Annotated in this window: 49 protein-coding genes and 1 pseudogene (2 of these 50 running past the window's edge); 35 read left to right on the top strand and 15 right to left on the bottom strand. The window is 70.0% G+C overall.

What is annotated here, in order from left to right; translation table 11 throughout:
- From ACIP6U_RS05475 to ACIP6U_RS05455, 5 genes and pseudogenes are all read left to right on the top strand, one after another.
- A protein-coding gene (locus ACIP6U_RS05475) for a CHAT domain-containing protein (protein ID WP_401713376.1) crosses the window boundary here: on the top strand, window positions 1–846 show its 3' portion. Its footprint begins 387 nt before the window's first position; the window shows 846 of its 1,233 coding nt (coding positions 388–1,233); its start codon lies off the left edge, out of view; the stop codon is at window positions 844–846.
- A 20-nt stretch (window positions 847–866) separates the two neighbouring features.
- Window positions 867–1,211: a hypothetical protein gene (locus tag ACIP6U_RS05470; protein ID WP_401713374.1), complete on the top strand. Its 345-nt coding sequence runs from the start codon at window positions 867–869 to the stop codon at window positions 1,209–1,211.
- Window positions 1,208–1,828, top strand: a complete 621-nt coding sequence (locus ACIP6U_RS05465) for a hypothetical protein (protein WP_401713371.1) — start codon at window positions 1,208–1,210, stop codon at window positions 1,826–1,828. Before ACIP6U_RS05470 ends, ACIP6U_RS05465 begins: the two co-directional genes overlap by 4 nt.
- A 236-nt stretch (window positions 1,829–2,064) precedes the next feature.
- The gene (locus ACIP6U_RS05460) at window positions 2,065–3,036 is read left to right on the top strand and encodes a glycoside hydrolase family 11 protein (protein ID WP_401713368.1); all 972 of its coding nucleotides are present in this window, start codon (window positions 2,065–2,067) and stop codon (window positions 3,034–3,036) included.
- A gap of 34 nt (window positions 3,037–3,070) precedes the next feature.
- Window positions 3,071–3,778, top strand: a pseudogene (locus ACIP6U_RS05455) (polysaccharide deacetylase family protein); the annotation flags it as partial.
- Window positions 3,779–3,974: 196 nt separating this feature from the next.
- Here ACIP6U_RS05455 and ACIP6U_RS05450 read toward each other — a convergent pair.
- A complete protein-coding gene (locus ACIP6U_RS05450) occupies window positions 3,975–4,730 on the bottom strand; it encodes an SDR family oxidoreductase (RefSeq protein ID WP_401713366.1) in 756 nt (251 codons plus the stop codon).
- A 15-nt stretch (window positions 4,731–4,745) separates the two neighbouring features.
- Entirely contained in the window at window positions 4,746–6,269 is a 1,524-nt protein-coding gene (locus tag ACIP6U_RS05445; RefSeq protein WP_401713363.1) for an FAD-dependent monooxygenase, read from the bottom strand.
- Between the two features lie 144 nt (window positions 6,270–6,413).
- On the opposite strand from ACIP6U_RS05445, the gene ACIP6U_RS05440 reads away from it, so the two are divergent.
- The 6 genes from ACIP6U_RS05440 to ACIP6U_RS05415 all read left to right on the top strand — a co-directional run bounded on the left by ACIP6U_RS05440 (window position 6,414) and on the right by ACIP6U_RS05415 (window position 11,348).
- On the top strand, window positions 6,414–7,025 hold the full coding sequence (locus ACIP6U_RS05440; RefSeq protein WP_401713360.1) for a TetR/AcrR family transcriptional regulator C-terminal domain-containing protein: 612 nt from the start codon (window positions 6,414–6,416) through the stop codon (window positions 7,023–7,025).
- 177 nt (window positions 7,026–7,202) lie between these two features.
- A complete protein-coding gene (locus ACIP6U_RS05435) occupies window positions 7,203–8,132 on the top strand; it encodes an ABC transporter ATP-binding protein (RefSeq protein WP_401713357.1) in 930 nt (309 codons plus the stop codon).
- A complete protein-coding gene (locus ACIP6U_RS05430; protein ID WP_401714397.1) occupies window positions 8,132–8,995 on the top strand; it encodes an ABC transporter permease in 864 nt (287 codons plus the stop codon). Before ACIP6U_RS05435 ends, ACIP6U_RS05430 begins: the two co-directional genes overlap by 1 nt.
- Window positions 8,996–9,017: 22 nt before the next feature.
- The gene (locus tag ACIP6U_RS05425; protein WP_401713354.1) at window positions 9,018–10,376 is read left to right on the top strand and encodes a sensor histidine kinase; all 1,359 of its coding nucleotides are present in this window, start codon (window positions 9,018–9,020) and stop codon (window positions 10,374–10,376) included.
- A complete protein-coding gene (locus tag ACIP6U_RS05420) occupies window positions 10,373–10,558 on the top strand; it encodes a hypothetical protein (protein ID WP_401713351.1) in 186 nt (61 codons plus the stop codon). The genes ACIP6U_RS05425 and ACIP6U_RS05420 overlap by 4 nt, the downstream gene beginning before the upstream one ends.
- 121 nt (window positions 10,559–10,679) lie before the next feature.
- Complete coding sequence (locus ACIP6U_RS05415; RefSeq protein ID WP_401713348.1) at window positions 10,680–11,348, top strand: response regulator; 669 nt, start codon at window positions 10,680–10,682, stop codon at window positions 11,346–11,348.
- Window positions 11,349–11,355: 7 nt separating this feature from the next.
- Here ACIP6U_RS05415 and ACIP6U_RS05410 read toward each other — a convergent pair whose 3' ends face one another.
- Complete coding sequence (locus tag ACIP6U_RS05410) at window positions 11,356–12,264, bottom strand: LysR family transcriptional regulator (protein WP_401713345.1); 909 nt, start codon at window positions 12,262–12,264, stop codon at window positions 11,356–11,358.
- Between the two features lie 99 nt (window positions 12,265–12,363).
- On the opposite strand from ACIP6U_RS05410, the gene ACIP6U_RS05405 reads away from it, so the two are divergent.
- From ACIP6U_RS05405 to ACIP6U_RS05370, 8 genes are all read left to right on the top strand, one after another.
- A complete protein-coding gene (locus ACIP6U_RS05405; RefSeq protein ID WP_401713343.1) occupies window positions 12,364–13,224 on the top strand; it encodes an SDR family NAD(P)-dependent oxidoreductase in 861 nt (286 codons plus the stop codon).
- 253 nt (window positions 13,225–13,477) lie between these two features.
- Window positions 13,478–15,685, top strand: coding sequence for a DEAD/DEAH box helicase (locus ACIP6U_RS05400; protein ID WP_401713340.1), 2,208 nt, complete (start codon window positions 13,478–13,480; stop codon window positions 15,683–15,685).
- Window positions 15,686–15,793: 108 nt separating this feature from the next.
- The gene (locus ACIP6U_RS05395; protein WP_401713337.1) at window positions 15,794–16,978 is read left to right on the top strand and encodes a DUF4190 domain-containing protein; all 1,185 of its coding nucleotides are present in this window, start codon (window positions 15,794–15,796) and stop codon (window positions 16,976–16,978) included.
- 147 nt (window positions 16,979–17,125) lie between these two features.
- Entirely contained in the window at window positions 17,126–17,878 is a 753-nt protein-coding gene (locus tag ACIP6U_RS05390) for a GntR family transcriptional regulator (protein WP_401713334.1), read from the top strand.
- A gap of 350 nt (window positions 17,879–18,228) precedes the next feature.
- A complete protein-coding gene (locus tag ACIP6U_RS05385; protein WP_401713331.1) occupies window positions 18,229–18,429 on the top strand; it encodes an SPOR domain-containing protein in 201 nt (66 codons plus the stop codon).
- Between the two features lie 63 nt (window positions 18,430–18,492).
- Window positions 18,493–18,906 (top strand): (deoxy)nucleoside triphosphate pyrophosphohydrolase, encoded by a 414-nt coding sequence (locus ACIP6U_RS05380; RefSeq protein ID WP_401713328.1) that lies wholly within the window; start codon window positions 18,493–18,495, stop codon window positions 18,904–18,906.
- Between the two features lie 148 nt (window positions 18,907–19,054).
- Window positions 19,055–19,516: an ATP-binding protein gene (locus tag ACIP6U_RS05375; RefSeq protein ID WP_401713325.1), complete on the top strand. Its 462-nt coding sequence runs from the start codon at window positions 19,055–19,057 to the stop codon at window positions 19,514–19,516.
- A gap of 330 nt (window positions 19,517–19,846) precedes the next feature.
- Window positions 19,847–22,549 (top strand): SpoIIE family protein phosphatase, encoded by a 2,703-nt coding sequence (locus tag ACIP6U_RS05370; RefSeq protein ID WP_401713322.1) that lies wholly within the window; start codon window positions 19,847–19,849, stop codon window positions 22,547–22,549.
- Between the two features lie 90 nt (window positions 22,550–22,639).
- On the opposite strand, the gene ACIP6U_RS05365 is transcribed toward ACIP6U_RS05370, so the two are convergent.
- Window positions 22,640–24,442: a hypothetical protein gene (locus tag ACIP6U_RS05365; RefSeq protein WP_401713320.1), complete on the bottom strand. Its 1,803-nt coding sequence runs from the start codon at window positions 24,440–24,442 to the stop codon at window positions 22,640–22,642.
- A 164-nt stretch (window positions 24,443–24,606) separates the two neighbouring features.
- On the opposite strand from ACIP6U_RS05365, the gene ACIP6U_RS05360 reads away from it, so the two are divergent.
- Window positions 24,607–25,749: a hypothetical protein gene (locus tag ACIP6U_RS05360; protein WP_401713317.1), complete on the top strand. Its 1,143-nt coding sequence runs from the start codon at window positions 24,607–24,609 to the stop codon at window positions 25,747–25,749.
- Window positions 25,746–26,789 (top strand): phosphotransferase family protein, encoded by a 1,044-nt coding sequence (locus ACIP6U_RS05355; RefSeq protein WP_401713314.1) that lies wholly within the window; start codon window positions 25,746–25,748, stop codon window positions 26,787–26,789. Before ACIP6U_RS05360 ends, ACIP6U_RS05355 begins: the two co-directional genes overlap by 4 nt.
- Here ACIP6U_RS05355 and ACIP6U_RS05350 read toward each other — a convergent pair.
- From ACIP6U_RS05350 to ACIP6U_RS05335, 4 genes are read right to left on the bottom strand one after another with little or no spacing between them, the layout of a single operon-like run.
- A complete protein-coding gene (locus ACIP6U_RS05350) occupies window positions 26,764–27,540 on the bottom strand; it encodes a succinate dehydrogenase/fumarate reductase iron-sulfur subunit (protein ID WP_401713311.1) in 777 nt (258 codons plus the stop codon). The two genes, ACIP6U_RS05355 and ACIP6U_RS05350, sit on opposite strands and share 26 nt — an antisense overlap.
- Window positions 27,537–29,480 (bottom strand): fumarate reductase/succinate dehydrogenase flavoprotein subunit, encoded by a 1,944-nt coding sequence (locus ACIP6U_RS05345; RefSeq protein WP_401713308.1) that lies wholly within the window; start codon window positions 29,478–29,480, stop codon window positions 27,537–27,539. The genes ACIP6U_RS05350 and ACIP6U_RS05345 overlap by 4 nt, the downstream gene beginning before the upstream one ends.
- Window positions 29,480–30,301 (bottom strand): hypothetical protein, encoded by an 822-nt coding sequence (locus ACIP6U_RS05340; protein ID WP_401713305.1) that lies wholly within the window; start codon window positions 30,299–30,301, stop codon window positions 29,480–29,482. Before ACIP6U_RS05340 ends, ACIP6U_RS05345 begins: the two co-directional genes overlap by 1 nt.
- A 19-nt stretch (window positions 30,302–30,320) precedes the next feature.
- A complete protein-coding gene (locus ACIP6U_RS05335) occupies window positions 30,321–30,611 on the bottom strand; it encodes a hypothetical protein (protein WP_123997959.1) in 291 nt (96 codons plus the stop codon).
- 427 nt (window positions 30,612–31,038) lie between these two features.
- Here ACIP6U_RS05335 and ACIP6U_RS05330 point away from each other — a divergent pair, with 427 nt between their 5' ends.
- The 7 genes from ACIP6U_RS05330 to ACIP6U_RS05300 all read left to right on the top strand — a co-directional run bounded on the left by ACIP6U_RS05330 (window position 31,039) and on the right by ACIP6U_RS05300 (window position 42,281).
- Entirely contained in the window at window positions 31,039–33,240 is a 2,202-nt protein-coding gene (locus ACIP6U_RS05330) for an ABC transporter family substrate-binding protein (RefSeq protein WP_401713301.1), read from the top strand.
- 250 nt (window positions 33,241–33,490) lie between these two features.
- Window positions 33,491–35,398: a translational GTPase TypA gene (gene typA, locus ACIP6U_RS05325; protein ID WP_401713298.1), complete on the top strand. Its 1,908-nt coding sequence runs from the start codon at window positions 33,491–33,493 to the stop codon at window positions 35,396–35,398.
- A 656-nt stretch (window positions 35,399–36,054) separates the two neighbouring features.
- On the top strand, window positions 36,055–37,092 hold the full coding sequence (locus ACIP6U_RS05320; protein WP_401713295.1) for an ABC transporter permease: 1,038 nt from the start codon (window positions 36,055–36,057) through the stop codon (window positions 37,090–37,092).
- Between the two features lie 87 nt (window positions 37,093–37,179).
- Window positions 37,180–38,988, top strand: a complete 1,809-nt coding sequence (locus ACIP6U_RS05315) for an ABC transporter substrate-binding protein (protein ID WP_401713292.1) — start codon at window positions 37,180–37,182, stop codon at window positions 38,986–38,988.
- Window positions 38,989–39,078: 90 nt separating this feature from the next.
- The gene (locus ACIP6U_RS05310) at window positions 39,079–40,059 is read left to right on the top strand and encodes an ABC transporter permease (protein ID WP_401713290.1); all 981 of its coding nucleotides are present in this window, start codon (window positions 39,079–39,081) and stop codon (window positions 40,057–40,059) included.
- Window positions 40,060–40,080: 21 nt separating this feature from the next.
- A complete protein-coding gene (locus ACIP6U_RS05305; protein ID WP_401713287.1) occupies window positions 40,081–41,142 on the top strand; it encodes an ABC transporter ATP-binding protein in 1,062 nt (353 codons plus the stop codon).
- 11 nt (window positions 41,143–41,153) lie between these two features.
- The gene (locus ACIP6U_RS05300; RefSeq protein ID WP_401713283.1) at window positions 41,154–42,281 is read left to right on the top strand and encodes an ABC transporter ATP-binding protein; all 1,128 of its coding nucleotides are present in this window, start codon (window positions 41,154–41,156) and stop codon (window positions 42,279–42,281) included.
- Here ACIP6U_RS05300 and ACIP6U_RS05295 read toward each other — a convergent pair.
- On the bottom strand, window positions 42,275–43,015 hold the full coding sequence (locus tag ACIP6U_RS05295; protein WP_401713280.1) for a class I SAM-dependent methyltransferase: 741 nt from the start codon (window positions 43,013–43,015) through the stop codon (window positions 42,275–42,277). The two genes, ACIP6U_RS05300 and ACIP6U_RS05295, sit on opposite strands and share 7 nt — an antisense overlap.
- A gap of 138 nt (window positions 43,016–43,153) precedes the next feature.
- Between ACIP6U_RS05295 and ACIP6U_RS05290 the strand changes: the two genes are divergently transcribed.
- Window positions 43,154–44,437 carry an MFS transporter gene (locus ACIP6U_RS05290; protein ID WP_401713277.1) on the top strand — a complete coding sequence of 428 codons (1,284 nt, stop codon included), beginning with the start codon at window positions 43,154–43,156 and terminating at the stop codon, window positions 44,435–44,437.
- A gap of 165 nt (window positions 44,438–44,602) precedes the next feature.
- Here the strand turns inward: ACIP6U_RS05290 and ACIP6U_RS05285 are convergent, their stop codons facing one another.
- The 5 genes from ACIP6U_RS05285 to ACIP6U_RS05265 form a co-directional block, all read right to left on the bottom strand.
- Window positions 44,603–45,652: an ABC transporter ATP-binding protein gene (locus ACIP6U_RS05285; RefSeq protein ID WP_401713275.1), complete on the bottom strand. Its 1,050-nt coding sequence runs from the start codon at window positions 45,650–45,652 to the stop codon at window positions 44,603–44,605.
- Window positions 45,653–45,677: 25 nt separating this feature from the next.
- Entirely contained in the window at window positions 45,678–46,718 is a 1,041-nt protein-coding gene (locus ACIP6U_RS05280; RefSeq protein WP_401713272.1) for an ABC transporter ATP-binding protein, read from the bottom strand.
- Between the two features lie 49 nt (window positions 46,719–46,767).
- A complete protein-coding gene (locus tag ACIP6U_RS05275) occupies window positions 46,768–47,748 on the bottom strand; it encodes an ABC transporter permease (protein WP_401713270.1) in 981 nt (326 codons plus the stop codon).
- A gap of 102 nt (window positions 47,749–47,850) precedes the next feature.
- Window positions 47,851–49,581, bottom strand: coding sequence for an ABC transporter substrate-binding protein (locus tag ACIP6U_RS05270; protein WP_401713267.1), 1,731 nt, complete (start codon window positions 49,579–49,581; stop codon window positions 47,851–47,853).
- 94 nt (window positions 49,582–49,675) lie between these two features.
- Entirely contained in the window at window positions 49,676–50,701 is a 1,026-nt protein-coding gene (locus ACIP6U_RS05265) for an ABC transporter permease (RefSeq protein ID WP_401713264.1), read from the bottom strand.
- Between the two features lie 396 nt (window positions 50,702–51,097).
- Between ACIP6U_RS05265 and ACIP6U_RS05260 the strand changes: the two genes are divergently transcribed.
- The 6 genes from ACIP6U_RS05260 to ACIP6U_RS05235 are packed head-to-tail and all read left to right on the top strand — an operon-like array spanning window position 51,098 to window position 56,902.
- Window positions 51,098–52,738 carry an ABC transporter substrate-binding protein gene (locus tag ACIP6U_RS05260; protein ID WP_401713261.1) on the top strand — a complete coding sequence of 547 codons (1,641 nt, stop codon included), beginning with the start codon at window positions 51,098–51,100 and terminating at the stop codon, window positions 52,736–52,738.
- 6 nt (window positions 52,739–52,744) lie between these two features.
- Window positions 52,745–53,668 (top strand): ABC transporter permease, encoded by a 924-nt coding sequence (locus ACIP6U_RS05255; RefSeq protein WP_401713259.1) that lies wholly within the window; start codon window positions 52,745–52,747, stop codon window positions 53,666–53,668.
- The gene (locus tag ACIP6U_RS05250; RefSeq protein ID WP_401713256.1) at window positions 53,661–54,641 is read left to right on the top strand and encodes an ABC transporter permease; all 981 of its coding nucleotides are present in this window, start codon (window positions 53,661–53,663) and stop codon (window positions 54,639–54,641) included. Before ACIP6U_RS05255 ends, ACIP6U_RS05250 begins: the two co-directional genes overlap by 8 nt.
- A 4-nt stretch (window positions 54,642–54,645) precedes the next feature.
- The gene (locus ACIP6U_RS05245; protein WP_401713253.1) at window positions 54,646–54,852 is read left to right on the top strand and encodes a hypothetical protein; all 207 of its coding nucleotides are present in this window, start codon (window positions 54,646–54,648) and stop codon (window positions 54,850–54,852) included.
- A 9-nt stretch (window positions 54,853–54,861) separates the two neighbouring features.
- A complete protein-coding gene (locus tag ACIP6U_RS05240) occupies window positions 54,862–55,836 on the top strand; it encodes an ABC transporter ATP-binding protein (RefSeq protein ID WP_401713250.1) in 975 nt (324 codons plus the stop codon).
- The gene (locus ACIP6U_RS05235; RefSeq protein ID WP_401713248.1) at window positions 55,829–56,902 is read left to right on the top strand and encodes an ABC transporter ATP-binding protein; all 1,074 of its coding nucleotides are present in this window, start codon (window positions 55,829–55,831) and stop codon (window positions 56,900–56,902) included. Before ACIP6U_RS05240 ends, ACIP6U_RS05235 begins: the two co-directional genes overlap by 8 nt.
- Before the next feature lie 128 nt (window positions 56,903–57,030).
- Here ACIP6U_RS05235 and ACIP6U_RS05230 read toward each other — a convergent pair whose 3' ends face one another.
- Window positions 57,031–57,671, bottom strand: the 3' portion of a protein-coding gene (locus tag ACIP6U_RS05230) for a prolyl oligopeptidase family serine peptidase (protein ID WP_401713245.1). The gene runs 1,474 nt beyond the window's last position; only the last 641 of its 2,115 coding nucleotides appear in the window; the start codon falls outside the window, past its right edge — the gene reads right to left on this strand; it ends in the stop codon at window positions 57,031–57,033.

The raw sequence follows: 57,671 nt of genomic DNA, 5'->3' as shown, positions 1-57,671 counted from the left end.
GAGAGCATGCTCACGGCCCTGACCGAGTGGATGTGGGACGCCATCGCCGGACCAGTGCTGTCGGCCCTCGGCCATGGCGCTCGGGCGGAGGGAGACACAGAACTGCCTCGCCTCTGGTGGTGTCCGACAGGGCTTCTCGCGCTGCTGCCGCTGCACGCCGCGGGCCGAGACGGAGACGGCGTTCTCGACCGGGTTGTCCCTTCTACGACCCCCACGCTTCGTGCCCTGGTCGAGGCACGCAAGGAATCGACCGACGAGTCCGGCTCCCGTCTGTTGCTCGTCACGGCGAGTGATGTCCCGGACGTCGCGTCGTTGCCGAACGTGCACCGTGAACGGGCCTTTCTCACCGACCTGTTCGCCGGACAGAGCACTCTTCTCGATGCCGAGGACGCCGTAGTGGAGCGGGTCCGGGCCGAACTGCCCCGGCACCGATGGGTTCATTTCAGCTGCCACGGAGCCCAGGACCTGTTGCAGCCCTCCCAGGGCGGACTGCTGCTGTCAGACGGACGTCTGACCATCGGTGACATCAGCACCGGGTACTTCCGGGGCGATTTCGCGTACCTCTCCGCGTGCCAGACCGCGACCGGGGGACTGGTCCTGCCCGACGAGGCCATCACACTGACCGCCGCGCTGCACTACGCCGGCTACCGCCATGTCATCGGGACGCTCTGGTCGGTCTATGACGAGGTCGCCGCCGAGGTGACCGAGGCGGTGTACGCCGACCTGACCAGCACGGGAGTCTTCGATCCCGCACGGTCGGCACGTGCCCTCCATCGTGCGACCACCGAACTGCGCGGCCGACGAGCGTTGAGTGCGTGGGTGCCGTTCATCCACACCGGACCGTGACCCAGGGCCAGGAGGTCCCCATGCCAGAAGCCGCCGCCGAGAAGGTCTACCAGGAGATCACCGCCCCGGAGTACGGACCTCTCGTGGCGACCACCTTCGTCCTCCAGGAGGCGGGCCGGGCCGGCAGTCTGCTCAGTGGCCCCTGCCCGCGCTGCGGCCATCGCTGTGACGTACCCGTCGTCGACAACGTCTTCAAAGGCCTGCCGGGTATGCCGGGACTGCCCTGGGGGAACAGGCGTCGGCCCGCCGAGGACCGTATCGAACCGATGGTCTGCGAGTGCGGCGGGGAACACCCCGGCCGGCCGACGGGACGGACCGGATGCGGAGCCTATTGGACGTTGGTCATCAAGAACGGATCCAGGTGACCGGACGCCTCGCTGCGGGGCCGCCGGCCACCGCCGCCGACCTCTACCGCGCGCAGGAGCGCCGCCAACTGCTCGCCACCGAACTGCAAAGGGTGCGGGAGACCGCTGCCGCCTGGCGCAACGGTCTGGGCGGCCTGCTGGTGGGCCTCGTCGGCTTCAGCCTCATCAAGGGGCGGTCGGACGTGGGCCAACTCGCCGGCGACTGGGCGATCGCCGTCGGCTGCGTCCTTCTCCTCGCCCTCGCCACGGGTGGCCTGGGCGCGTTCCGGTTGATCCGTGCCGCGCACGGGCGCCCGGCTCTTACTGAAGTCCGTGATCTGGCACCAGGACCGCTCGCCGAGCACACGGAGGCCCTGGACTCGATCCGGTCTCTCGCCTCGGGGGTCCGCCTTGCCGCCACCTGCGCCCTGCTGTTGGTGGCGGCTGTGGGCATGACCTGGTACGGACCGGAGAAGGAGTCCCCTTCCCTGGAGATCACGACGCCTTCGGGCCTGATCTGCGGCACTACGGTCCGCGTTGCCGCCGGACGGCTCGTCCTGAAGACCTCGGGAGGCGAGGTCACCGTCGATCTCACCAAGGTGACGACTCTGAAAGCCGTGACTGCTTGTCCTCCCTGAGGAGCGACGGCCCCTGCTCAGGCCGCTCGGAAAGCTCCGAAACATTCGATCGCAACATTCGATGTGTAGATCTTGAAGCTTTGTGCGCCGCGCAGTGAGCCATGTCATGGATCGCTTGCGAACCCCGTTGATCTGCGGCTATCTATCAGTGCGCAGTGCTATTCAGGTGTCGAATATTTCGCTCGCGACACCGAAACTATTGACAGCTGTCAGGGTCAGTTCAAAACTGACGCCGCATGGACAACACACCCGCACGTACGACGAACTTCAGGCTGTTGGCCGGCGGTGCCTGTGCCCTGCTGCTGGCTCTTCTCGCGGCGATGACCCTGCCCGGCACCGCGAGTGCCGACACGGTTGTCACCACGAACCAGACCGGTACCGACAACGGCTACTACTACTCGTTCTGGACCGACTCCCAGGGGACGGTCTCCATGAACCTCGGAGCCGGTGGCAACTACAGCACCTCATGGAGCAACACCGGCAACTTCGTGGCCGGCAAGGGCTGGAGTACCGGCGGGCGCCGGAGCGTGACGTACTCGGGGACCTTCAATCCGTCCGGCAACGGCTATCTGGCGCTGTACGGATGGACGTCGAACCCGCTCGTCGAGTACTACATCGTCGACAACTGGGGCACCTACCGGCCCACGGGAACGTACAAGGGCACCGTCACCAGTGACGGCGGGACGTACGACATCTACAAGACGACGCGGTACAACGCCCCCTCCGTGGAAGGCACGAAGACCTTCGACCAGTACTGGAGCGTCCGGCAGTCGAAGCGGACCGGCGGGACCATCACCACCGGCAACCACTTCGACGCCTGGGCCCGGGCCGGGATGCCTCTGGGCAGCTTCAGCTACTACATGATCCTCGCCACCGAGGGTTATCAGAGCAGCGGGAACTCCAACATCACCGTGGGCGGCACCAGTTCGGGCGGCGGTAGTAGTGGTTGTGCCGCCACCTTGTCCGCCGGCACGCAGTGGAGCGATCGGTACAACCTCAACGTCTCGGTCTCCGGGGCCAGTAACTGGACCGTGACCATGAACGTGCCCGCCCCGGCCAAAGTCCTCTCCACCTGGAACATCGCCGCCACCTATCCGAGCAGCCAGGTGCTGACCGCCAAACCCAATGGCAGCGGCAACAGTTGGGGCGCCACCATCCAGCCGAACGGCAACTGGACCTGGCCCAGCGTCTCCTGCACGGCGACCTGACCCCTCAACTACCGAGGCTGGAGGACCACTTCGGATGAGAGACGCATCGCACCTCTCGTTACGTTCACGCTCCCTGGTCGCCGGGCTGGTGGCCGTCGTCGCCCTGACCGCCGCGGGTACCCGTACCGTCGGCGCGGCCACCCCGGCGCGGGCCGCCGCCTGCAACGGGTACGTCGGGCTCACCTTCGACGACGGACCGTCCGGCAACACCCCCACCCTGCTCAACGCGCTGAAGCAGAACGGCCTTCGGGCCACGATGTTCAACGAGGGCCGGTACGCCGCCACTTACCCCTCGCAGGTCAAGGCGCAGGTTGACGCCGGAATGTGGGTCGGCAACCACAGTTACAGCCACCCGCACCTGACGCAGCAGAGCCAGGCGACGGTCGACTCGGAGATCTCCCGGACCCAGCAGGCCATCGCGAGCGCGGGCGGCGGCGCACCCAGGCTGTTCCGGCCGCCCTACGGCGAGACCAACGCCACGGTGAAGGCCGTCGAGGCCAAGTACGGCCTGACGGAGATCATTTGGAACGTCGACTCGCAGGACTGGAACGGCGCGAGCACCGACGCGATCGTCCAGGCGGCCGGTCGGCTCACCAACGGCCAGGTGATCCTCATGCACGACTGGCCGGCCAACACGGTCGCGGCGATCCCGCGTATCGCCCAGGGCCTGGCCGCCCGCAATCTCTGCGCCGGGGCGATCTCCCCGCAGACAGGCCGCGCCGTCGCCCCCGCCGGCAGCGGCAGCAGCTGAGGCGTCACCATCCAGTCGAACGGCAACTGGACCTGGCCCACGGGCTCCTGCTCCGCGAGCTGATGTGCGGCGTGTGGATGAGTGGCGTGATCCGACCGGCAAAGGGTGCGGGATCTCCGTGACATCCCGCACCCTTTGCCCGTCCACGCCGCCCTCAATGCCACCCCATCAACACCCCCGCCCCGCCTCAGAACCCCCGCCGCGCCCCACCATCCACCGAGAACATCACCCCGCTCACATACGAAGCCGCGGGTGACAGTACGAACGCGCCCGCCCGGCCGAACTCATCCGGTGCCCCATATCGGCGTAGCGGGATCGCGGCCTCGTTGGCGGCCCGCCTGGCCTCCGGATCGGGCGCCAAGCCGTCCAGCTCGCGCATGCGGTCCGTGCCGATGCGCCCCGGCAGCAGGCCGAAGACGCGGATTCCGCGCGGCCCCAGTTCGTCCGCCAGGGACTTGGCGAAGCCGGCCAGGCCGGGGCGCAGTCCGTTGGAGATGGCCATCCCGGGGGCCGGTTCGTGGGCCGTGCCGGACAGGACGAGGCCGATGGAGCCGCCCTCCGGCAGTTCCGCCGCGGCCGCCCTCGCCAGCCGTACCGCGCCCAGGAACACCGACTCGAAGGCCGCCCGCCACTGTTCGTCGGTGGTGTCGGCCACGGTGCCCGCGGGTGGGCCGCCGACGCTGATCAGGATGCCGTCGAAGGCGCCGAACAACTCCCGTGCGGTGGCGATCAGTCGGTGGGGTGCCTGCGGGTCGGCGTTGTCCACGGCGACTCCCGCCGCGTTCGGGCCCAGCTCGGCCGCCGCCTCGACGGCGCGCTTCTCGTCGCGGCCGGTGACGACCACCTTCGCGCCGTCGGCGACCAGTTCACGGGCGACGGCGTAACCCAGCCCGCGGGTCGCGCCGGTGAGGACGTACACCCTGTCCTTCAGTCCGAGATCCATGAGTCCGGTTCCTCTCTAGCGGCCCGGAGCCGTGGCGACGACGGCGTCCACCTGCGCCGCCAGCTTGGTGTCGTCCTCCTCCGTCCAGGCCCAGGTGACGTGGCCGTCGGGGCGGATGAGGGCGGCGCGTACGTCCTTCCAGGCGTCCCGCGTCCGATCGGGCGCCCCGCCGTGGACGGTGATGCGGTCCTGGGCGCGGCCGGTGAGCGCGTCCGCGGCCGTGAGGTCGAGCAGGACGTACGAGTCCGCCCGCAGCGCGCCGAAGAGGGTGCTGTCCGTGCCAGGGAGGGCGAAGTCGGGGGCGCGGGTGCCGGTCACCGGGTGGGCCGCGGGGTCGGAGCTCGGGTAGGCGACGTCCAGCGCGGTGAGGCGGCCGGCCAGTACGTCGCTGAACTCCCTTGATTCCGGGACCATTCGGCTCAGCAGGTCGCGCAGGGCGAGGCCCTCGGGCGTGAACGCGTGGAACAGATAGGTCTGCGCGCGGCTGTGCTCCATCAACTGCTCGCCGACCGGGTGGCGGTCGGTGTGGTAGCTGTCCAGCAACCCCTCCGAGGCCCAGCCGTCGATCGTCGCGGCCAGCTTCCAGCCGAGGTTGAAGGCGTCCTGGAAACCGACGTTCATGCCGACACCGCCGGTGGGGTAGTGCTGGTGCGCGGCGTCGCCCGCGAGGACGACGCGTCCGCGCCGGTACTCGGTGGCCAGGCGCGTGGCGTTGCCGTAGCGCGAGAGCCAGGACGGGTCGCGCATGCCGAAGTCGTCGCCGGCGATGTCGACGACCTTCCGCCGCAGTTCGTCCATGGTGAGGTCGCCGGGCCACTCGGTGGTCTCGCTGTCGGGGCTGGTGCCGGCGATGCGCCACCGGTTGTCGGGCAGCGGCACGATCATCAGGCCGCCGCGTTCGGTGAAGCGGTTGAAGCCGGGCGCCGGCGGGTGGTCGAAGAGGACGTCACCGAGCCAGCCGAGGTAGCGGGAGTCCGTGCCGGGGAACTCGATGCCGGCCGCCTCGCGCACGGTGCTCCGGGTGCCGTCGCAGCCGGCGACGTACTCCGCCTGGATCTCGTACGGCCCCTGCGGTCCCGCCACTTGGACGGTCACCGCGTCCGCGTGCTCGGTGAGGCCGGTGACGCGATGCCCGCGCCGGACGGTGGCGCCGAGCCCGAGGGCGTACTCCTCGAAGAGCGCCTCGGTGCGGGCCTGGGGGATGAAGAGGGTGTACGGGAACGGGGTGTCCATGACGGAGAAGTCGAGCCGGTTGGACAGGTTGGCGAAGTGGCCCGTGGAGATCTTCAGGCTCTCGTCGAGGAAGCGCCGGTGGATGCCGCGGGAGGCCAGCACCTCGACGCCGCGCGGGTGCACGGTGAGCGCCTTGGAGCGGTCGTCGATCTCGGTGCGGGTCTCCAGGACGGTGACGGAGATGTCGTTCAGCCGCAGTTCGGCGGCGAGCCAGAGCCCGACGGGGCCGCCTCCGGCGATGACCACCTGCGTCGTTTCCGTCCGCCGTGCGGACGCCTGCCGCACGGATGCCTGCTGTGTTGCCACGTGACCACCTTCTTCTGCCGCTGAGTCGCCTGATCGGGCAAGGGTCTTGGTCACTGACCAAGAACTCTCGCCGTGCAGTAAACTAGGTCGGTGACAGGTCTTGGTCACTGACCAAGAACTCTCGCCGTGCAGTAAACTAGGTCGGTGACCAAGACGCAACAGAGCGACCGGCTGGATCCGGCCACCGTGATCCGCGCGGGACTGGACCTGCTGGACGACAAGGGGCTGGACGCGGTGTCCACGCGCGCGGTCGCCGACTGGCTCGGCGTGCGGATCAACACCGTGCAGTGGCATGTGAAGACCAAGGCCCGGATGCTGGACCTGATGGCGGACGCCGTACTCGGCGAGATCCCGCTGACCGACCTGCCGGCCGCCCCCGCCGAACGGGCCCGCGAACTCGCCCGCCGCTTCCGCCGCGCCCTGCTCTCCCATCGCGACGGCGCGGCCCTGGTGGTCGGCACCTACCCCGCCGAACCGGGCACCCTGTCCTTCGCGGAGGCCCTGGTGGAGGCGCTGCTGAAGTGCGGTCTGGGGGACCGGGAAGCCGCGTGGACCTCGTGGGCGGTCATCTACTTCGCCCTGGGCCTCACCCAGGAGGAGCAGGCGGTCGACCACCGCCCCCTGGGCGACATCCTGGCCCGCGCGATCTCCGAGACGACCCACCCCTCCCTGCACCGCGTGGCCGGACATCTCGCGCCGGCGTCCTTCGACGAGCGCTTCGAGGTCGGGGTGGCCGCGCTGCTCGCGGGGACGTGAGGGACGGGGCCGCCCACCTGAAGGAGGAGCCGGGCCGACCTCGTGGTGGTACCGCGGTACCACTCGCCCGCCGAAGAGTCCCCCTGGGGCCCACGGGCCGCGCCGGTCGCGCCCCTAGCGTCGAACTCGGACACCGCGGCGTATCCGCGGCCGGGTTCAGGCAGGGAAGGCGCCCCCATGATCGAGGTACGGCAGTTGACGAAGCGGTACGGGGACAAGACGGTCGTCGACAATCTGAGCTTCACCGCCAAGGCCGGCGAGGTGACCGGCTTCCTCGGGCCCAACGGCGCGGGCAAGTCCACCACCATGCGCATGGTCGTAGGACTGGACTCGCCCACCGACGGCTCGGTCACCGTCAACGGCCGGTCCTACGCCCGCCATTCGGCGCCCCTGCACGAGGTCGGCGCGCTGTTGGAGGCCAAGTCGGTGCACCCGGGGCGCACCGCGTTCAACCACCTGATGGCCCTCGCCTACACCCACGGCATCTCCCGCGCCCGGGTGGACGAGGTCATCGAACTCGCCGGACTGACCAGCGTGGCCGGAAAGCGGGTGGGCGCCTTCTCGCTCGGCATGGGACAGCGGCTCGGCATCGCCGCGGCGCTGCTCGGCGACCCGTCGATCGTCATGCTCGACGAACCGGTCAACGGACTCGACCCCGAGGGCGTGCTGTGGGTGCGCAACCTGCTGCGTCAACTGGCCGACGAGGGACGGGCCGTGATGCTCTCCTCGCACCTGATGAGCGAGACCGCGCAGATCGCCGACCACCTGGTGATCATCGGCCGCGGCCGGCTGCTCGCCGACACCACGGTCGACGACTTCACCCGGGACGCCGGCAGCGGAGCGGTGAAGGTCGCCACCGCCGACACCGCCAAGCTGCGCTCCCTGCTGATCGGTCCCGACATCACGATCACCTCGTCCTCCGCCGAGGAACTCATGGTCCGCGGACGCGACGCCCGGGAGATCGGCGCCATCGCGGCCGCCCACGGGGTCGCGCTGTACGAACTCACCCCGCAGGCCGCCTCCTTGGAATCGGCGTTCATGGACCTCACCCGCGACTCCGTCGAGTACCAGAGTGCTCCGGCCGGCGCCGCACGAAAGGCTGCATGATGACCGTCACCGACCTTTCCGCGAATCCGAATCCGGCTTCGACCCCGGCGCCGCCCCGCACGACCGTGCGCAAGGTGACCGGAGCGCGCGTCCTGCGCTCGGAGTGGGCCAAGTTCTGGTCCCTGCGCTCCACTTGGATCACCCTCGGCGTCGCCGTCTTCCTGCTCGTCCTTTTCGGGACGATCGCCGCCCACACCTACAGCCCCGACGCCGTCGGGGGCGGCGGACGGCCCGGCCCCGGGGGCGACAGCGGCGACAGCGACGCCGTGAGCCTGGCCCTGACCGGCGTGACCTTCGCCTCCCTCGCCATGGGAGTGCTCGGCGTCCTGCTCTCGGCCGGCGAGTACACCACCGGCATGATCCGCTCCACGCTCACCGCGGTCCCGCGCCGGCTGCCGGTCCTGTGGACCAAGGCCGCCGTGATCGGGCCGGTCGCCCTGGTGCTCACCGCCGTCGGGGTCCTGGCCGCCTTCGAGTTCGGCGCGCCGGGTCTGGACGGCACGGACATCGCCCTGTCCCTGGGCGACGACGGCGTGCTGCGCAGCCTGGCCGGCGCCGGGCTCTACCTCGCCCTGGTCGCCGTGTTCGGGGTGGCCCTCGGCATGCTGATCCGCTCCTCCGCCGGGGCCATCGCGGCCCTGGTCGGCATCCTGCTGATCCTGCCGGGACTCGCCTCCCTGCTGCCCGACTCGTGGAACGACACCCTCAGCCCGTACTTCCCCAGCAACGCGGGCCAGGCCGTCTACGCCCTGCACCAGTCGTCCGGCTCCCTCTCCCCGGGAGCGGGGCTCGCGGTCTTCGCCGGCTGGGTGGCCCTGGCACTCGTCGGGGCGGCCGGCCGGCTCATCAGCACGGATGCGTGATCGGTACCGGACAATGGTGGTCATGAGTCCGCACCGCGCGGCAGCCGCCCCGGACCTCGGCCCGGGGACGGCCCGCCCGCCGCTCCCCGGGTCCGACAGCGTGTGGACGCACTCGCTGCTGGCCCGGCTGCTGGGCGACCGGGGGTACCGGCCGTGGCTGGGCGCTCGGCACCCGTGGCTGGTCGACACGGCCCTGGCCCTGCTCATCGTGTTCATCACGCTGCCCGTCCTGATCCGCGGCGGAACCGAGCGGTCGCCCTTCGACGACGACCCCCGCGTCCGGTTCCCGGTCGTCGTCCTGTGCTTCTTCGTCGCCGCGCACGTCGCTCCGCTGTTCTGGCGGCGCAGGGCCCCGACGATCACGTTCTTCGTGATCGCGCTCGTGTCGCTCTTCCAGTGGTCGCTGGAGGTGTGGCTGCCCACCGGTCTTGCCGGGCTCGTCGCCCTGTACACGCTGGCCCGCCACGGTTCCCTGCGGATGCTGGGCTGGGCGGTCGCGCTGACCGCGAGCGAGCTGCTGCTGGCCACCTTCGTGCTGGTCCCCGGCAAGGGCGACCACCCGGTGCTCAGCAGCTTCCTGCTGCTGGGCACGGTGACGGCGTCCGTCGCCGTCGGGCTGGCCCTGCGCGTCCAGCGGATGTACATGGCGGCGCTGGAGGACCGGGCCAGACGGCTCGAGATCGAGCAGGAGCAGCGCGTCCGGCTCACCGCCGCCGCCGAACGCTCCCGGGTCGCCCGCGAGATGCACGACATCGTCGGCCACAACCTCTCCGTCATGGTCAGCGTCGCCGACGGCGCCGCGACCCTCGCCGCCAACCGGGGCGAGCGGTCCGCCGAGGCACTGCGCGTCCTCGGCGACACCGGCCGCCAGGCCATGAACGAACTGCGCCGGGTGCTCGGCGTGCTGCGCGAGGGCCAGCCGGACGAACGCCTGCTCGGTCCGCAGCCCGGGATCGACGACCTGGACCCCCTCGTCGCACGCGTGCGCGCGGCCGGCCTGTCGGTCACCTACCGGACCGTGGGCGACCTCGAGGCGCTGGGCAGCGGCGTGCAGCTCACCGTGTACCGCGTCGTCCAGGAGTCCCTCACCAACACCCTCAAGCACGCGGGCACGGGCGCGAGTGCCGAGGTCACCGTCGCGGTCGAGGCGGGACAGGCCCGGATCAGGGTCGCCGACACCGGCGTACCACCGGGCGCGCTTCCGCGCGCGAAGCAGGCCGGCCCCGAGGGCGACCCGGCCAACCCCGGTCACGGCCTCGTCGGCATCCGCCAACGGGCCGCCATGTACGGCGGCACCGTCGTCGTCGGCCCGGCCGACACCGGCCACGGCTGGACCGTGGACGTCGTACTCGACGTACCACCAGGAGACCATCAGCCATGACCACCGTGCTCATTGCCGCCGATCAGCCGCTGTGGCGCGGGGGAGCCGCTGCTATGACCACCGTGCATATCGCCGCCGATCAGCCGCTGTGGCGCAGTCGTGCTCGCGGTCCGGGTGGCGTCGGCCGAGGTTGGATCGCGGGTGTCGTGTTCGACGTATCGCCGGGAGGGCCGCTGCTATGACCACCGTGCGTATCGCCGCCGATCAGCCGCTGCGGCGCAGTCGTGCTCGCCGTCCGGGTGGCGCCGGCCGAGGTTGGATCGCGAGCGTCGTGTTCGACGTACTGCCGGGAGACCCGCTGTCATGACCACCGTGCTCGTCGCCGACGACCAGCCGTTGCAGCGCATGGGCGTTCGGATGCTCATCGAGGGGACTCCGGGACTGACCGCGGTCGGGGAGGCCGAGCACGGTGCCGAGGCTGTCCGGATGGCCGCCGAACTCCGGCCCGACGTCGTCCTCATGGACATCCGCATGCCCGGCATGGACGGACTGGAGGCCACCCGCCGGATCGTCGCGGCCGGCGGCCGTACCCGCATCCTCATCGTGACCACCTTCGACCTCGACGAGTACGCCTACGAGGGCCTGCGGGCCGGAGCCAGCGGCTTCCTGCTCAAGGACGCGCGCCCCGAGGAACTCGTCGCCGGCATCCGCGCGGTCGCCACCGGCGACGCCGTCGTGGCCCCCCGCCTGACCCGCCGCCTCCTGGACGCCTACGCCCACCAGGTCCTCGCCCCCGCCGACCCGCCCGCTCAGGACCACCCCGTGCTGCGCGCCCTCAGCGACCGCGAGCGCGAGGTCCTCGTCGCCGTCGCCCAGGGCTGGACCAACACGGAGATCGCCGACCACCTCGTCCTGACGGAGTCCACGGTCAAGAAACACGTCGGCCGCGTCCTCGCCAAGATCGGCGCCCGCGACCGCATCCAGGCGGTGATCATGGCGTACGACGCCGGGCTGGTGCGGGCCAAGCCGTAGCCGGGCGCTACGCGTCGCCCTTCACGTGCCGGCAGACCTCCGCGTACGCCCGTACCAGGGGCCGGTCGTCGTCCCGGCGCCAGGCGAGGGCGTAACGGCTGGGGGAGATGCCGCGCACCGGGCGGGTGACGACGTCGCCCAGGGTGATGAGCGGGGCGTTGCCCGCGGCCACCAGGCAGATGCCGAGGCCCGCGACGAGGGCCTCGTACGTCTCCTCCGTGCCCGCGACCTCCGCGCCGATCCGGGGCGGGCGGCCGCCGCGGTCGGACAGGGCGAGCCAGTGGTCGCGCAGCGGGCCCGCGCTGTGCGGGAGGGCGAGGAAGGGCTCGTCGGCCAGGTCGGCGAAGTCGATCCCGGCGCGGGCGGCGAGCGGGTGGGTGCGGGGGAGGGCGACCAGGCGGGGCTCCTCGGCGACGACCGTCCACGCGTAGCGGGTCTCGTCGGGCAACGGCAGCCAGACGAAGGCGACATCGGCGTCCCCGGCCGCCAGGCCCGCGGTCGGATCCTCCCAACTCACCTGGCGCAGCCGCACGACCGCCTCGGGGTGCGCGGCCGTGAAGCGGGAGCGGATCGCGGGCAGCAGGCCGCCGCGGCCCGGGCTGGTGCTCATGCCCACCACCAGCGTGCTGCGCTCCGCGGCCCGCGCCTCGGCCACCGCGACCGCGGCCTCGGCCCAGTCGGCCAACACCCGGCGCGCGTACGGCAGGAGCGCCGCGCCCGCCGCCGTGAGCGCGACCCCGTGCCGGTCGCGGCGCAGCAGCTCGATGCCCAACTGCCGTTCCAGGGACCGGATCTGCTTGCTCAGCGCGGGCTGCGAGACGTAGAGCAGCTCGGCCGCGCGCGTGAAGTGCAGTTCCTCGGCCACCGTGACGAAGTAACGCAGGTCCCGCACATGTACGTCCGTGGTCATGCCCATCGGTTATCACCGAAGGTCTTGGACGGGCAACCACCCCTGGCGGCACGGTGGTTCACGGACGACCCAGTGACGGGGACGGGGATGGGGACGGAGAACGACATGAACAAGGTGTGGCTGGTGACCGGCGCGAGCAGCGGGCTCGGCCGGGCGCTCGTGGAAGCGGCCGTGGCCGACGGTGACGTGGTGATCGGCGCGGCGCGCCGGCCCGAGGCCATGGCCGACCTCGTGGCCGCCCACCCCGACCAGGTGGAGGCGCTCCGGCTCGACGTCGCCGACACGACCGCCGCGGAGCCCGCGGTACGGGACGTGGTCGCGCGGCACGGACGGATCGACGTCCTGGTCAACAACGCGGGCCGCGGCCATGTCGGCGCCTTCGAGGAGACCACCGACGAGGAACTGCGCGACCTCTTCGACGTGCACGTGTTCGGCCCGGCGGCGCTGGTCCGCGCGGTCCTGCCCCACATGCGCGCGCGGCGCTCCGGCGCGATCGTGCAGATGAGCAGCCAGGGCGGGCAGACCTCCTACCCCGGCTTCTCGGCCTACAGCGGCAGCAAGTTCGCCCTGGAGGGCATGTCCGAGGCGCTCGTCGGCGAGGTCGCGGAGTACGGCATCAAGGTCCTCGTCGTGGAGCCGGGTGCCTTCCGTACGTCGTTGTACGACGGGACGCGGGCCAGTGCCGACAGCCGTGTGTACGCCACGGTGGGCGGCACGCGCGCGATGGTGCGGGCCGGCTTCGACGGCGAGGCGGGCGACCCGGCCAAGGCGGCGGCCCTGATCCTGGCCGCCCTGGAATCGGGCAGCACCCCGCTCCGGCTGCCCCTGGGCGACGACGGCGTCAGCGCGGTCCTGGACCACCTCGACCAGGTGCGCGAGGAGGTCGAGACCTGGCAGAAGCGCACCAGGGCGACGGGGTTTCACGACTCGGGTGACTTGGGCGGCAGGGGTGACACAGACGATTGACGAGTCGGATCAGTCGGATCAGTCGGATCAGTCGGATCAGTGGGATCAGACGGATCAGGTGAATCGGGTGGATCGGTTGGGTCGGTGGGATACGTCCGTGGATGAGCCGACCTTCGCCGCAGGGCGCTCACCGAAGCTCCCCGGCCTGGTGCGGCTGGCCTTGTCCGTGCAGGGTTGAGCGCCGGGGGCACCCCGATGTCAGTCCCCGGTGCCAAGATGGGCGTAACGGGGCGGACGGCGGATGAGGGGCGCAATGGCGCGGGGCGAGGAGGTGGCGGGGGCGTCGGAGACGGACGCGCCGGTGGGGCGGCGGGCCCGGGGGGTGTTCGCGGAGGGCACGCGGCTGTACGGGGCCGCGCGTGCCGTGCTCGACGATCACGCCCGCGCGCTGGAGGCCGTGCGGTCCGCGATGGCGCCGCTGCGGGACGAGCTCGTCGCCGAGGCGCTCGGGTCCATCCCGGTCGCCCGGCTCAAGGACGCCACCGAGGGCCGGCTGCGGCTGGCGGCCGTCGAGGCGGCGGGGCTGACCACCGTGCGCGCGGTGCACGACGCGAGCCGGTACGACCTGCGCCAGATTCCCGGCGTCGGCGCGCAGACCGCCGACCAGGTGCTCGCCGCCGCCCGGCAGATCGCCCGCGAGGTCGAGCAGACCGTCGCGGTCCGGGTCGACGTCGATCACCCCGAACCCCGCACCACCGCCCTCGTCGTCGCCCTGCACCGACTGGTCGAGGCCGGACCCGAGCTGCGCCGCGCCGTGGACACCGCCGCACGCCTCGACCGCAGACTCCGCGAACTGCTGCCCGCCGCCCGCCCGGCGACGAGCCGGGTCCGCCTCGCGCTCGCCGGCCGCCGCCGCAGAGAGGCCGCCCTCGCGGCGACGGCGGAGCTGCGCGAGCTGACCTCCGGGCCCGCCGCCCGCAGCACCGGCCTCCAACTGGCCCAGGCCTCCACCGACCTGCTGCGCGGCCCGGCCGCCGACATCGAGGCCTGGGTCGACTTCGAGCTGCGGTCCGCCGAGTACTACAGCCAGCTCGCCGAGGCCGGCGAGCACAGCAGCGACGAGGCCGCCGCCGAGGGCTTCCTGCCGGCGGACGTCGCCGAGCGGGTGCGCGCCCAGCCGCTGGACGACACCCACCGCCGGGTCTCGCTGCGCGGCTACCAGTCCTTCGGCGCCCGGTTCGCCCTCGCCCAGCGCCGGGTCGTCCTCGGCGACGAGATGGGCCTGGGCAAGACCGTCCAGGCCATCGCCGCGCTGGCCCACCTCGCCGCGCGCGGGGACAGCCACTTCCTGGTGGTCTGCCCGGCCAGCGTGCTGATCAACTGGACCCGCGAGATCGGCTCCCGCAGCACGCTCCGGGCCCTGCCGGTGCACGGCCCGGACCGCCAGGACGCCTTCGCCGAGTGGCGCGAGCGCGGCGGCGTCGCCCTCACCACCTTCGACGTGCTGCACACCCTGCCCGCCCCGAACGGCACCGGGCCCGCGATGCTCGTCGTCGACGAGGCGCACTACGTGAAGAACCCCGACACCCGCCGCGCCCGCGCGATCGCCGGCTGGACCGGGCAGTGCGACCGCGTCCTGTTCCTCACCGGCACCCCCATGGAGAACCGCGTCGAGGAGTTCCGCGCCCTGGTCCGCTATCTCCGCCCTGAGCTGGTTCCGCAGATACGCGACAGCGCCGCGGTGGCCGGCCCGTACGCCTTCCGCAAGTCCGTCGCGCCCGCCTACCTGCGCCGCAATCAGCAGGACGTGCTCACCGAGTTGCCCGCGCTGCTCCAGGTCGACGAGTGGGAGGCGTTCGGCGCCGCGGACCGGCTGGCCTACCGCGCGGCCGTCGCCGAGGGGAACTTCATGGCGATGCGCCGAGCCGCCTACGTCGACGCGGAGAAGTCCGCGAAGCTCCAGCGGCTGCGCGAACTGGTCGCGGAGGCCGCGGCGAACGACCTCAAGGTGGTCGTGTTCTCCTACTTCCGCGATGTCCTGGAAACGGTCCGACAGGCCCTGCCGGAGCCGCAGTTCGGGCCCGTATCCGGCTCCGTCCCGGCCGCCCGCAGACAGCGGATGGTCGACGAGTTCACGGCCGCCGAGGGACACGCGGTGCTGCTGTCGCAGATCGAGGCCGGCGGCGTCGGGCTCAACCTCCAGGCCGCGTCCGTGGTGATCCTGTGCGAGCCGCAGGTCAAACCCACCCTGGAACACCAGGCCGTGGCCCGCGCCCACCGCATGGGCCAGGTCCGCCCGGTCCAGGTGCACCGCCTGCTCGCGACCGACAGCGTGGACGAACGCCTGCTGCGCATCCTGGAGAACAAGACCCGCCTCTTCGACGCCTACGCCCGCCGCAGCGACACCGCCGAGTCCACCCCGGACGCCATCGACGTCACCGACGGCGGCATCGCACGCCGGATCGTCGAGGAGGAGCAGCGCAGACTGGCGGGCGAGCCGGTCAAGGAGCCGACGGACTGACCTGCGCGGACCAGGGGCCGGGCCCCATTCCGCCCCCGCCCGTCTCCCGCTTACCATGCGCCAGTCGTACGACCGTTCAGCACAGCCCACCCCAGGAGCGCGGCACTCTTGTCCATACCCCCGCCCCCAGGGCCCCCGCAGCCCCAAGGGCCGTACCAGCAGGGCCCCTACGGCTACCCGTACCCGCAGCAGCCCTGGGGCCAGGGCCAGGGCCCGTACGGTCCGTACGGGCAGCCCGCCCCCGTCAACGGCGTGGCCATCGCCTCCCTGGTGCTCGGCATCCTGTGCTGCGTCCCGGGCGTCGGGCTCGTGCTGGGTCTGGTCGCGCTCGCGCAGATCAAGCGGAAGGGCGAGCGGGGCAGGGGGATGGCCGTCACCGGGTCCGCGCTGTCGGCCTTCGGCCTCACGCTGTGGGTCCTGGTGCTGGCCACCGGCGGCCTGAACGACATGTGGGACGGTGTCAAGGACACCGCCCGCGACAACGGCAGCGCCTACACCCTCGCCAAGGGCGAGTGCTTCGACACCCCCAGCGGCTCCCTGGAGGGCTTCGCCTACGACGTCGATCAGGTGACCTGCGCGGGCGAGCACGACGGCGAGGTCTTCGCGGCCCTCCGGATACCCGGGTACGGGGACTCCGCCGCCTACCCCGGGGACGACAAGGTCACCGACATCGCCGACACGCGCTGCTACGCGCTCCGCTACGACTACGCCATGGACCAGTGGGCCGTACCGGACTACGTCGACATCTACTACCTGACCCCGACCCGGGACAGTTGGCGGCTGGGCGACCGCGAGATCACCTGCGTGTTCGGCAACACCGACGAGACGGCGAGCCTGACCGGGTCGCTGCGCAACGACGCGGCGAACCTGGACGCCGACCAGCGCGCCTATCTCATGGCCGTCAACCTCGGGAACAGGGCCATGGACGGCCAGCCCGTGGACAGCCCCGACGACGACCTCGCGGCCAACCGGAAGTGGGCGGACCGGATGGCGACCGCGCTCACCCAGGAGGCACGTCAGCTGCGCGGTCACCGCTGGCCGGCCGGGGCGGACAAGCCGGTCGGGAAGGTCGCGGCGGAGCTGGGGACCATCCGGCAGGAGTGGGAGCGGGCGGCGGCGGCCGAGGACGCGGACGCCTTCTACGTGTCGTACGACCGGATCCTGACGCTCTCCACGCCGGACCACTCCCTCACCGCCCGCGAAGCTCTGGGCCTGGCCACCACCCCGCCCTCGGACGGGGACACGGACGGCGGCGGGGGCGACGGGGAAGGTGACTCCGGTCTTGAGGTGTGACGGCTCCCATAGCGGGGAGAAAGTGCCTGCGTAAAGGCTTTCCCCGGAACAAGTCATCACATCGGGTGATTCTCTGGCCTTTGCTTGCATGGTCGAACCCACGGTTGCCACGCTGTTGCTGTCTGTACAACCTGATGGGAGCGGCCAGTGACTTTCGGTGAGCAGCCGGCGTACCTGCGCGTCGCGGGTGATCTCCGCAAGAAGATCACCGACGGGTCGCTGCCACCGCACACCCGCCTGCCGTCCCAGGCCCGGATCCGCGAGGAGTACGGCGTCTCGGACACGGTCGCGCTGGAGGCCCGCAAGGTGCTGATGGCCGAGGGTCTGGTCGAGGGCCGCTCCGGCTCGGGGACGTATGTGCGCGAGCGGCCCGTGCCGCGCAGCGTCTCCCGCTCCGGCTACCGCCCGGACGGCGGGGCCACGCCGTTCCGCCAGGAGCAGGCCGACGGCGAGACGCGTGGCACGTGGGAGTCGCGCAGCGAGCAGGCCGAGGCGAGCGGCGCCGTCGCCGAGCGGCTCGGGCTGCACCCCGGCGACCGCGTGATGTGCACGCGCTACGTGTTCCGGGAGGCCGGCGAGGCGATGATGCTCTCCACCTCCTGGGAGCCCCTCGCGGTCACCGGCCGCACACCGGTGATGCTCCCCGAGGAGGGCCCGCTGGGCGGCATGGGCGTCGTCGAGCGCATGGCAGCGATCGACGTGATCGTGGACAACGTCACCGAGGAGGTCGGCGCCCGCCCCGGCCTCGCCGAGGAGCTGCACGCCCTGGGGGGCGTCCCCGGACATGTCGTCCTGGTCATCCAGCGCACGTTCTACGCCTCGGGCCGCCCCGTCGAGACCGCGGACGTGGTGGTCCCGGCCGACCGCTACCGGATCTCGTACCACCTGCCGGTGAAGTAGCGCACACCTTTGCGGCGCCCGCCCCCGCGGGCCCCGGTCCGTACCCCCGCCGCGCGCCCCTGCGACCCCGTCGACCGCCGGTGGAATCCGGTCGTTCTCGCAGGTCGCTCACGACTGCCCGAGATGCCCCTGACCGGATGCGTCGGTGGCCGCGGGCGGCGCGTACCGTGTCGCGCGCCCCCTTCACTCTGGCCGGTTGCGTACCTCTTTGTGAAAAGCCGTATTCGCTGCGTGAAGGTTAGGCGTAGGCTCGGGCATATGCGGATTGCGGTTTCCTTAGCGGGCGGGGCACAGCACGAGCCGCGGTTGGGCGGCGGAGCTGCTGGGGTGGGACGGAGGGGCGGGGCTTGATGAACGACGGCACGATCACTCTTCCCTGGCTCGTCATACGGCAGGACGACAACGGCAATCGCTACCGCGTCGGCAGGTACGCGACCCGGGCCGAGGCCCAGAAGATCGCGGACAGCCTCGACGACCGCGGACACAAGCAGCTGTACTGGGTCGAGCAGCTCGGCCAGAACGGACAGAGCGGTACGAGCACCGCCAACTGAGGCCCGCTGCCGGGCCGAACTCCAGGGAGGCCCGGATCTTCGGGCTCCCGTAGGCTCCCGCGCATGACGGAACGGATCGTGGTGGGGGCCGCCCTGCTCGACGGCGGTCGCCTGCTCGCCGCGCGCCGCAGCGCGCCCCCCGAACTTGCCGGGCGCTGGGAGCTGCCCGGCGGCAAGGTCGAGGAGGGCGAGGCGCCCGAGGCGGCCCTGGTGCGCGAGCTGCGCGAGGAACTCGGCGTGGACGCCGAGCCCGTCGAGCGCGTCCCCGGACAGTGGCCCCTGCGCCCGCCGTACGCCCTCCAGGTGTGGACCGCCCGGCTGCTCCCCGGCTCCGCGGGACCCGAGCCCCTCGAGGACCACGACGAGCTGCGCTGGCTGGGCCCGGGCGAGCTCTGGGACGTGGACTGGCTCGACCCCGACGTGCCCGCCGTCCGGGAAGTGGCTGCCCGGCTCGTGACGGGGTACGTGTCCGAGTAGCGACGGAGTACGCGTCCGGGTGGCGGGGGAACAGCGCGGGGTGCGGGGCGAGCGCGCGGCGAGACCGGGGCGCCCGGACCGGGCGCCCCCTACGCCGTTCGTGCCACAGTGCGCCGCTACGGACGGTACTGTGCGCCGGATATCGGGTATGTGCCCATTAACCCCACGAAACCGGACATGCGTGGGCTTGTCGGCCTGGGAAGTGATCGGCGTGAGCGACACCGAAGGCGAAGGCGCCGAGTGGAGCTTTCCCGCGGAGCCCGGCGCCGTCCGCAGCGCCCGCGCCGCCGTCCGCCGGCAACTGCACGAGTGGGACCTCGACACCCTCGGTGATCTCGCCGCGCTGCTGGTCAGCGAGCTGGTGACCAACTCCCTGCGGCACGCCACCGGCCCCATCGGCGTCCGTCTGGTCCGTCCCGATCGGCTCGGGGGCGTGCTGCTCGTGGAGGTCTCCGACCCGCTGCCCGACCCGCCCCGCGAGCGCGTGGCCCGCGCCGAGGACGAGAGCGGCCGGGGTCTGCAACTGGTCGCCCTCTCCTCGCGTCGCTGGGGCACCCGCCCCGGCGAGGCCGGCAAGACGGTGTGGTTCGAACTGGCGGTGCCCGGGTGAACCGCGCACCCGTCCCCGAGCGTGTCCTTCTGCGGATCCCGCGCACGAACCCTGTGCGCACGGGCCGGAACTGTCCGGCGGAACCCTGTACGGGGGCCTTCGCGCTGTCCAGTGGCTGGTTCAGGCCAGTGGCAGTTGTCGACGAGCGTGATTCGACGACGTGTGGGCTGGTTAGAAGACTGGAAGTGTTGTCACGGTCCGGACCGAAAACCGTCGGGACCGTGCTGTGATCGTGAACACCGTGTTGTGCGGCGCCGTAGTGCTGGATACTGCGGGCAGCCGCCCCCGGTGACCGGTGCCGGACGCGGTGAGCTGGAGGGGACGGTTCGCGTGAGCGAGATACCAGCGAAGGCCACGGGGTCCGAGGACCCGTCGGACGGCGCGAGGACGGAGGCCGCGGGTGATGCCGCGGCCGACGTGAGGCGTGGAGCCACGGGTGGCTCGGCGCTGTCCTCCTCCGGGTCCTTCTCCGGCGCGGGCCGGCACGACATCGGGTTCGGCTCCGACGAGGCGCCGCCCTACGACGCCATGTGGCAGAGCAGCCCGCCCGGCTCGATCTACGACTACATCAAGGTCGCGTCCTTCTCCATCGGCCCCGACGGGCTGGTCGACCAGTGGAGCCTGCGGGCCGAGCAGCTCTTCGGGATCCCCGCCGAGCACGCCGTGGGCATGGATCCCATCGAGGCGTTCATCGACTCCGACCTGCGCGAGCAGGGCCAGCGGAAGATGGCCGAGATCCTCGACGGGCGCGAGTGGACCGGAGTGGTCCCCTTCCGGGTGCCGGAGACGGTCGACGGCGAGGGCGGACGGGAGGGCCTCGCCGAGGTCTACGTCATGCCGACGCGGACCGAGGAGGGCGAGAAGGCCGCCGTCTGCATCGTCGTGGACGTGCGCACCCTGCGCAGCATCGAGACCGACCTCGCCGCCTCGCAGGCGATTTTCGGCCAATCTCCTTTCGGGTTTCTGCTGATCGACCCGGACCTGCGGGTCCGCCGCGCCAACATGCGGTTCGCCAGCCTCTTCGGCGGTACGCCCGACGACCACCGCGGCATGGGCGTGTCCGACTATCTGCCGCGCCCCGAGGCCGAGCGGGTCACCGCGACCCTGCGCCGCGTCCTGGAGACCGGCGACTCCATCACGGACATGCACGTCACCGGCTTCCTGCCGGGCTCCGACGAGCGCCGGCACTGGTCCATCAACCTCTACCGCGTGCACAGCGGCAGCGGCCGTCCCATCGGCATCGCCTGGCTCGGAACCGACATCACCGCCCGCCGTGCCGCCGCCCGGGAAGCGGCCGCCGCACGGCGCAATCTCGCCCTTCTGAACGAGGCCGGCGCCCGCATCGGCAACTCCCTCGACCTGGAGACCACGGCCCGCGAACTCCTCGACGTCGTCGTCCCCGGCTTCTGCGACCTCGCCACCGTCGACCTCTACCAGGGCCTGCTGGCCGGCGACGAGACCCCGCCGGGCCTCGCCGACGGCAGCGCGGAGCTGCGCCGGGTCGCGTTCGCCAGCGCCGTCTCGGACGCGCCGCTGCCCGGCTCAGGCGACCCGGTCCCGGTCGGCGCCGTGCACCACTTCTCGTTCAACTCGCTGTGCGCGGACGCCCTGCGCACCGCCCGCACGCAGAGCATCCCGCCCGAGGAGGGCGGTCTCGTCCAGTCCACGCTGGCCGTGCCGATGGTCGCCCACGACACCGTCGTAGGCCTCGCGCAGTTCGCGCGGACCAAGGGGAGCGAGCCGTTCGGGGACCGGGACCGGGATCTCGCCGTCGAGCTGGCCGCGCGGGCCGCGGTCTGTATCGACAACGCCCGGCTGTACCGGCGCGAGCACGAGCGGGCGCTGATACTGCAACGGTCGTTGCTGCCGCCCGGCGACCCGGTCGCCTCCGGCCTGGACATCGCCTGTCGCTATCTGCCCGGCAACTCCTCCGCCGACCGGCCCAGCGAGGTCGGCGGCGACTGGTTCGACGTCATCGAACTGCCCGGTCACCGCACGGCGTTGGTGGTCGGCGACGTCATGGGCCGCGGGTTGCGCGCGGCAGTCGCGATGGGCGAACTCCGCTCCGCCGTCCGCACGCTGGCCCTGCTCGACCTCGAACCGGCCGAGGTGCTCAGCGCGTTGGACGAGATCGCCCGCGGCCTCGGCGCCCCCGGCGGAGTCCAGCAGGCCACCCGTGCCGCGCGCCGCCCCCGCGAGGCCGACCTGTCCGAGGTGTACCTCGCGACCTGCGTCTACGCCGTCTACGACTCCGTCACCCGCCGCTGCACCTTCGCCAACGCGGGCCATCTGCCGCCCGTCCTGGTCGAACCCGGCGAGGACGCCCTGATGCTCGACGTGCCGCCGGGCATGCCGCTCGGGGTCGGCGGGGAGCCGTTCGAGGAGGTGGAGGTCGAACTGCCCGAGGGCGCGCTGCTCGCGCTCTACACGGATGGACTGGTCGAATCCCGCGACCACCCGCTCGACGAGGGCCTCCAGGCCTTCGTCGGCGCCCTCACGGACCCCACCCTCCCGCTGGAGGACGTCTGCGACCACGTCCTCAACACCCTCGACAGCCACCACGGCGAGGACGACATCGCCCTTCTCATGGCCCGCGTCCAAGGCCTGCCCGCCGACTCGGTCGGCGACTGGACCCTCCCGCGCGAGCCGCGCAGCGTCGGCAAGGCCCGCGAGTACGCCCGCGGGCAGCTGCTGACCTGGGACCTCGAACCGCTGGTCGACACGACGGAACTGCTCGTCAGCGAACTCGTCACCAACGCCCTCCGCTACGGCGAGGGCGACATCAGGCTCCGCCTCCTCCTCGACCGCACCCTCGTCTGCGAGGTCTGGGACTCCGGCCTGGTCCAGCCCCGCCGCCGCCGCGCCCGCGACACGGACGAGGGCGGCCGTGGTCTCCAGCTGGTGGGTCTCCTGAGCGCGGCCTGGGGCTCCCGCCGGACGCCTCGCGGCAAGACGGTGTGGTTCGAACTCCCGCTGCCGGACGGGGAGACGGGGCCTACGGATCCGGCGGAGGCGTTGCTGAGCCTCTTCTGACCGGTTCCCTCCGGGGGCAGGGCAGGGCAGGGCAGGGCAGGGCAGGGCAGGGGCAGGGGCAGAGGACAGGAGCAGGGGCGGTCGGCCGGGTCAGGGAAGGTCGGCGTCGTCGTGCCGGGCCCGGGTGCGCGGGCCGCCGAAGCTCGGGGGCGTGCCCCCGTCCAGCAGGACCTCGCCGAGGACCGCCCCCGCGAGCCCGCTCGCGTGCTCGGCCGCGCCCGCGACCGGATTGCCGTGCGCCCGCACGTCCCGCTCCGCGAGCGCACGGGCCTCGCGGGCCAGGGCGTCGGCGGCGAGCGGGTCGGCGGGCTCCGCGCCGAGCAGCCGTACCGCCTCCGCGAGCCGGGTCCGGGCGCCGGCACCGACGACACCCCGGTGCGTCGAGACGAAACCGTCCGCACCACGCACACTCGACCCCGCCACGAACGACGCGGCCACCGCCAGCACCCCGGCCGACCCGCCGGTGACCGGCAGCACCGCCCCCACGACCCTGCGCAGGGCGTCGACCGGGTCGTACGGCCCACCGGTCACCTCTTCCCGTACGGCGGCCAGGACGAGGTCGGCCCGGGAGAGGCGGGCGTGGAGCTCGGAGGGGGTGAGGGCGGGCGTGACCTGGGCGACGGCGCGGGGGCCGGTGTCCGCGAGCGACGCGGTGTCTTCGATGTCGGCCGACCGGCGGGTGACGGTGGCCGGGTTCCCTGGGGCTCCGGCGGCCTGCCCGGTCGACTGCTGCCGCGCCCGGGCGGAGACCGCGGGTGCTTGCTGCCGCGCCCCGGCGATCTCCTCGGGCGGATGTGCCCACGCGTCGCCGATTTCCCCTACGGGCGACTGCTTCCGTGTCCCGGCGCCCCGCCGCGGCGGACGTTTCTGGTCCCCCGCTGCCCGCGCGGCGCCCCGCGCCTCCGCCAGTTCCGCCTCCGCGCCCGTCAGTGCCGTCGGGAGCAGGTCCTCAGCTCTCGCCAGGTCGGTGGCCAGGTCGTCGACGGCGTCGATGAACTCGGCCGCCTGCGTCACCGCGCCCTCGGCCTCGCGCAGGTGGCGGATCGCTCGTCGGCTCTCGCCCCGGTAGGCGGTCTGGCGGGACTCGTTGAGGCGGGAGGTGGTGAAGACCAGGCGGTCCTTGGCGTGTTCGACGTAGCCCGTGACGCGGTCGACCGCCGCCGGGCCGTACCGGTCGCCGAGTTCCGTGAGCGTCGTCTCCGTGGCGCCGGTGCGGCCGGCCAGTTCCCGGAACCGGGTCTCCGCGATCTCCAGGGCTTCGCCCACGCCCCGCTCCAGCCCCCGCAGCCGGTCGAAGGCAGGGGTCTCGGCGTCCAGCACCCGCCCCGCCTCCTGGCACCGGCCGACGATGCCGGCGAGCGCGTGCCGCCGGGCCGTCCCGTCCTCCGGGACGCCGTCGTCGTACTGCCGGCGCATGCGGAACGCGGCCGAGAGTTCCGCCTCGGCGTCCCGCAGCACCTTCGTGAAGGGTTCGGCCGCCGGCTCTCCGAACCGTGCCGTCGCGAACCCGAGTTCCTCCCGGCTGGTGCGCACCCAGTCGTCGGCCTCGCTGAGCAACGCCCGTGCGCGCTCGTCGAGTTCGGGGATTGGGGGTTCGGCGGGGGAGGGGAGGGCGGATATTCGCGCGGGGGTGGTGCGGTTCTTCGCCCGGCGGGTGCGTCGTACGTATCCGTAGCCGGCGAGCACGATCGCGGCTCCCACGGCGACCAGCGGCAGCACCAGGTCGACGGTGGACTTCTCGTCCTCCGCCTGCGCGGCGGACGCGGTCTCGGGCGCTGTCGCCGTGTCCTGGGTCGTGCGGGCCGCCGGAACCGGCACGGCGGCGTTGATCGTCATCCCCGGCAGCACCAGCCACACCACCCCGGCGAAACCGCCCACCAGGGTGTGCACCACCCGCACGGATATATGAGCCCGCCCGGCCCGCCGCGGCCGACCTCGAATCAAGGATGACGTCACATTTCGGAGCGTATGAGCAGGAATGCGGGCGCGCGACCGGGGTGGGGCAAGGGTGGGGGCCGGGGAGGCGGCGGGCGAAGGCGATGACGGAGGGGGACGGCGTGCCGGAGCAGCAGGAGGAACAGCAGGAAGAGCAGCAGGAGGAGGAGCAGCAAGAGGAGTCGGTCGAGGGCTCCGGAGCATTGGAAGCCGAGGGGGCCGCCGCTCCCGAAAGGCCGGAAAGCCCGCGCAGACCATGGCGCCGTCGTCTCGGACTCACCGCCCTCGCCCTGTTCCTGGCCTTCCTCCTGCCCGTCCTCGCCGCCGGGACCGCCCTCCGCCTCAACTACACCGGAGACCCGGCCAGCGGCACGTACACCCGGAACCGCGACGCGATCTGGCTCGGCCACGCCTGGGTCGACGGCCGGAAGACGGACGCGGACCTGGCAGCCCTCGCCCGCCGTCTCAAGGGCACCGGTATCCGCGACCTGTACGTCCATTCAGGACCCCTGGAGCACGACGGCACCCTTCCGGAGTCGGACTACCCCAAGGCCGCCTGGCTGATCGAGTCGGTCCACCGCGAACTGCCCGGCGTCCGTGTCCAGGCCTGGTTGGGCGACGTACTCGCCACCGAGGGCCCGGACGGCCTGCATCTGGAACGCGCGGCGACCCGCACCGCGATCGTCGCCTCGACCCGCCAGATCCTCGCCGCCGGCTTCGAGGGCGCCCACTTCGACCTCGAACCCCTCCACTCCGGCGACGGCGACTACCTCGACCTTCTCGACAGACTGCACGCGGTCACCGAGTCCCGTCACGCCCTCCTCTCCGTCGCCGCCCACCAGATCGACCCGCTCCCCTCCCTCCACTCGGTCTGGGGCGTCTTCACCGAGCACCCCAAGTGGTGGTCGCAGGCGTTCTTCGGCCAGGTGGCCCGCCGGGTCGACCAGATCGCCGTCATGTCGTACGACACGGCACAACCTCTGGAGAGCCTCTACGGCGGCTACATCGCCCAGCAGACCTCGCTCGCCCTGGAGGTCACCCCGGAATCCACCGACCTCCTCATGGGCCTGCCCTTCTACTACGAGAGCAACTTCGACCACTGGGGCCACGCCGAGACCGTCCCCGCCGCCGTCCGGGGCATCCGCCTGGGCCTGACCCGCACGGACCCCGACCGCGCCCGCTTCGGGGTCGCCCTGTACGTCGACTTCGCCGCCACGGAGGATGACTGGACGGCCTACCGGAAGGACTGGGTACACACGTCGTGAGCCGCCCCCAGCAACCTCCTACGCAGCAACCGCGCACGCACCTGACCCGTACCGACCTCGCCCCTCTCACCCGCGCCGCCCTCGGACCCCACCGCGCCCTCGCCGCGGTCACCCGCCTCCGCGGCGGCTCCAAGAAGGGCGTCTACCGGCTGACCCTCGACGACGACTCCACCGCCGTCGCCTACGTCTGGTCGCCGGACGAGGACTACTGGGACGCCGCTCCCCCCGACCCGCGGGACCCCTTCTCCCACGGCACGGGCCTCGGCCTGTTCACCGCGGCGCACGACCGCCTCGCGGCAGCCGGCGTCCGCACCCCCGCCCTCCGGTACGCCGACGCCACGCACACCCACCTCCCGGCCGACGCGGCGATCGTCGAGGACGTGCGGGGCGACAGCCTGGAGGAGGCCCTGCGACGCGAACCCCGGTCGGCGGCCGGGACGTTGGAGCGGTTCGCCGACCTGCTCACCGCCCTGCACGCCCAGCAGGGGCCGACCTTCGGCAAGGTGGCCCTCGTCGACAACGGTGGTGTACCGACGGGGAGTTCGTGCGAGGGTCTGGTCGCCGGGCGGGCCCTGGGCGACATCGCGGAGATCGCCGCACGCGAGCCAAGGGCGGCCGCCGTCCGTGCCGAACTGGCGGACGCCGTACGGGATCTGGCCGCCGCCGTCCGCCCCCGCGACCGGTACACCCTCGTCCACGGCGAACTCGGCCCGGACCACGTCCTGGTGACCGCCGACGGACACCCGGCCCTGATCGACATCGAGGGCCTGATGTACTTCGACGTGGAGTGGGAGCACGTCTTCCTGCGGCTCCGCTTCGGCCCGCACTACGACATGCTGCGCACCCCCGGCCGCACCCGCGACCGCACTTCCGGCCTGGACGAGGACCGGCTCCGGCTCTACCGCCTTGCCATGCATCTCTCCCTGGTCGCCGGTCCCCTCCGACTGCTCGACGGGGACTTCCCGGACCCGGAGTTCATGCGCGGCATCGCCGAGTACAACCTCGGGCAGGCACTCAGCCTTCTGCCGACCGCCTCCTGATCTTCGAGCCCAGCCACACCAGCGGGTCGTACTTGCGGTCGACCGCCCTCTCCTTCAAGGGGATCAGCGCGTTGTCCGTGATGTGGATGCCCTCGGGGCAGACCTCCGAGCAGCACTTGGTGATGTTGCAGTAGCCGAGGCCGTGTTCCTCCTGGGCGGTGGCCTTGCGGTCGAGGCCGGTGGACTCGGCCGCGTCCAGGGGGTGCATGTCCAGTTCCGCGACCCGCATCAGGAAGCGCGGGCCGGCGAAGGCCGTCTTGTTCTCCTCGTGGTCACGGACCACATGGCAGGTGTCCTGGCACAGGAAGCACTCGATGCACTTGCGGAACTCCTGCGAGCGGTCCACGTCCTCCTGGAACATGCGGTACTCGCCGGGACCGAGTTCGGCGGGCGGTACGAAGGACGGAACCTCCCTGGCCTTCTGGTAGTTGAAGCCGACGTCCGTGACCAGGTCGCGGATGACCGGGAAGGCGCGCAGCGGCGTCACCGTGATCGTCTCGTCCCGCGTGAAGACCGACATGCGGGTCATGCACATCAGCCGCGGCCGCCCGTTGATCTCCGCGGAGCACGAACCGCACTTGCCCGCCTTGCAGTTCCAGCGCACGGCGAGATCGGGGGTCTGGGTCGCCTGGAGGCGGTGGATGATGTCCAGCACCACCTCACCGTCGTTGACCTCGATCCTGAAGTCCTCCAGGCCCCCGCCCTTGATGTCACCCCGCCACACCTTGAAGGCGGCCTCATAGCTGCTCACTCGTAGAGCTCCTCTTCGGCGAGGTACTTGACCAGCTCCTCTTTCTCGAAGAGGGCGAGCAGGTCGGCGCGGATGGGTTCGGTGGTCTCGCGGGTGAGGGTGATCTGGCCGCTGACGGGGTCCGTCGCGAACAGATCGCCCGTGGGGTCGGTGAGCGCGCACAGGAGATTGATGTTGCGCCACTTGCGGTCCATCGCGGGGTGGTCCTCGCGGGTGTGGCCGCCGCGCGACTCCGTGCGCTCCAGCGCGGCCCGGGCCACGCACTCGCTGACCAGCAGCATGTTGCGCAGGTCCAGGGAGAGGTGCCAGCCGGGGTTGAACTGCCGGTGCCCCTCGACGCCGGCCCGCCGGGCCCGTACCCGAAGATCCGCGAGTTTCTCCAGCGCCTGCTCCATCTCTCCCTCGCGGCGGATGATGCCGACGAGGTCGTTCATGGCCTGCTGGAGCTCCTGGTGCAGGGTGTACGGGTTCTCGGGCGGGCGGCCGTCGTCCTCGCCGGGGGCGGGGCCCTCCGCGGAGAAGGGGCGCAGGGCCTCCGCCGCCGCCGTGTCGATCTGGTCCTCGTCCACCGGCGGGCGCGCGTCGGTGAGGCCGGCCGCGTACTCGGCCGCGTGCCAGCCCGCGCGGCGGCCGAACACCAGCAGATCGGAGAGGGAGTTGCCGCCCAGGCGGTTGGAGCCGTGCATGCCGCCGGCCACCTCGCCGGCCGCGAACAGCCCCGGCACCCCGCGCGCGGCGGCCGTGTCGGAGTCGACCGCGATGCCGCCCATCACGTAGTGACAGGTGGGCCCGACCTCCATCGCCTCCGCCGTGATGTCGACGTCCGCCAGCTCCTTGAACTGGTGGTACATGGACGGCAGTCGGCGCCGGATGACCTCGGCCGGCATACGGGTGGAGACGTCCAGGAAGACACCGCCGTGCGGGGAGCCGCGGCCCGCCTTCACCTCGGAGTTGATGGCCCGGGCGACCTCGTCGCGCGGGAGCAGCTCCGGTGGGCGCCGGTTGTGGTCCGGGTCCTCGTACCAGCGGTCGCCCTCCTCCTCCGACTGGGCGTACTTCTCCTTGAAGACGTCGGGGATGTAGTCGAACATGAAGCGTTTTCCGTCGGAGTTGCGCAGCACCCCGCCGTCACCGCGGACCGACTCGGTGACCAGGATGCCCTTGACGGACGGCGGCCAGACCATGCCCGTGGGGTGGAACTGCACGAACTCCATGTTGAGGAGCGGCGCCCCGGCCAGCAGCGCCAGCGCGTGGCCGTCGCCCGTGTACTCCCACGAGTTCGACGTCACCTTGAAGGACTTGCCGATGCCGCCGGTCGCGATGACCACGGAGGGCGTCTCGATGACGAAGAAACGGCCCGACTCGCGTTCGTAGCCGAAGACCCCGGAGACGCGGTCGCCTTCCTTCAACACCCTGGTGATCGTGCATTCCTGGAAGACCTTGAGGCGGGACTCGTAGTCGCCGGTCTCGCGGAAGTCCTCCTGCTGGAGGGACACGATCTTCTGCTGGAGGGTGCGGATCAGCTCCAGTCCGGTGCGGTCGCCGACGTGCGCGAGGCGCGGGTACTCGTGGCCGCCGAAGTTGCGCTGCGAGATGCGGCCGTCCTTGGTGCGGTCGAAGAGGGCGCCCCAGGTCTCCAACTCCCATACCCGGTCCGGTGCTTCGCTCGCGTGCAGCTCCGCCATCCGCCACTGGTTGAGGAACTTGCCGCCGCGCATGGTGTCGCGGAAGTGGACCTCCCAGTTGTCACCGGAGTTGACGTTGCCCATCGCCGCCGCGATGCCGCCCTCGGCCATCACCGTGTGCGCCTTGCCGAACAGCGACTTGCAGATCACGGCCGTACGGGCGCCGCGCTCGCGCGCCTCGATGGCGGCCCGCAGGCCCGCGCCACCGGCGCCGACCACGACGACGTCCCACTCCTGTCGGTCGACCACGGACATCAGAAGAACCTCGGATCATCGAAAGCGCCGGAGGCGACCAGGTACACGTAGAAGTCCGCGAGCGCCACGCTGATCAACGACGCCCAGGCGAGCTGCATATGACGGTTGTTCAGCTTCCCCACGAACTTCCACGCCTTGTAGCGCACGGGATGCTTGGAGAAGTGCTTGAGCTTGCCGCCGACGATGTGCCGGCAGGAGTGGCAGGACAGGGTGTACGCCCAGATCAGCACGATGTTGGCCAGGAAGACGAGGGTGCCCAGGCCCATGTGGCCCCAGTGGTAGTCCTCGTCCCGGAAGGTCAGCACGGTGTCGTAGGTGAGCGTGCCCGCGACCAGCAGGGCCGCGTAGAAGAAGTACCGGTGGACGTTCTGCAGGATCAGCGGGAACCGCGTCTCGCCCGAGTACTTCTTGTGCGGCTCGGCCACCGCGCAGGCCGGCGGGGACGCCCAGAAGCCCCGGTAGTAGGCCTTGCGGTAGTAGTAGCAGGTCAGCCTGAAGCCCAACGGGAAGATCAGGATGATGATCGCGGGGGAGATGCCCCACCAGCTGCCGAAGAGGTCCGCGTTGGGGCCGTTGTGCATGGTCGCGCAGCGGTCGGCCAGACAGGGCGAGTAGAACGGCGAGACGTAGGGCGCCGAGTAGTAGTTCGTGTCGGCGAAGGCCCGCCACGTCGAGTACACGATGAACGCCAGCAGTCCCGCGGCGGTGACGGCGGGGGCCAGCCACCACCGGTCGGTGCGCAGGTGGTTCGCGTCGATCGCGGCGCGCGTACCGGTGCGTACGCCGCCGCTGTTCGGATGGGGTTCCGTACCAGTGGCCAACTCATGACTCCGGTCGGGTTCAGGGGGCTCGGCGGTCGCGGGCGCCGAGTCCCTCGTCGTCCGAGTCCGTCCACAGGCTGTTGTCGTACGGGGCGTCGGACATGGGGAGGAGATCGGGGCGTTTGGGGGCGGTCGGCGCGGAGGCCGCGTCGCGCAGCAGCGCGACGCTCTCGCGCAGGTGGTTGGCGTCGGCGCGGACGCGCCGCATCTCCAGGCCTGCTGTGCCGAGCTGTTTCTCCAGTCGGCCGACCGACCGGAACAGCTCGTCGAGACTGCGCTGGACATGCGTCAGTTCGTCGTGCACGGACATGACGTTTCCTCACTTCCGCGGGCGGCTGTGCCCTGGACGTAAACGTTCATGCGCCTGCGAGTGTTGCGCGTCACACCTCTCGGTGGGAAGCGGTGTGCACGTATTGGGTTCGGTGCGTTGTCTCGTGCGAGGTGGGTGGGGGCGCGCGTTCTGGGGGCTGCGCCCCCAGACCCCCCTTCGGCCCAAGGGCCTCGTCCTCAAACGCCGGACGGGCTGGGAGTTGCACGGACCGGCAGGTCGCAGAGCGGTCGGCCCAGGGCTGTAGGAGCAGAGCCGTTGCGCCGCATGGGTGGGCTTCGGTGCTCTCCCCGCCGTGTCGGCCCGGTCTGCTGAACCCTTTCCTCTTCAGTGGCGGCATAGATCTGATCAGCTCCATATACCGCCAAATGTGATCGTTTGCGGCGGCTCACTCCCGGAGGTAGACGAGATGGCCCACGACGGCGTCGGACTGCGCGCGGTCATGCGCTCGGTCGCCTTCCTGACCGCGGGTGTGCTCGCGGTGCCGGCGGTCGCCGGGTGCAGTTCCGAGGACTCGGCGGGCAAGCCGCTCGCCGGACAGGAGATCGCGCCGGCGGGCCGCGAGCTGGTCGCCGACGGCGGCACGCTGCGGTGGGCCGTGGACGACGTGCCGGAGACGCTCAACACGTTCCAGTCGGACGCCGACCCGGTCACCGGGCGGATCGCGCAGGCGACGCTGCCGAGCATGTACCGGCTGGACGCGGACGGGCGTCCGCAGGTCGACGGCGACTACCTGGAGTCCGCCAAGGTCGTCGAGACCGAGCCCAAGCAGGTCGTGCTGTACAAGCTGAACCAGCAGGCGGTGTGGAGCGACGGCCGGGAGATCGGGGCCGCCGACTTCGCCGCGCAGTGGCGGGCCCTGTCCGGGAAGGACAGCGCGTACTGGACCGCCCGCAACGCCGGGTACGAGCGCATCGAGAAGATCGAGCGCGGGGCCAACGACCTTGAGGTCAGGGTCACCTTCGGGCGGGCGTACGCCGACTGGAAGTCGCTGTTCTCGCCGCTGTATCCCAAGGGCGTCATGGGCACCCCGGACTCGTTCAACGACGGGGCCCGGCGCAAGCTCAAGGTCACGGCGGGGCCCTTCGTCGTCAAGAAGGTCGACCGCAAGGACGACCAGGTCACCCTCGCCCGCAATCCCCGCTGGTGGGGCCACCCCGCCAAGCTCTCCGGGATCGTCCTGAAGGCCGTACCGCGCGACGAGCGGGCCGCCGCGCTGGCCGACGGGGAGATCGACCTGGCCGAGATCGACCCCTCGGCGGTCGACCGGATCGCCCTGGCGGGGCGGACCGGGGGCACGAACACGCCGTTGCAGGGCGCCTCGCCGATGGCGGAGCCCGGCTCCGGGCGGGCCGCCGCGAAGTCCCTGAAGCAGCTGAAGAAGCAGGGCAGGAAGGGCGCCAAGTACGAGAAGCAGCAGGAGGCGCTGCGCGCCTTCGAAGTGCGCAAGTCGCTGGAGCCCGCCTTCACCCAGCTCGCCCTCAACGGTTCGGAGGGGCCGCTCGCCGACGAGCGGGTGCGCCGGGCCGTGGCCCGGGCCCTGGACCGGAAGGCGCTCGCCAAGGCCGTGCTCGGGCCGTTGGGGCTGCCCGCCGTGCCGGTGGGCAGTCATCTCGCGCTCTCCGGGCAGGCCGCCTACGCCGACAACAGCGGCGCGCTGGGCGGGCAGGACACGGGCGAGGCGCAGGCGCTGCTCGCGGACGCCGGGTGGGTGTCCGGCGGACCCCTGAAGGAGGAGAAGAAGAAGGGGGAGAAGGGCGCCGGGCCCGAGGGGAAGAAGGCCGACGACGAGTCCGCGGGCGGCGACGAGGGGACCTACATCGTCGGCGAGGACGACAAGGCGCCCCAGGAGCACGAGTGGGAGCGCAGGGCCGACCCCAAGGACCACCAGGGCACGCACGGGAAGAAGAGCGGCGGGGACAAGGGCGGCACGCACCTCGCCGACGGCAAGCAGTACGCCGAGAAGCAGGTGAAGCAGGGCGGCGCACCCGGGGCGTACGCGCCCAAGGGCACCCCCGCGCCGGGTGCCGCGGCGGCGCCGCTGGCCAAGAACGGCAAGCCGCTCACGCTCCGCTTCGTGCTCCCGTCGGGGGCCGGGTCGGCGACGCTGCGCACGGTCGCGGACCGGATCGTCGCGATGCTGGACCGGGTCGGCATCAGGACCGAGATCATCAAGGTCTCCGACGACAGCTACTTCAAGGACCACATCGCGTCCGGCCAGTACGACCTCGCGCTGTACTCCTGGCCCGCCTCCGCGTTCCCCGCCACCGATGCCCGGCCCGTCTACGCCAAGCCGGTGCCGGCCGCCGACGGGTCCCTCAACGTCGAGCAGAACTACACCCGCGTCGGCACCGACCAGGTCGACCAGCTCTTCGACCAGGCCGTCGGCACCCTCGACGGCGACGAGAGCGCCGACCTGCTGCGCAAGGCCGACTCCCGCATCTGGGCCGCCGCCGGCTCCATCCCGCTCTACCAGCGCCCCCAGCTCACGGCCGGCCGGAAGGACCTGGTCAACGCCGGCGCCTTCGGCTTCCAGACCCCGGTCTACGAGGACATGGGCTTCCTGAAGAAGGGCGCGAAGCGCCCCTCGGCGAGCTCGGACAAGGACTAGAGCCTGTACGCGTCCGACGAATGTGACCAAAGCCGCCGCCCCGCATCCCAGCGGGGCGGCGGCCTGCGTACGGAGGGCGGGGGACAGGGGCCGCCGGACCGGCGGAGCGGTCCGCGCAGCGGCCCGCGGAGGCCACCCCTGGCTCAGGCCCGTAGGATGGGGTGAGGCCGTGGCGTGTCCAGCCCGGCAGGGTCCGCGTAACACAGACGTACGCGTAGGCCTTCCTCACACTCCGGGAGAACGCCACACCATGGCCACGCGCCACGACATCCGCAACGTAGCCATCGTCGCCCACGTCGACCATGGCAAGACCACACTGGTCGATGCCATGCTCAAGCAGGCCGGTGCCTTCGCCGCGCATGCCGCCGAGTCGCTCGACGACCGCATGATGGACTCGAACGACCTGGAGCGTGAGAAGGGCATCACGATCCTGGCCAAGAACACGGCCGTCAAGTACCACCCGAAGGATGGCAGCGATGTCATCACCATCAACATCATCGACACCCCGGGCCACGCCGACTTCGGCGGCGAGGTCGAGCGCGGTCTGTCGATGGTGGACGCGGTGGTGCTGCTCGTCGACGCCTCCGAGGGCCCGCTGCCGCAGACCCGCTTCGTGCTGCGCAAGGCGCTCCAGCAGCGCCTCCCGGTCATCCTGTGCATCAACAAGACGGACCGCCCCGACTCCCGGATCGACGAGGTCGTCAACGAGACCTACGACCTCTTCCTGGACCTGGACGCGGACGAGGAGCAGATCGAGTTCCCCATCGTCTACGCGTGTGCGCGCGACGGTGTGGCCTCGCTGACCAAGCCCGACGACGGCACGGTCCCGCAGGACAGCGACAGCCTGGAGCCGTTCTTCTCCACGATCCTGTCGCACGTCCCGGCCCCCCAGTACGACGAGGCCGCCCCGCTCCAGGCGCACGTCACCAACCTGGACGCCGACAACTTCCTCGGCCGTATCGCGCTGCTCCGCGTCGAGCAGGGCGAGCTGCGCAAGGGCCAGACCGTCACGTGGATCAAGCGCGACGGCACGATGTCCAGCGTGCGCATCACCGAGCTGCTGATGACCGAGGCGCTCACCCGCAAGCCGGCCGAGATGGCGGGCCCCGGTGACATCTGCGCCGTGGCCGGTATCCCGGACATCATGATCGGCGAGACGCTCGCCGACCCCGAGAACCCGATCCCGCTGCCGCTGATCACGGTCGACGAGCCGGCCATCTCGATGACCATCGGCACCAACACCTCGCCGCTGGTCGGCCGTGGCGGCACCGGCAAGGGCGCCTCCGCGAAGGCCGCGGTCAAGGACCGCAAGGTCACCGCCCGTCAGGTCAAGGACCGCCTGGACCGCGAGCTGATCGGCAACGTCTCGCTCCGCGTGTTCGACACCGAGCGCCCCGACGCCTGGGAGGTGCAGGGCCGCGGTGAGCTGGCGCTGGCCATCCTGGTGGAGCAGATGCGCCGCGAGGGCTACGAACTGACCGTCGGCAAGCCCCAGGTCGTCACCAAGGACGTCGAGGGCAAGGTCTACGAGCCGGTCGAGCGCATGACGATCGACGTGCCCGAGGAGCACATGGGCGCGGTCACGCAGCTCATGGGCGTCCGCAAGGGCCGGATGGACAACATGTCCAACCACGGCTCGGGCTGGGTCCGCATGGAGTTCGTCGTGCCCTCCCGCGGGCTCATCGGCTTCCGTACCGAGTTCCTGACCGGCACGCGCGGCACGGGCATCGCGCACTCCATCCACGAGGGTCACGAGCCGTGGTTCGGCACGCTGACCACCCGTAACAACGGCTCGCTGGTCGCCGACCGCGCAGGTGCCGTCACCGCGTTCGCGATGACGAATCTCCAGGAGCGCGGTGTGCTGTTCACCGACCCCGGCACCGAGGTGTACGAGGGCATGATCGTCGGCGAGAACTCGCGCTCCGACGACATGGACGTGAACATCACCAAGGAGAAGAAGCTCACGAACATGCGGTCGTCCTCGGCCGACTCGTTCGAGGCGATCGTCCCGCCGCGCAAGCTCTCCCTGGAGCAGTCGCTGGAGTTCTGCCGCGACGACGAGTGCGTCGAGGTGACCCCGGAGTCCGTTCGCATTCGCAAGGTGGTGCTGGACGGCCGTGAGCGCGCCCGCTCCGCGAGCCGGGCCAAGCACAGCTGACGAAGGTCGACTATCGGCCAAACAAGGCCCGGGCGTCCCGATCTTGGGGGCGCCCGGGCTTTTTGCAACCGATTTTTCGGCGACCGGTGTCCGTATTGCGGAGATCCCCGCCCGATACCCATGTAACACGTCCGTTTCGCGGCCTTCTCCTCCCGAACAGTTTGTCCAGATTTTGGAAGATGTACGCGTCAGCTGTGACCGAATTGAGATTTGAAGACAGTGGTCGGTGCATGGCTCATGGCAGATAGTTAGCCGCGTAGCGCTCGGGTCAATGGGTCTCGTGCTGTGGGGACAGCACCGGCTCGCGAGCACCATGGGGGTGTCTGACCCCTCCGTCAGGGGTGTCGGAGGACAGACGTGCGCCCCCTCCTGTTCGGTGAATACGTGGAGTCATGAGGAGGAGCCCCATGCGCGGTGTCACGAACACCAGGTGGGCCACGCCGTCCGTCGTCGCCAATTGCCCTCGCGCATACGGCGGTTCAGTCTGAGGATGTCTACGGCCGTTTAACGCGGGCCGACGCCTACGCGCGTCCGGCTGCGGGTTTCCCGGCCTCCTCGGGGTTCCCCCCACGCTTCTTCATGATCCGTTCCGCGATCGCGCACACCCTGCGCCGGTCGCCGGCTCGGCACACCCACACCTGTGAAATGGGCCAACTGTGACAAGTCCTCTCGACGTTGAAGGCGGCGGCGGTACGTCGGTCGTCGTCGACGGCGCCCCACAGCCTCCGGCGCAGCCCGAGGCCGAGAAGCTCGAAGGCCGCTCGCCCGGCCAGTTGATGTGGATCCGCTTCAAGCGGGACCGCACCGGCGTCATCTCGGCCTGTATCGTGCTGTTCTTCTTCGTGATCGCGCTCGCGGCGCCTCTGATCTCGAAGGTGTACGGCAAGGACCCGTACACCGTCTACGCGGACGAACGCCCCGAGCTGTTCGACAGCGCGGGCGTGCCGGTGCAGCCCAACGGCGGTATCAGCAGCGAGTTCTGGTTCGGTCTGGAACCGGGCAACGGCTACGACGTGTTCACCAAGTTGATCTACGGCATCCGCACCTCGCTGATGATCTCGATCACCGTCACCCTCGCCGTGATCGTCACCGGCATCCTGCTCGGTGTGACGGCGGGCTACGTCGGCGGCAGGACCGACTACGCGATCGGCCGCGTGATCGACTTCCTGCTCGCCTTCCCCTCCCAGCTGTTCTTCATCGCCAGCATGCCCGTCGTGGTCTCGCTGTTCGTGAGTCCGACGGACGAGACCCCGACCTATGTCCGGGTGGTCGCGCTGATCGTGGTGCAGTGGGTGCTCGGCTGGATGAGCCTCGCGCGCATCCTGCGCGGCACCACGCTCGCCCTGCGGGAACGGGAGTTCATCGAGGCGGCCAAGGTGAGCGGGGCCTCCCCGTGGCGGATCATCCGCCGGGAGATCCTGCCCAACGTGGTGACTCCGCTGCTGGTGCAGTCCACCTACATGCTGCCGAACTTCGTGACGATCGAGGCCGGTCTGTCGTTCCTCGGCGTCGGGATCGTCGAACCGACGCCCGACTGGGGCCAGATGTTCTCCAAGGCGTCGACCGAGCTCGTGCAGCAGAACGACATCACCTACATGTTCTTCCCCGGCGTCTCGATGATCATCTTCGTCGTCGCGTTCAACCTGCTCGGGGACTCTGTCCGGGACGCCTTCGACCCCAAGTCGTCGCGCTGAACGGCAGTTTGTGGGCGTCCTCGCCCGGATACCGCACGGTAATTCCTGATTGCACCGGTGACACAAAGATGGGTGGAAACTTCAGTGATGAGTAGGGGCGGACGCCACGCATACGCCGCTTTGTCCGTGTTCGCGGCCGGGGCACTCGTGCTCACCGGTTGCAGCAAGGGCGGCAGCGACGCGAGCGACAACGACAAGAAGGACCAGGAGAACGCCAAGAGCCAGCAGTCGTCGATCAAATTCGGCGACGCGTCGGACTCGAACGGACCCGCGGCCGCGGTGGCGGGCGCCAAGAGCGGCGGCACGATGGAGGTGCTGCAGCGCGACAGCTTCGCCCACCTCGACCCGGGACAGATCTACGTCTCCGACGAGATGGCGCTCTCGCAGCTCATCCACAGAGGCCTGACCGGTTACAAGGCGACCGGCACCGACGGCAAGGGCCACGAGGTCGTCGGCGACCTCGCCACCGACTCCGGTACCACCACGGACGGCGGCAAGACCTGGAAGTACACGCTGAAGGACGGACTCAAGTTCGCCAACGGCACGCCGATCACCTCCACGGACGTCCGGCAGACCTTCGAGCGGCTGTTCGCGCCCTTCATCAACCAGGGCCCGAGCTACATCCAGCAGTGGCTGGCCGACTCCTCCGGCGCCGACTACCGCAAGCTGCTGCCGGACGGCCCCTACAAGGGCAAGCACCTGCCCGCCACCGTCCTGGACACGCCGGACGAGAAGACGGTCGTCTTCAAGTTCAAGTCGCCGCACCCGGACCTGCCGTACGCGCTCGCCATGGCGGGCTACTCCGTGGTCTCCGCCAAGGGCGACACCAAGGAGAAGTACGACAAGGCCCCGGTGACGACCGGTCCCTACAAGATCCAGTCGTTCAAGTCCGGCAAGTCGATGGTGCTCGTGAAGAACACCAACTGGGACCCGAAGACGGACCCGATCCGCAACCAGTACGTGGACCAGTGGGACTTCACGTTCAACCAGCAGTTCGAGCAGTCCACCAAGGCCCTGCTGGCCGACAGCGGCGCCGACGCGACCGGCATAAGCCTCAGCAACCAGGTCGACGCGGGCAACCTGTCCAGCGTGCTCAAGGACCCGAAGATGAAGTCCCGCACGATCTCCGGCTACCAGCCCTACGTGGGCCAGATGAACATCAACATGAGCAAGCCGGAGCTCAAGGACATCAAGGTCCGTCAGGCCATCGCGTACGCGCTGCCGATCACGCCGTTCATCCGCGCCTTCGGCGGCACCGACGCCATGGAGGTCGCCGGCGGCTTCCTGAGCCCGACCGTCAGCGGCTACGACGCGAAGTTCGACCCGTTCGGCAAGAAGAAGAAGCCCGCGGGTGACCCGGCCAAGGCCAAGAAGCTGCTCGAAGAGGCCGGCAAGCTCAACATGAAGCTGACCTTCGGCTACACCAACACCCCCGAGGGCCAGCAGTACTCCACCGCCATGGCGGCGGGCCTGAAGAAGGCCGGCTTCGACGTCCAGCGCCAGGAGATCCCGGCCGAGACCTACTACGACCAGGTCAGCAAGCTGGACAACCAGTTCGACATCTTCCACACCGCGTGGGGTGCCGACTGGCCGTCCGCCTCGACCGTCATCCCGCCGCTGTACGACGGCCGGGGGATCGCCGAGGGCGCGCAGAACTACTCGCAGGTCAACGACGCTCACGTGAACAGTGAGATCGACCGGATCAACAAGATCACCGACCCGGTCAAGGCCGCGGCCGCGTGGGAGCAGGTCGACCAGTACCTGCTCACCAAGGTCGTCAACGCGGTCCCGACCGCGTACTACAAGCAGACCCAGATCGCCGGTTCCAAGGTCGGCGGCTTCGTCTACGACGACGTGATCGGCGGCGTCGACCCCCGTCGTCTCTTCATCAAGTAACCACCGTCGGACCGGTACCCGGTGCGCGGCCCCACAGGGCGGCGCACCGGGTACCGCCCCACCCGTCGACGTCAGAGAGCTGCCCCTGTCATGCTGCGCTTCCTCTTCCGCCGGTTCCTCGGTGCCGTCGTCATTCTCTTTCTGTTGAGCATCGTGACGTTCCTGCTGTTCTTCGGAATGCCCCGTGACCCGGCGCTGCTGATGTGCGGCAAGACGTGCAACCCCACCAGCCTGGCCAACATCCACCATGTGCTGGGCCTCGACAAGTCGATCCCCGAGCAGTACGGGATCTTCCTGCACAACCTCGTCTTCGGCAGCAACGAGTTCGCCCAGGGCCCTTGCCCCGCCCCCTGCTTCGGGTACTCGTACCACACCAACGACCAGGTCTGGTCGACCCTGCTCGACCGGCTGCCCACCACCGTCTCGCTCACCATCGGCGGCGCGGCGGTCTTCCTCGTCGTGGGTCTGGGCACCGGCATGATCGCCGCCTGGAAGCGCGGCAGTCTGGTCGACAAGATCGTGACTGCCTCCTCGATGGTGCTCAGTTCGATGCAGATCTACTTCCTGGGCCCGCTGGCACTGGCGATCCTCGTCTACCAGACGCACATCTTCAGCAAGCCCGCCTACGTCGACTTCACCTCCGATCCGGTGGCCTGGTTCGACGGGCTGATCATCCCGTGGGTCGTGCTGTCCACGATCTTCGCCTCGCAGTACACCCGTATGGCGCGCTCGTCGATGATCGAGCAGCTCCAGGAGGAACACGTACGCACCGCCCGCGCCAAGGGCATGTCCCGCAAGTACGTCTTCTTCCGCTACGCCTGGCGCGGCTCGCTGATCCCGATCGTCACCATCTTCGGCATCGACCTCGGCTCGCTGCTCGGCGGCGCCATCATCACGGAGTACACCTTCGGTCTGCCGGGCCTGGGCCATCTCGCGGTGGACGCCGTGTCCTTCAGCGACCTGCCGCTGCTGCTGGGCGTGATGCTGTTCTCCGCCACCATGATCCTGCTGTTCAACATCATCGTCGATGCCTGCTACGCGTTCATCGACCCGCGCGTGCGGCTGTCCTAGGCCGGGTAAGAGGAGACTGTCGTGACCACTCTGACCAAGGAAGCCGGGGCACCCGTACCGGCCGACGCGGGCGCCTTCCTCTCGGTGCGGGACCTGCACGTCAGCTTCAAGACCGAGGACGGCATCGTGAAGGCCGTCGACGGGCTCTCCTTCGACGTGCAGCGCGGCAGGACGCTGGGCATCGTCGGCGAGTCTGGCTCCGGCAAGTCCGTCACCAACCTGACGATCCTCGGCCTGCACGACCCGAAGTTCACCACCGTCGAGGGCGAGATCCTCCTGGACGGCCAGGAGTTGACGACCGCCCGCGAGTCGGATCTGGAGAAGGTGCGCGGCAACAAGGCCGCGATGATCTTCCAGGACCCGCTGACCGCGCTCTCCCCGTACTACACGGTGGGCCGGCAGATCGCCGAGCCCTTCATGAAGCACACCGGGGCCTCCAAGCGGGTGGCCTGGGAGCGCGCGGTGGAGATGCTCGGCAAGGTCGGCATCCCCAACCCCAAGGAGCGGGCGAAGGACTACCCGCACCAGTTCTCCGGCGGTATGCGCCAGCGCGCGATGATCGCCATGGCGCTGGTCTGCGACCCCGACCTGCTCATCGCCGACGAGCCGACCACGGCCCTCGACGTCACCGTGCAGGCCCAGATCCTCGACCTGCTCAGGGACCTCCAGCGGGAGTTCGGCACCGCGATCGTCTTCATCACCCACGACCTCGGCGTGATCGCCGACATGGCCGACGACATCATGGTGATGTACGCGGGCGGCGCGGTGGAGCGGGGCACCGTGAACGAGGTGCTGCGCTCGCCGCAACACCCGTACACCTGGGGCCTGTTGAACTCCATGCCGCGACTGGACTCGGCGCTCGACGAGCCGCTGAACCCGATCCCCGGCGCCCCGCCCTCGCTGCTGACCCCGCCGTCCGGCTGCCGTTTCCACCCGCGCTGCACCTTCCAGGACCGGGTCGGCGGCAATCGCTGCGTGACCGAACGTCCGCTGCTGGCCCCGGACCGGGCCTCCGCGTGCCACCTCACGGCGGAGCAGAAACGCACCATCTTCATCGAAGAGATCAAGCCCCGACTGGGCTAGGAGGAGACGTCATGAAAGAGGACCTCGTCCTTCCCGCCCCGCGGGAAGCCGCCGCCGAGTCGGCCGGCGAACCCCTGCTCCACGTGGCAGGACTCACCAAGCACTTCCCGGTCAAGGGCGGGTTCCCGATCCGCCGTACGGTCGGTGCCGTGCAGGCGGTCGACGGCATCGACCTGACCGTGCACGTCGGCGAGAGCTTCGGTCTGGTCGGTGAGTCGGGCTGCGGCAAGTCGACGACCGGGCGGCTGATCACGCGGCTCATGGAGCCGACGGCCGGCACGATCTCGTACCGGGGCAAGGACATCACCCACGCCAGCCGCAAGGAGCTGGCGCCCATCCGCTCCGAGATCCAGATGATCTTCCAGGACCCGTACTCGTCGCTCAACCCGCGGCAGACGGTCGGCAAGATCATCTCGGGCCCGATGGAGATCAACGACATCGTGCCCGAGGGCGGCCGGGAGAAGCGGGTCCGCGAACTCCTGGAGATCGTCGGTCTCAACCCCGAGCACTACAACCGCTTCCCGCACGAGTTCTCCGGCGGTCAGCGTCAACGTATCGGCGTGGCACGGGCGTTGGCTCTCGAACCGAAGCTGATCGTGGCGGACGAGCCGGTCTCCGCGCTCGACGTCTCCATCCAGGCGCAGGTGGTGAACCTGCTCCAGAAGGTCCAGGCGGAACTGGGCATCGCGTTCCTGTTCATCGCCCACGACCTGGCGGTGGTACGGCACTTCTCGCAGCGGGTGGCCGTGATGTACCTCGGCAAGATCATCGAGGTGGGCGACCGCGAGTCCATCTACACCCGCCCCCGGCACCCCTACACCCACGCCCTGCTCTCCGCGGTGCCCGAGGTGAACCTCTCCGACGAGCCGGACGGCGCCCAGCGCGAGCGCATCCGCCTGGCCGGCGATGTGCCGTCCCCCATCTCCCCGCCCTCCGGCTGCCGGTTCCGCACCCGCTGCTGGAAGGCCCAGGACAAGTGCGCGGCCGAGGAGCCGCCGCTGATCCAGATCTCCGGCAACCACGAGGGCCATCTGACGGCCTGCCACTTCCCGGAGGAGCCGACGATCGAGGGGCGCGACGAGGACATCGTGCTCGACCCGGCGCTGGCGGCGCTGGAGGAGGGGCCGGAGGGTCAGTAGGCGGCCCGTGCCACGGTGACGATCTCGGGGCTGGCGGGGGCGAGCGGTCCTCGCCCCCAGTCGCCGTACTGCTCGACGACGGTGAGGCCGGCTTCGGTGAGGAAGCGGGCGAGGGCGTCGGGGGTGAGGAAGCGCAGGGTGGACCGGCAGACCTGGGGTCCCGTCCACCGTGCGCCCTCGTAGGTCTCGGTGAACGTCACCCGGTCGCCGCGGACGGGCAGTTCGACCTCGTGCCACACCTGGACGGCGGTGCCGTCCGGGTCGCTGATCTCGTACCGGCGCTGTGGGGTCCAGCGCTCCCAGGCGCGCGCCGAGGGATTGCGCGTCTCGAACACGAACCGCCCGCCCGAGCCGAGGGCCGCGCGCACGGACCGCAGTGCCGCGCGGATCTCCTCGTCGGCGACGATCTCCTGGAACGCGTGCCCGGTCATCACCACGAGGTCGAACTCCCCGTCCCAGGCCCGGCTGCGCAGGTCTCCGAGCACCCACTCGACGTCCCGTTCGGCGTCGCGGGCCCGCACGAGCATGGCGGCCGCCGGGTCGAGGCCCATGAGCCGGCCCCGGTGTCCGTCGGATCTGGCCCGGGCCAGCAGACGTCCCGTGCCGCAGCCGACGTCGAGCACGGAGGACGCGGACATCACCAGTTTCAGGTAGAAGTCGTCGCCCGGGCCCCAGCAGTTGAGCACGTCATAGAGCGCGGCGAGCGATGGATCGGCGAAGGCGCGGTCGACCACCGGGGAAGTGTGGCACACCTGCCGGGCGGGACATGACAAGATCGCGAATTCAACTGGCGGGACCGGCCGGGGAGTTGGCGCGACACCGTCGGCGGGGGTGCGTGCCGGGCTCAGGTCGGAGTCGTAGGGTGCCTGATCGTGACGGTGACAGAGTCTTCCGACGGGGCGCCGCTGTGGCGTGACCGGCAGTTCGTGGTGCTGGCCGGGGCACGGGTGATCTCCGTACTGGGCAACGGCTTCGCGCGGGTGGCACTCGCGTTCGCGGTGCTCTCCCTGCCGGGGGCGGGCGCGGGCACGTTGTCGCTGGTGCTGGCCTGTCAGGCGGTGCCGCAACTGGTGTTCATCCTGGTCGGCGGGGTCATCGCGGACCGCATGTCACGGTCGCGGCTGATGGCGTCGGCGGATGTGCTGGGCGCAGGGGCGTACGCGGGCCTCGCGGCCATGGTGCTGACCGGGCACGCGCCCCTGCCGGCCATGTGTCTGTTCGCGGTGGCGGCCGGTACGGCCACCGCCCTGTTCGCGCCGGCGCTGGACGGTCTCGTACCGCTGCTCGTGCCCGCGAGCCGTCTGCAACGGGCCAACGGCCTGCTGCGGATGGGCATCAACGGCTCGATGCTGCTTGGCCTGGCGCTGTCCGGCGTGACGGTGGCCCTGGTCGGCGCGGGCTGGGCACTCGCCCTCAACTCGGCATCATTCGTGGCCAGCGCGGCGCTGACGGCCCGGTTGCGGGTGACCACGCCTCCTCGGTCGAAGGCGTCCGGCTGGGCCGATCTCCGGGAGGGCTGGCACGAGTTCGCCTCCCGGCAGTGGCTGTGGGTGGTCGTCGCCCAGTACGCGGTGGTCGTCGCCGCGGTCAACGCCAACGTCGGTGTCCTGGGCCCGTTGGCGGCCGAACAGCATCTCGGCGGCCCGCGGGCGTGGTCGGTCATCGTGGCCGCGCAGGCCCTGGGCACGATCGCGGGTGCCGGCCTGGCGGCCCGGGTACGGGTGAGCCGTCCCGTCCTGGTGGCGGTGCTGTGCACGTTTCCGGCCGCCCTGCCCATCACCCTGCTCAGCCTCCGGGCCCCGGTCTGGCTGGTCGCCACGGCGATGTTCGCCGCGGGTGTCGCCAGCGACGTCTACGGCGTCCTGTGGACCACCACGGTCCAACGCCGCATCCCCGAACAGGCCCTGTCCCGAGTCAGCTCCTACGACTGGTTCGGCTCCCTCTCCTTCGCCCCCCTAGGCCTCCTGATCGCCGGCCCCGTCGCGGCGAGAGTGGGCACGGACACGGCCCTGGCGGGCTGCGCGGCGTCGATCGTCGTGGCGACGGCGGGAGCACTGCTGTCACCGCAGGTACGGAGGCTGCGCACCGCGGACGAGGAACCTTCCGGCGGGCTGCCGTCGCACGCAACGGCCTCCGAGTCGAGCGGCAACCCGTAGAGCCGCCGCGAGAACAGCCCCGTGCAGAGCGAAGGCCCGTGCCCCACGCAAGCGCGTGCGGTACGGGCCTTCTTCTCCCCGGGGAGCGGACGTTCATGGGCTCGGGTCAATGGGCCTGGAAAGTCCGTTCCGCGAAGGGTGGCGGCTGACGGTAAAGGGGTGTTGTCAGGCCGCCGCCTCGGGGTTCTTGGAGAGACGCGGGGCCGGGACGAGGACCTCGGTCTCCGGGTAGTGGCAGGCGGTGAGGTGGCCGGGCTTGTTGCCCTCGACCTGGACCAGCGGCGGCGCCTCGCTCGCGCACTTGTCCGTCGCCTTCCAGCAGCGGGTGCGGAAGCGGCAGCCGGAGGGCGGGGAGATGGGGGAGGGCACGTCACCGACCAGGCGGATGCGCTCGCGGACCGGCCCGTCGTCCTCCACCGTCGCCTCGGGTACGGCGGACAGCAGCGCCCGCGTGTACGGGTGGCGCGGGTTGCCGTAGAGGTCGTCGCGGTCGGCGATCTCCACGATCTTGCCGAGGTACATGACCGCCACGCGGTGCGAGAAGTGCCGGACGATCGCCAGGTCGTGGGCGATGAACACGAACGCGATGCCGAGTTCCTGCTGGACCTTCTGGAGCAGGTTCACCACCTGCGCCTGGATCGAGACGTCCAGGGCCGACACCGGTTCGTCCGCCACGATCAGCTTCGGCTCAAGAGCCAACGCCCGTGCCACGCCGATACGTTGACGCTGACCGCCGGAGAACTCGTGCGGGAAGCGGTTGTAGTGCTCGGGGTTGAGACCGACGATCTCCAACAGCTCACGGACGCGGGCCTCGCGGCCGCCGGCCGGGTTGATGTCGTTGATCTCCATCGGACCGGACACGATCTTGCCGACCGTCTGCCGCGGGTTCAGCGAGGCGTACGGGTCCTGGAAGATCATCTGGATCTCGGAGCGGATCGGCGCCAGCTCCTTGCGGCCCGCGTGGGTGATGTCCTGCCCGCGATAGGTGACCTTGCCGCCGGTCGGCTCCAGGAGGCGGGTGATCAGCCGACCGGTCGTCGACTTGCCGCAGCCCGACTCGCCGACCAGGCCCAGGCTCTCGCCCTCGGCGACCTGGAAGTCCAGGCCGTCGACGGCCTGCACGGCACCGACCGTACGCCGGATCGGGAAACCGCCCTTGATCGGGAAGTGCTTGGTCAGCCCGCTGACGTCCAGGAGGGGGTTCGTGTCGCTCATGATGGGAAGTCCCGTTTCTAGTACGTCAGTTGTGCTGGGCTACTGCGGCGAGGTCGGCGAAGAGCTCCCGGCGCTGCTGGGTGGTGAGGTGGCAGGCGGAGCCCCGTCCGTCGACCACCTCCAGCGCGGGCCGCTCGCTCGCGCACCGTCCGCCCGCGACCTTCTCGGCGAAGGCGCAGCGCGGGTGGAAGTGGCAGCCGGTCGGCGGGTTGAGCAGCGAGGGCGGCGATCCCGGAATCGGCATCAGCGGCACGTCGACCGGTCCTTCGAGGCTCGGCATGGAGCTGAGCAGACCGAGCGTGTAGGGGTGCTGGGGGTCCGTCAGCACCTCCTTCTTGGTGCCGCGCTCCACACACCGGCCGCCGTACATCACCAGGACGTCGTCCGCGATGTCGGCGATGACGCCGAGGTCGTGCGTGATGAACACGATCGCGGTGCCGAACTCCTGCTGGAGGTCCTTGAGCAGGTCCATGATCTGCGCCTGGACCGTCACGTCGAGGGCCGTGGTCGGCTCGTCGGCGATGAGCAGTTCAGGGTCGCAGACCAGGGCCATGGCGATCATCGCGCGCTGGCGCATACCGCCGGAGAACAGGTGCGGGTAGTCGTCGACCCGGATCTCGGGCTGGGGGATCCCGACCCGCTTCAGCATCTCGATCGCGCGCTCCCGGGCCTCCTTCTTGGAGGCGCCGGTGTGCTTGCGGTACGTCTCGGCGATCTGCTTGCCGACCGTGTGGTACGGCGACAGCGAGGCGAGCGCGTCCTGGAAGATCATGGACATCTTGTTGCCGCGCAGCCGCTCCAGCTCCCGCTCGCTCGCGGTGAGGAGCTCCTTGCCGTCGAGCAGGATCTCGCCCTCGATCGCGGTGCGGTCGCGGTCGTGGAGGCCCAGGATCGTCAGGTTGGTGACGGACTTGCCGGAGCCCGACTCGCCGACGATGCCGAGGGTCTTGCCCTTGGCGAGGTCGAAGGAGAGCCCGTCGACGGCCTTGACGGTGCCGTCCTCGGTGGAGAAGTGGACCTTCAGATCCCTGACGGAGAGGAAGGGCTGCTGATCGGTGCTCGTCACGGAGACGCTCCTGGGGGGTGATGCGGGGGTAGGGGGTACGGGCGGAGGGTCAGGCGAGCCGGATCCGCGGGTCGATGAAGGCGTAGGCGGCGTCGACGATGATGTTGAAGAACACGATCGCGGCGGCGGCCAGCACGGTGACGCCGAGCAGCATCGGCAGGTCGCTCTGGTTGACGGAGGTCACCGCGAGCCGGCCGATGCCCTGGAGGCTGAAGACCTGCTCGGTGATGATCGCGCCGCCGATGAGCGTGCCGAGGTCGATGCCGAACACCGTGACGATCGGGCCCATGGCGCCGCGCCAGGCGAAGCGCAGGAAGACGTTCGTACGCGAGAGACCCTTGGCGCGGGCGGTGCGGACGTAGTCCTCGCTGAGCTGCTCGACGAGCTGGGAGCGGGCCATGCGGGTGTAGTTGGCGGTGAAGATGATCGACAGCACGATCCAGGGCAGCAGCAGGCCGGAGAACCACGAGACGGGGTTGTCGGTGAGCGGCGTGTACGAGGGCTGGTCGAGGATGCCCGCCTTGAAGACCAGGAAGTACAGCGCGATGTAGCCGACGAAGTAGATCTGGAGCGAGGAGCCCAGCAGCGAGGCCGAGGTCGCGAACTTGTCCAGGAACTTGCCCTGCTTGAGCGCCGCGATCATGCCGGTGCCGACGCCGAAGACCAGGAAGATGGCGGCCGAGCCGAAGGCGAGCGAGAGGGTCAGCGGCAGCCTGTCCATGATCGTGCCGAAGACGGGCTCGTTGTTGGCGAAGGAGTAGCCCAGGCACGGCGCGTTGCAGTTCCCGAAGCCGCTGTAGTCCCGACCGACGAAGATCCCCTTCAGCCAGTACCAGTACTGGACCGGGATCGGATGGTCGATGCCCAGGTTGTGCCGGATCTGCGCCAGCGAGGCCGGCGTGCAGTTCTTGCCGCAGGACATCATGGCCGGGTCACGCGGGACGGCGTAGAAGAGCCAGAAGGTGATGGCGCTGATGATCAGGAGAATGACCAGCGCGCCGATCGTACGGCGGACAAGGAAGCGGAACATGGGGTCAGGACTTTCCGGGCGAGGCGCCGTTGCCGGGGCGTGAGGGGTGTGGAGCCGGTGGGGGCGGCCCGGTGCGGGACCGCCCCCTGGTGCCGCAGGCGCCTACGCCTTGGCGTAGAGCCTGGTGAGCGCGATGCCGGTGTTTCCGGCGTCGTAGACGAAGCCGCCGACCTTCGTGCCGTGCATCCAGTTGCGGATGGCGTGGTAGTCCGGGACACAGGCCGCGAGTTCCATGACCTGCTTGTCGATGGCGCCCCAGGCCTTGTTGGCCTCGTCCGCGTCGGTGATCAGCGAGGCGGCCGCGATGGCCTTGTCGACGCTCGCGTTCTTCAGCTGCGCGTAGTTGCTGCGGCCGTCGCCGATGTTCGCGCCGTCCCAGCAGGGATAGAAGACCGAGTAACCGCCCGGCCAGTCCGGGCTCCAGCCGGCCGCGAACAGGTCGTACTGGTTGTCGATCTTGCCGATCTGGGTGTAGAAGGTCGACTTGTCGATCTGCTTGTTGACGACCGTGAAGCCGGCCGCCTCCAGCGCGTTCTTGATCGCCACGGCCTGCTTCACCGCGTTGTCGGAGGTCTGGTAGGCGATGACCAGCTTCTGGCCGACCTTGCCGGCCTCCTTGAGGAGGGCCTTGGCCTTGACCGGGTCGCCGCCGGGCTTCTTGGTCTTGCCGTAGAGGTCGAACTCCGTGTAGCCGGGCGTCACCGGGGAGAAGATCGTGGTCGCTATCTCGCTGGTGGACGCGCCGCCGCGGATGGTCTGCAACTGCTGGTTCGGCCAGGCGTAGTTGATGGCCTGACGGACCTTGACGTCCGTGATCCGGGTGGTGTTGATCGGCCAGTAGTAGGTGACCGTGTCGACCGCGGTGAGCACCTGCTCCTTGAGCTTCGCGTTGGTGAGGACCGTGGCGATCCGCTCGGGGGCGACCTCGTTGAAGATCGACATCGTGTACTGGTCGTTGCCCTTGTCCGCGATGTAGCGGTCGGTCGAGGCCAGCAGTTCGAAGCCGAACTGGAAGAGGTACTTGTCCGGGTAGGCGTTGCGGATCGGGTCCGTCGCCGCGTCCCAGTGCTCGTTGCGGGTGTACGTCAGGGACTTGCCGACGTCGCGGGCGGAGATCTTGTACGGGCCGCAGGAGAACGGCTGCTTGTCGTACTTCTCCTTGGTGTCCTTCGACTTCTTCACGAAGGAGTACGCCCGCTCGGCGAGCGTGAAGTTGAAGTCACCACGGGCCTCGTTGAGGCGGAAGGTGATGGTCCGGCCGTCGATCTCGATGGAGTCGAGGCTCTTGCCCTCGTAGGGGCCCTTGTACTTGTCGCCGCCCACCAGGAACTGCTGGACGTAGCGCGGGCCCTCGGTGACGAAGGAGGCGAAGAGGCGCTCGAAGGTGTGGCGGACGTCGTCCATGGAGAGGTCGGAGCCGTCCTCCCACTTGATGCCGTCCTTGATGGTGAACGACCAGGTCTTGCCGCCGTCCTTGGCCGTGCCGGCGTCCGTGGCCACGTCGCCGACCAGGGTGGCGCCGCCCTTGGCGTCGAGCTTGTAGCCGGTCAGGCCACGCATGATCGGGGTGGTGATGAGGATCTCGGTGGAGACGTAGATCTGGGCCGGGTCGAGGTGGTCCATGTCGAACTGGTCGAGCCCGTAGATCGTCCCGCCCTTGACCGCGCCGGCGACCTCGGGGGCGGGGCCCGTCGAGTCGGCCTTCGTGCCGACCTCGATCTTGCTCTGCTTGGCCTTGCTGACCGAGGGGATCTTGTTCTTCGAGGTCGAGTTGGAGCCGCCGCAGGCGGTCAGCACCGTGCTCGACGCCGCGACCACACCGGTGGCGATCATGAAGTTTCTACGGGAAAAAGACACAGGAACCCTGCCTTATGGGTGGGACGGGACCAGCCGGGCGACATTGACCGGGCCGGGGATGAGAGAGGGGTCAGCGCTTGGACTTCGGGTCGAGCGCGTCGCGCGCCGAGTCGCCGAGCAGGTTGAACGCCAGGACGAAGATCACCATGGAGAGGCCCGGGAAGAGCATGAAGGTGAAGTCCTGGGTGTAGAACTGGGCGCCCCGCTGGATCATCACGCCCCAGTCGGGGGTCGGGTCGATCATGCCGACACCGAGAAAGGCGAAGCCCGCCTCAGCGGTCACGTAGGCCGGGAGCATGAGCGTGGACTGGATGAGGATCGGGGTCCACAGGTTCGGCAGCAGCTCCTTGAAGACGATGCGCGCCGGCGACGCCCCGGTCACCTTGGCGGCCTCGACGAACTCCCGCTCGCGCAGGCCGAGTACCTGGCCGCGCAGCAGGCGGGCGATCGACGCCCAGCCGAAGAACGAGAGCATGACGATGAGCGCGGTGGCCCGCAGCCAGGTCGGGATGTTGTCGTCGGCGGCGACGAACAGGCCGAACACCACCGGCATGAAGGCGATGATGAACAGCGTCGAGGGGATCGACAGCACGATGTCGACGATCCGGCCGACGATGTAGTCCGTCCTGCCGCCCAGGTAGCCCGCGGTCACGCCGATGACGACACCGAGGGCGGTGGTGATCAGGGTGGCCGCCAGGGCGATGCCCAGCGAGGTCCGGATGCCGTAGATCAGGAAGGTGAAGACGTCGCGGCCCAGCTGCGGCTCGATGCCGAACCAGAACTGCGAGCTCATGCCGCCGTTGGCGCCCGCCGGGTACGAGAAGGGGTCGAGCAGGCTCGGGTCCTGGCTCGCGTACGTCGTGTACGGATTCTTCCCGTACAGCTTGGAGATCAGGGGCGCGGCCAGTGCGATCGCGAAGAAGAAGACCACGATGATCGCGGATATGACACCCGTACGGTCCCGTTTGAAGCGGCGCCACGCGAGCTGTCCCGGGGACCTGCTCTCGTTGGCCTTCGAGTCGGGAGAAGTGATCGACTTCTCGACGCTCTCGTCGGTCACCTCGAGCGGGGCCGTGGATGGAGTTGGGGGGGTCATGGTGCTCCTGGCCCAAGGGAGGGTCTGATGAGACTCCGCAGGGCGCTCCCCTACGGGCTACGCCGGACTTTTTCAACGCAATTCATGCAAGGTCAATAAATTCTCGGTCGAGTTGGGTTTCTCTTTGCAATATTTGCGCCCGCTTGGCCAAGTCGATACTACGCGCGTAGCACTCCGTGATGGATCCGTGCCTGATTTCCGACTAACTACGCCAAACGGGCAACGAGTTCGATATGCGGACGTGCGTGTATCGAAATGTGTACACGGGTGAACATCTGTCACCCCCGGCGGCCATCCGGATGGCGCGTCCCCCGAACGGTCTCGACCGGTGTGCGGTGCGCCCTTTTTGTGTCGATATTGGCCGGTAACGGATTGGCAGTCTTGAGGAGGCACTCCATGCGCGGAGCCACGCACGCCAAATGGGCCGCAGGCGCGGCGGCGGTCGCACTCGCCGTGACGGGCTGCGGGGGCGGGGGCGGGGGCAGCGACAGCGGCGGCGGTGACGGCAGCGCGGTGCTCAGCTCCTCGTGGGGAGACCCGCAGAACCCGCTGGAGCCGGCCAACACCAACGAGGTGCAGGGCGGCAAGGTGCTCGACATGATCTTCCGCGGGCTGAAGCGGTACAACCCGAAGACGGGCGCCGCCGAGGACATGCTCGCCGACAAGATCGACACCACGGACTCGCAGAACTTCACGGTCACGATCAAGGACGGCTGGACCTTCAGCAACGGCGAGGCGGTCACCGCCAAGTCCTTCGTCGACGCCTGGAACTACGGCGCGAGCCTGAAGAACAACCAGAAGAACGCGTACTTCTTCCAGTACATCGTGGGCTACGACAAGACCCACCCCGACGACGGCTCCAAGCAGACCGCGGACACCCTCAGCGGCCTCAAGGTCACCGGCGCCAGGACCTTCACCGTCCAGCTGACGCAGAAGTTCTCGACGTTCCCGGACACTCTCGGCTACCCGGCCTTCGCGCCGCTGCCCAAGGCGTTCTACGACAACCACGCGGCCTGGGTGAAGAAGCCGATCGGCAACGGGCCGTACACGGTGAAGTCGTACGCGAAGGGCTCGCAGATGTCCCTGCGGACCTGGGCCGACTACCCGGGCACGGACAAGGCGGAGAACGGCGGCGTCGACCTCAAGGTCTACACCGACAACAACACCGCCTACACCGACCTGATGGCCGGCAACCTCGACCTCGTCGACGACGTCCCGGCCGCCCAGCTGAAGAACGTCAAGAACGACCTCGGCGACCGCTATCTGAACACCCCCGCCGGCATCATCCAGACCCTCGCGTTCCCGTTCTACGACAAGGACTGGAACAAGAGCAGCTCGGACAAGGTCCGCAAGGGCCTGTCCATGGCGATCAACCGCAAGCAGATCACCGACACGATCTTCCAGAAGACCCGCACCCCGGCCACCGACTGGACCTCACCGGTCCTCGGCAAGGAGGGCGGCTTCCAGGACGGGCTGTGCGGGGACGGCTGCGACTACGACCCGACCGAGGCCAAGAAGCTGATCCAGGAGGGCGGCGGACTGCCCAACGGCCAGGTCAAGATCAGCTACAACGCGGACACGGGCTCGCACAAGGAGTGGGTGGACGCCGTGTGCAACTCCATCAACAACGCGCTCGGCAACGACAAGGCCTGTGTCGGCAACCCGGTCGGCACCTTCGCCGACTTCCGCAGCCAGATCACCCAGAAGAAGATGTCGGGGCCGTTCCGGGCCGGCTGGCAGATGGACTACCCGCTGATCCAGAACTTCCTCCAGCCGCTCTACTACACCAACGCCTCCTCCAACGACGGCAAGTGGTCCAACAAGGACTTCGACAAGCTCGTCAACCAGGCCAACACCGAGACCGACACCGGCAAGGCGATCTCGCTCTTCCAGGACGCCGAGAAGGTGGTCCGCGACAACATGGCGGCGATCCCGCTCTGGTACCAGAACGGCAGCGCCGGCTGGTCGGACCGGCTCTCCAACGTGGCGCTCAACCCCTTCAGCGTCCCCGTCTACAACGAGATCAAGGTCAGCTGACCCGCCGTGGGGCGCTACGTCGTGAGGCGGCTGCTCCAGATGATCCCGGTGTTCATCGGGGCCACGCTGCTGATCTTCCTGATGGTGAACGTGATGGGCGACCCCATCGCGGGCCTGTGCGGCGACAAGCAGTGCGACCCGGCGACGGCGGCCCAGCTCAAGAAGGAGTTCGGCCTCGACAAGCCGGTCTGGCAGCAGTACCTGACCTACATGGGGAACGTCTTCACCGGTGACTTCGGTACGGCGTTCAACGGCCAGAAGGTCACCGACCTGATGTCGACGGCGTTCCCGGTCACCATCCGGCTGACGATCGTGGCGATCCTCTTCGAGATCGTCATCGGCATCTCGCTCGGGGTCGTCACCGGCCTCAGGCGGGGCCGGCCGGTCGACACCGTGGTCCTGCTGCTCACCCTCGTCGTGATCTCCGTCCCCACCTTCGTCACCGGCCTGCTGCTCCAGCTGCTGCTCGGTGTCGAGTGGGGATGGATCAAACCGTCGGTCTCCACGGAGGCGACCTTCTCCGAACTGATCGTGCCGGGCCTGGTGCTGGCCTCCGTCTCCCTGGCCTACGTGACCCGGCTGACCCGCACCTCCATCGCGGAGAACCGGCGCTCGGACTACGTCCGTACGGCCGTCGCCAAGGGCCTGCCCCGCCGCCGGGTGATCATCCGCCACCTGCTCCGCAACTCACTCATCCCCGTCGTCACCTTCATCGGCACCGACATCGGCGCCCTGATGGGCGGCGCCATCGTCACCGAGCGGATCTTCAACATCCACGGCGTCGGCTTCCAGCTCTACCAGGGCATCCTGCGGCAGAACACCCAGACCGTCGTCGGCTTCGTCACCGTCCTCGTCCTCGTCTTCCTGGTGGCCAACCTGCTCGTCGACCTCCTGTACGCCGTACTCGACCCGAGGATCCGCTATGCCTGAGCAGCCGCACGATCCCGAACTCGCGATCGCCGGCACCGGCATGGGCGGTCCGATGGACCTCGCGACGAGCGAGGCGGAGACGCTGGACCGGTCGCCGGGCGGCCCCGACGGCACCGGCCCGCAGGACAGGCCCCGCTCCCTGTGGTCCGACGCCTGGCGCGACCTGCGCCGCAACCCCGTCTTCATCATCTCGGCGCTGGTCATCCTCTTCCTCGTCGTCATCTCCATCTGGCCCTCCCTGATCGCCTCGGGCAACCCCCTCAAGTGCGACCTCTCCAAGGCCCAGGAGGGCTCCCAGCCGGGCCACCCCTTCGGCTACGACGGCCAGGGCTGCGACGTCTACACGCGCACGGTCTACGGCGCCCGTACGTCCGTGACGGTCGGCGTCCTCGCCACGCTCGGGGTCGCCGTCCTCGGCTCGGTCCTCGGCGGCCTCGCCGGCTTCTTCAGCGGCGCCTGGGACTCGGTCCTGTCCCGCATCACCGACATCTTCTTCGCGATCCCGGTGGTCCTGGGCGGCCTGGTCCTGCTCTCCGTCGTCACCAGCAACACGGTCTGGCCGGTGATCGGCTTCATGGTGCTGCTGGGCTGGCCGCAGATCTCCCGGATCGCCCGAGGCTCGGTCATCACCGCCAAACAGAACGACTACGTGCAGGCCGCCCGCGCGCTGGGCGCCTCCAACTCCCGGCTCCTGCTGCGGCACATCGCGCCCAACGCGATCGCCCCGGTGATCGTCGTGGCGACCATCGCGCTCGGCACGTACATCTCCCTGGAAGCGACCCTGTCCTACCTCGGCGTCGGCCTCAAACCGCCCACGGTCTCCTGGGGCATCGACATCTCGGCCGCCTCCACCTACGTCCGCAACGCCCCCCACGCCCTCCTGTGGCCCTCCGGCGCCCTGGCGATCACCGTGCTCGCGTTCATCATGCTCGGCGACGCGGTCCGCGACGCCCTCGACCCGAAGCTGAGGTGACGGCGTGACGGTGCTGGAGGAGTGCGGGCCGCGGCCGGCGTTCCGGGTCCTCGTGCCGGAGCCGGCGGGGGCCGGTGGCCGGGCGGTGGATGCGGATGTGCCGGCCGCCCCGCCCGCCCGGAGGCCCTCGGCCGGGCCGGCGGTCGCCGTGTCCGCGTTCATCATGCTCGGCGACGCGGTCCGCGACGCCCTCGACCCGAAGCTGAGGTGAGTCGGCGTCATGCTGCTCGAAGTGCGTGATCTGCACGTGGAGTTCAGGACCAGGGACGGGGTCGCCAAGGCCGTCAACGGGGTCAACTACGGGGTGGACGCGGGGGAGACGCTCGCCGTGCTGGGGGAGTCCGGGTCCGGGAAGTCCGTCACCGCGCAGGCCGTGATGGGGATCCTCGACATGCCGCCCGGGAAGATCACCGGCGGTGAGATCCTCTTCCGGGGCAAGGACCTGCTCAAGCTCAAGGAGGAGGAGCGCAGGAAGGTCCGCGGCGCCGAGATGGCGATGATCTTCCAGGACGCGCTGTCCTCCCTCAACCCCGTGCTCTCCGTGGGCGACCAGCTCGGCGAGATGTTCACCGTGCACCGCGGGATGTCCCGGAAGGACGCGCGCACCAAGGCCGTCGAGCTGATGGACCGCGTGCGCATCCCGGCCGCCAAGGAGCGCGTCCGCGACTACCCGCACCAGTTCTCCGGCGGTATGCGTCAGCGCATCATGATCGCCATGGCGCTCGCCCTGGAGCCGGCGCTCATCATCGCCGACGAGCCGACGACCGCGCTGGACGTCACCGTCCAGGCCCAGGTCATGGACCTGCTCGCCGAGTTGCAGCGCGAACTGCACATGGGGCTCATCCTCATCACCCACGACCTCGGCGTGGTCGCCGACGTTGCCGACCGGATCGCGGTGATGTACGCGGGCCGGATCGTCGAGCAGGCGCCGGTGCACGACATCTACAAGGCGCCCGCACACCCGTACACCAAGGGCCTGTTGGAGTCGATCCCGCGGCTCGACCAGAAGGGCCAGGAGCTCTACGCCATCAAGGGGCTGCCGCCCAACCTCATGAACATCCCGCCCGGTTGTGCCTTCAACCCCCGCTGCCCGATGGCCCAGGACGTGTGCCGCACGGACGTACCGCCCCTGCACGAGGTGGACGACCAGCGGGTGAGCGCCTGTCACTTCTGGAGGGAGTGCCTCAATGGCTGAGTCGATCCTGGAAGTCAGCGGCCTGGTCAAGCACTATCCGTTGACCCAGGGCATCGTGTTCAAGAAGCAGATCGGTGCCGTCAAGGCCGTCGACGGCGTCGACTTCGCGCTCGGCAAGGGCGAGACCCTCGGCATCGTCGGCGAGTCCGGCTGCGGCAAGTCGACGGTCGCCAAGATGCTGGTCAACCTGGAGAAGCCGACGGCCGGTTCGATCAAGTACAAGGGCGAGGACATCACCACCCTGTCCGGCCGCGCCCTGCGCACCGTACGCCGCAATATCCAGATGGTCTTCCAGGACCCCTACACCTCCCTCAACCCCCGTATGACGGTGGGCGACATCATCGGGGAGCCCTACGAGATCCACCCCGAGGTGGCCCCCAAGGGCGACCGGCGCAAGAAGGTCCAGGACCTGCTGGACGTGGTCGGGCTCAACCCCGAGTACATCAACCGCTATCCGCACCAGTTCTCCGGCGGCCAGCGCCAACGCATCGGCATCGCAAGGGGGTTGGCCCTGCGTCCCGAGATCATCGTGGCCGACGAACCGGTCTCCGCCCTCGACGTCTCCGTGCAGGCCCAGGTGATCAACCTGCTCGACCGGCTGCAGACCGAGTTCGAGCTGTCGTACCTCTTCATCGCCCACGACCTGTCGATCGTCCGGCACATCTCGGACCGGGTCGGCGTGATGTACCTGGGCCGGATCGTGGAGATCGGCAAGGACGCCGAGATCTACGACCATCCCACGCACCCCTACACCCAGGCGCTGCTGTCCGCCGTCCCCGTGCCCGACCCGGAGGCCCGCGAGCACCGGGAGCGGATCATCCTGGTCGGTGACGTGCCGTCACCGACGAACGTGCCGTCCGGCTGCCGCTTCCGCACCCGGTGCTGGAAGGCCCAGGAGCGCTGCGAGTTGGAGGTGCCGCTGCTGGCGGTGCCCGCGGAGTTCCGGCTCATGAGCGGTCCCGCCGCGCACGACTCGGCCTGTCACTTCGCGGAGGAGAAGCAGGTCGTGCCGACGGACGAGCCGGGGCCGGAGAAGGCGGGAGAGAACGGCAACGGGCCGGGATGACATGGCGCATCCCGGCCCGTTTACGGCACCCGCACGGCCGTACGCTGTTCAGACTGGCGCGTCCGTATATCGGTACCGCTTCCGCGAAGTTGCCTGCGTGTAAACGCGATTCGCGGGCATTTGTGCGGTTATTTCAATGATCGTTTGAGGAAGTCCAGCTGAAGCAGGAGCAGATTCTCGGCGACCTCCTCCTGCGGGGTCATGTGGGTCACCCCGGACAGCGGGAGCACCTCGTGCGGGCGGCCGGCGGCCAGCAGGGCGGAGGACAGGCGCAGTGAGTGGGCGACCACGACGTTGTCGTCCACCAGGCCGTGGACGATCATCATCGGGCGGTGCGGCTCGGCCGCGTCGACCAATCCCTCGTCGTGGACGACCGAGTTGCGGCGGTAGACCTCCGGCTGCTCGTCCGGGTGGCCCATGTACCGCTCCTGGTAGTGGGTGTCGTACAGCCGCAGATCGGTGACCGGGGCGCCCACCACCGCCGCGTGGAAGACGTCCGGGCGGCGCAGCGCCGCGAGTGCCGCCAGATAGCCGCCGAAGGACCAGCCGCGGATCGCGACCCGGCTCAGGTCGAGCGGGAAGTCGGCGGCGAGCGCCTGGAGCGCGTCGACCTGGTCCTGCACGACGATCGCCGCGAGGTCGTCCCGCACCGCCTTCTCCCAGGCGGGGGAGCGGCCCGGCGTACCCCGCCCGTCGGCCACGACGACCGCGAACCCCTGGTCGGCGAACCACTGCGAGGTGAGATACGGATTGCGTGCGGCGACCACCC

This window comes from Streptomyces sp. NPDC088794 (genome assembly GCF_044750545.1).
In the GTDB taxonomy this organism is placed as follows: Bacteria; Actinomycetota; Actinomycetes; order Streptomycetales; family Streptomycetaceae; genus Streptomyces.
The sequence above is the reverse complement of the archived record's forward strand: the minus strand, read 5'-3'. Positions and strand labels throughout refer to the sequence as shown.

Excerpts from the sequence above, each read along its gene's own strand:
- ACIP6U_RS05470 (WP_401713374.1), top strand. The coding sequence starts at position 867 with ATGCCAGAAGCCGCCGCCGAGAAGGTCTACCAGGAGATCACCGCCCCG.
- ACIP6U_RS05460 (WP_401713368.1), top strand. The coding sequence starts at position 2,065 with ATGGACAACACACCCGCACGTACGACGAACTTCAGGCTGTTGGCCGGC.
- ACIP6U_RS05450 (WP_401713366.1), bottom strand. The coding sequence starts at position 4,730 with ATGGATCTCGGACTGAAGGACAGGGTGTACGTCCTCACCGGCGCGACC.
- ACIP6U_RS05435 (WP_401713357.1), top strand. The coding sequence starts at position 7,203 with ATGATCGAGGTACGGCAGTTGACGAAGCGGTACGGGGACAAGACGGTC.
- ACIP6U_RS05430 (WP_401714397.1), top strand. The coding sequence starts at position 8,132 with ATGACCGTCACCGACCTTTCCGCGAATCCGAATCCGGCTTCGACCCCG.
- ACIP6U_RS05425 (WP_401713354.1), top strand. The coding sequence starts at position 9,018 with ATGAGTCCGCACCGCGCGGCAGCCGCCCCGGACCTCGGCCCGGGGACG.
- ACIP6U_RS05420 (WP_401713351.1), top strand. The coding sequence starts at position 10,373 with ATGACCACCGTGCTCATTGCCGCCGATCAGCCGCTGTGGCGCGGGGGA.
- ACIP6U_RS05415 (WP_401713348.1), top strand. The coding sequence starts at position 10,680 with ATGACCACCGTGCTCGTCGCCGACGACCAGCCGTTGCAGCGCATGGGC.
- ACIP6U_RS05410 (WP_401713345.1), bottom strand. The coding sequence starts at position 12,264 with ATGGGCATGACCACGGACGTACATGTGCGGGACCTGCGTTACTTCGTC.
- ACIP6U_RS05405 (WP_401713343.1), top strand. The coding sequence starts at position 12,364 with ATGAACAAGGTGTGGCTGGTGACCGGCGCGAGCAGCGGGCTCGGCCGG.
- ACIP6U_RS05400 (WP_401713340.1), top strand. The coding sequence starts at position 13,478 with ATGGCGCGGGGCGAGGAGGTGGCGGGGGCGTCGGAGACGGACGCGCCG.
- ACIP6U_RS05385 (WP_401713331.1), top strand. The coding sequence starts at position 18,229 with ATGAACGACGGCACGATCACTCTTCCCTGGCTCGTCATACGGCAGGAC.
- ACIP6U_RS05380 (WP_401713328.1), top strand. The coding sequence starts at position 18,493 with ATGACGGAACGGATCGTGGTGGGGGCCGCCCTGCTCGACGGCGGTCGC.
- ACIP6U_RS05375 (WP_401713325.1), top strand. The coding sequence starts at position 19,055 with ATGTGCCCATTAACCCCACGAAACCGGACATGCGTGGGCTTGTCGGCC.
- ACIP6U_RS05345 (WP_401713308.1), bottom strand. The coding sequence starts at position 29,480 with ATGTCCGTGGTCGACCGACAGGAGTGGGACGTCGTCGTGGTCGGCGCC.
- ACIP6U_RS05335 (WP_123997959.1), bottom strand. The coding sequence starts at position 30,611 with ATGTCCGTGCACGACGAACTGACGCATGTCCAGCGCAGTCTCGACGAG.
- ACIP6U_RS05330 (WP_401713301.1), top strand. The coding sequence starts at position 31,039 with ATGGCCCACGACGGCGTCGGACTGCGCGCGGTCATGCGCTCGGTCGCC.
- typA (WP_401713298.1), top strand. The coding sequence starts at position 33,491 with ATGGCCACGCGCCACGACATCCGCAACGTAGCCATCGTCGCCCACGTC.
- ACIP6U_RS05315 (WP_401713292.1), top strand. The coding sequence starts at position 37,180 with ATGAGTAGGGGCGGACGCCACGCATACGCCGCTTTGTCCGTGTTCGCG.
- ACIP6U_RS05310 (WP_401713290.1), top strand. The coding sequence starts at position 39,079 with ATGCTGCGCTTCCTCTTCCGCCGGTTCCTCGGTGCCGTCGTCATTCTC.
- ACIP6U_RS05300 (WP_401713283.1), top strand. The coding sequence starts at position 41,154 with ATGAAAGAGGACCTCGTCCTTCCCGCCCCGCGGGAAGCCGCCGCCGAG.
- ACIP6U_RS05285 (WP_401713275.1), bottom strand. The coding sequence starts at position 45,652 with ATGAGCGACACGAACCCCCTCCTGGACGTCAGCGGGCTGACCAAGCAC.
- ACIP6U_RS05275 (WP_401713270.1), bottom strand. The coding sequence starts at position 47,748 with ATGTTCCGCTTCCTTGTCCGCCGTACGATCGGCGCGCTGGTCATTCTC.
- ACIP6U_RS05270 (WP_401713267.1), bottom strand. The coding sequence starts at position 49,581 with ATGATCGCCACCGGTGTGGTCGCGGCGTCGAGCACGGTGCTGACCGCC.
- ACIP6U_RS05265 (WP_401713264.1), bottom strand. The coding sequence starts at position 50,701 with ATGACCCCCCCAACTCCATCCACGGCCCCGCTCGAGGTGACCGACGAG.
- ACIP6U_RS05260 (WP_401713261.1), top strand. The coding sequence starts at position 51,098 with ATGCGCGGAGCCACGCACGCCAAATGGGCCGCAGGCGCGGCGGCGGTC.
- ACIP6U_RS05250 (WP_401713256.1), top strand. The coding sequence starts at position 53,661 with ATGCCTGAGCAGCCGCACGATCCCGAACTCGCGATCGCCGGCACCGGC.
- ACIP6U_RS05240 (WP_401713250.1), top strand. The coding sequence starts at position 54,862 with ATGCTGCTCGAAGTGCGTGATCTGCACGTGGAGTTCAGGACCAGGGAC.
- ACIP6U_RS05235 (WP_401713248.1), top strand. The coding sequence starts at position 55,829 with ATGGCTGAGTCGATCCTGGAAGTCAGCGGCCTGGTCAAGCACTATCCG.